This is a genomic window from Burkholderia sp. Bp8998 (assembly GCF_003854235.1).
Classification (GTDB): Bacteria; Pseudomonadota; Gammaproteobacteria; order Burkholderiales; family Burkholderiaceae; genus Burkholderia.
Genome location: NZ_QTQF01000002.1, coordinates 401,773 through 458,389, shown reverse-complemented (window position 1 = coordinate 458,389; position 56,617 = coordinate 401,773). Strand labels below are relative to the sequence as shown.

At 68.7% G+C, this 56,617-nt stretch carries 54 protein-coding genes (2 of these 54 running past the window's edge); 46 read left to right on the top strand and 8 right to left on the bottom strand.

From position 1 onward, the window contains the following. Together DIE06_RS04915 and DIE06_RS04910 are read left to right on the top strand one after the other, a co-directional pair. Positions 1–629 carry the 3' portion of an extracellular solute-binding protein gene (locus DIE06_RS04915; protein WP_124660424.1) on the top strand. 496 nt of this gene lie to the left of the window's left edge, so the window shows 629 of its 1,125 coding nt (coding positions 497–1,125); its start codon lies beyond the left edge, outside the window; its stop codon occupies positions 627–629. Continuing rightward, on the top strand, positions 626–2,374 hold the full coding sequence (locus DIE06_RS04910; protein ID WP_124660384.1) for a sensor domain-containing diguanylate cyclase: 1,749 nt from the start codon (positions 626–628) through the stop codon (positions 2,372–2,374). The genes DIE06_RS04915 and DIE06_RS04910 overlap by 4 nt, the downstream gene beginning before the upstream one ends. Before the next feature lie 126 nt (positions 2,375–2,500). On the opposite strand, the gene DIE06_RS04905 is transcribed toward DIE06_RS04910, so the two are convergent. Both DIE06_RS04905 and DIE06_RS04900 read right to left on the bottom strand, forming a co-directional pair. Next, positions 2,501–2,800, bottom strand: coding sequence for a DUF4148 domain-containing protein (locus DIE06_RS04905; RefSeq protein WP_124660383.1), 300 nt, complete (start codon positions 2,798–2,800; stop codon positions 2,501–2,503). A gap of 272 nt (positions 2,801–3,072) precedes the next feature. Continuing rightward, complete coding sequence (locus tag DIE06_RS04900) at positions 3,073–3,333, bottom strand: hypothetical protein (protein ID WP_006760082.1); 261 nt, start codon at positions 3,331–3,333, stop codon at positions 3,073–3,075. 300 nt (positions 3,334–3,633) lie between these two features. On the opposite strand from DIE06_RS04900, the gene DIE06_RS04895 reads away from it, so the two are divergent. The 4 genes from DIE06_RS04895 to DIE06_RS04880 all read left to right on the top strand — a co-directional run bounded on the left by DIE06_RS04895 (position 3,634) and on the right by DIE06_RS04880 (position 7,903). Then, positions 3,634–6,024, top strand: coding sequence for an RICIN domain-containing protein (locus DIE06_RS04895; RefSeq protein ID WP_124660382.1), 2,391 nt, complete (start codon positions 3,634–3,636; stop codon positions 6,022–6,024). 38 nt (positions 6,025–6,062) lie between these two features. Further along, positions 6,063–6,488 carry a hypothetical protein gene (locus tag DIE06_RS04890; protein ID WP_311767615.1) on the top strand — a complete coding sequence of 142 codons (426 nt, stop codon included), beginning with the start codon at positions 6,063–6,065 and terminating at the stop codon, positions 6,486–6,488. Continuing rightward, positions 6,466–7,071, top strand: a complete 606-nt coding sequence (locus DIE06_RS04885; protein WP_124660381.1) for an SCO family protein — start codon at positions 6,466–6,468, stop codon at positions 7,069–7,071. Before DIE06_RS04890 ends, DIE06_RS04885 begins: the two co-directional genes overlap by 23 nt. 193 nt (positions 7,072–7,264) lie before the next feature. After that, positions 7,265–7,903, top strand: coding sequence for a hypothetical protein (locus DIE06_RS04880; protein ID WP_124660380.1), 639 nt, complete (start codon positions 7,265–7,267; stop codon positions 7,901–7,903). A 190-nt stretch (positions 7,904–8,093) separates the two neighbouring features. Here DIE06_RS04880 and DIE06_RS04875 read toward each other — a convergent pair whose 3' ends face one another. Then, positions 8,094–8,942: a sulfite exporter TauE/SafE family protein gene (locus DIE06_RS04875; protein WP_124660379.1), complete on the bottom strand. Its 849-nt coding sequence runs from the start codon at positions 8,940–8,942 to the stop codon at positions 8,094–8,096. A 196-nt stretch (positions 8,943–9,138) separates the two neighbouring features. Here DIE06_RS04875 and DIE06_RS04870 point away from each other — a divergent pair, with 196 nt between their 5' ends. Continuing rightward, positions 9,139–10,035: a LysR family transcriptional regulator gene (locus tag DIE06_RS04870; protein WP_124660423.1), complete on the top strand. Its 897-nt coding sequence runs from the start codon at positions 9,139–9,141 to the stop codon at positions 10,033–10,035. 139 nt (positions 10,036–10,174) lie between these two features. Continuing rightward, a complete protein-coding gene (locus DIE06_RS04865) occupies positions 10,175–10,807 on the top strand; it encodes a LysE family translocator (protein ID WP_124660378.1) in 633 nt (210 codons plus the stop codon). A 195-nt stretch (positions 10,808–11,002) separates the two neighbouring features. Here the strand turns inward: DIE06_RS04865 and DIE06_RS04860 are convergent, their stop codons facing one another. Further along, entirely contained in the window at positions 11,003–12,688 is a 1,686-nt protein-coding gene (locus tag DIE06_RS04860) for a metallophosphoesterase family protein (protein WP_124660377.1), read from the bottom strand. A gap of 294 nt (positions 12,689–12,982) precedes the next feature. Between DIE06_RS04860 and DIE06_RS04850 the strand changes: the two genes are divergently transcribed. The 8 genes from DIE06_RS04850 to DIE06_RS04815 all read left to right on the top strand — a co-directional run bounded on the left by DIE06_RS04850 (position 12,983) and on the right by DIE06_RS04815 (position 19,213). Then, positions 12,983–13,282 carry a YXWGXW repeat-containing protein gene (locus DIE06_RS04850; RefSeq protein WP_124660376.1) on the top strand — a complete coding sequence of 100 codons (300 nt, stop codon included), beginning with the start codon at positions 12,983–12,985 and terminating at the stop codon, positions 13,280–13,282. Positions 13,283–13,499: 217 nt separating this feature from the next. Then, positions 13,500–14,264: an RNA polymerase sigma factor gene (locus tag DIE06_RS04845; RefSeq protein WP_124660375.1), complete on the top strand. Its 765-nt coding sequence runs from the start codon at positions 13,500–13,502 to the stop codon at positions 14,262–14,264. Continuing rightward, a complete protein-coding gene (locus DIE06_RS04840; protein ID WP_124660374.1) occupies positions 14,261–14,680 on the top strand; it encodes a hypothetical protein in 420 nt (139 codons plus the stop codon). Before DIE06_RS04845 ends, DIE06_RS04840 begins: the two co-directional genes overlap by 4 nt. Then, positions 14,677–15,180, top strand: coding sequence for a periplasmic heavy metal sensor (locus DIE06_RS04835; RefSeq protein WP_124660373.1), 504 nt, complete (start codon positions 14,677–14,679; stop codon positions 15,178–15,180). Before DIE06_RS04840 ends, DIE06_RS04835 begins: the two co-directional genes overlap by 4 nt. 118 nt (positions 15,181–15,298) lie before the next feature. Then, complete coding sequence (locus DIE06_RS04830; protein ID WP_124660421.1) at positions 15,299–16,144, top strand: GNAT family N-acetyltransferase; 846 nt, start codon at positions 15,299–15,301, stop codon at positions 16,142–16,144. Between the two features lie 222 nt (positions 16,145–16,366). Then, the gene (locus tag DIE06_RS04825; protein WP_124660372.1) at positions 16,367–17,761 is read left to right on the top strand and encodes a DUF1800 family protein; all 1,395 of its coding nucleotides are present in this window, start codon (positions 16,367–16,369) and stop codon (positions 17,759–17,761) included. 2 nt (positions 17,762–17,763) lie between these two features. After that, a complete protein-coding gene (locus tag DIE06_RS04820; protein WP_124660371.1) occupies positions 17,764–18,927 on the top strand; it encodes a DUF1501 domain-containing protein in 1,164 nt (387 codons plus the stop codon). A 67-nt stretch (positions 18,928–18,994) separates the two neighbouring features. Continuing rightward, positions 18,995–19,213 carry a YXWGXW repeat-containing protein gene (locus DIE06_RS04815; RefSeq protein ID WP_124660370.1) on the top strand — a complete coding sequence of 73 codons (219 nt, stop codon included), beginning with the start codon at positions 18,995–18,997 and terminating at the stop codon, positions 19,211–19,213. Between the two features lie 21 nt (positions 19,214–19,234). Here the strand turns inward: DIE06_RS04815 and DIE06_RS04810 are convergent, their stop codons facing one another. After that, complete coding sequence (locus DIE06_RS04810) at positions 19,235–20,428, bottom strand: tyrosine-type recombinase/integrase (protein ID WP_124660369.1); 1,194 nt, start codon at positions 20,426–20,428, stop codon at positions 19,235–19,237. A gap of 332 nt (positions 20,429–20,760) precedes the next feature. On the opposite strand from DIE06_RS04810, the gene DIE06_RS04805 reads away from it, so the two are divergent. Then, positions 20,761–21,141 carry a DUF4377 domain-containing protein gene (locus tag DIE06_RS04805; RefSeq protein WP_124660368.1) on the top strand — a complete coding sequence of 127 codons (381 nt, stop codon included), beginning with the start codon at positions 20,761–20,763 and terminating at the stop codon, positions 21,139–21,141. A 25-nt stretch (positions 21,142–21,166) separates the two neighbouring features. Here DIE06_RS04805 and DIE06_RS04800 read toward each other — a convergent pair whose 3' ends face one another. Further along, positions 21,167–22,555: a DHA2 family efflux MFS transporter permease subunit gene (locus tag DIE06_RS04800; protein WP_124660367.1), complete on the bottom strand. Its 1,389-nt coding sequence runs from the start codon at positions 22,553–22,555 to the stop codon at positions 21,167–21,169. Positions 22,556–22,801: 246 nt separating this feature from the next. Next, positions 22,802–23,152, bottom strand: coding sequence for a VOC family protein (locus DIE06_RS04795; RefSeq protein WP_011355015.1), 351 nt, complete (start codon positions 23,150–23,152; stop codon positions 22,802–22,804). Positions 23,153–23,411: 259 nt separating this feature from the next. Between DIE06_RS04795 and DIE06_RS04790 the strand changes: the two genes are divergently transcribed. From DIE06_RS04790 to DIE06_RS04750, 9 genes are all read left to right on the top strand, one after another. Further along, positions 23,412–24,551: an LLM class flavin-dependent oxidoreductase gene (locus DIE06_RS04790; RefSeq protein ID WP_124660366.1), complete on the top strand. Its 1,140-nt coding sequence runs from the start codon at positions 23,412–23,414 to the stop codon at positions 24,549–24,551. Between the two features lie 168 nt (positions 24,552–24,719). Then, positions 24,720–25,913 carry an acyl-CoA dehydrogenase family protein gene (locus tag DIE06_RS04785; RefSeq protein WP_124660365.1) on the top strand — a complete coding sequence of 398 codons (1,194 nt, stop codon included), beginning with the start codon at positions 24,720–24,722 and terminating at the stop codon, positions 25,911–25,913. A gap of 10 nt (positions 25,914–25,923) precedes the next feature. Continuing rightward, positions 25,924–27,684 carry an FAD-dependent oxidoreductase gene (locus tag DIE06_RS04780; protein WP_124660364.1) on the top strand — a complete coding sequence of 587 codons (1,761 nt, stop codon included), beginning with the start codon at positions 25,924–25,926 and terminating at the stop codon, positions 27,682–27,684. Beyond that, positions 27,681–28,199, top strand: a complete 519-nt coding sequence (locus tag DIE06_RS04775; RefSeq protein ID WP_124660363.1) for a flavin reductase family protein — start codon at positions 27,681–27,683, stop codon at positions 28,197–28,199. The genes DIE06_RS04780 and DIE06_RS04775 overlap by 4 nt, the downstream gene beginning before the upstream one ends. Positions 28,200–28,214: 15 nt before the next feature. After that, positions 28,215–29,303 carry a ferredoxin--NADP reductase gene (locus DIE06_RS04770; RefSeq protein ID WP_124660362.1) on the top strand — a complete coding sequence of 363 codons (1,089 nt, stop codon included), beginning with the start codon at positions 28,215–28,217 and terminating at the stop codon, positions 29,301–29,303. 50 nt (positions 29,304–29,353) lie between these two features. Further along, positions 29,354–30,934 carry a FadD3 family acyl-CoA ligase gene (locus tag DIE06_RS04765; protein ID WP_124660361.1) on the top strand — a complete coding sequence of 527 codons (1,581 nt, stop codon included), beginning with the start codon at positions 29,354–29,356 and terminating at the stop codon, positions 30,932–30,934. 34 nt (positions 30,935–30,968) lie between these two features. Next, positions 30,969–31,742 (top strand): SDR family NAD(P)-dependent oxidoreductase, encoded by a 774-nt coding sequence (locus DIE06_RS04760; protein ID WP_124660360.1) that lies wholly within the window; start codon positions 30,969–30,971, stop codon positions 31,740–31,742. Positions 31,743–32,378: 636 nt separating this feature from the next. Then, the gene (locus DIE06_RS04755) at positions 32,379–33,032 is read left to right on the top strand and encodes a hypothetical protein (RefSeq protein ID WP_124660359.1); all 654 of its coding nucleotides are present in this window, start codon (positions 32,379–32,381) and stop codon (positions 33,030–33,032) included. A 109-nt stretch (positions 33,033–33,141) separates the two neighbouring features. Beyond that, entirely contained in the window at positions 33,142–34,338 is a 1,197-nt protein-coding gene (locus DIE06_RS04750) for a glycosyltransferase family 87 protein (protein WP_124660358.1), read from the top strand. A gap of 87 nt (positions 34,339–34,425) precedes the next feature. Here DIE06_RS04750 and DIE06_RS04745 read toward each other — a convergent pair whose 3' ends face one another. Next, entirely contained in the window at positions 34,426–36,012 is a 1,587-nt protein-coding gene (locus tag DIE06_RS04745) for a hypothetical protein (RefSeq protein WP_124660357.1), read from the bottom strand. Between the two features lie 626 nt (positions 36,013–36,638). On the opposite strand from DIE06_RS04745, the gene DIE06_RS04740 reads away from it, so the two are divergent. The 20 genes from DIE06_RS04740 to DIE06_RS04645 all read left to right on the top strand — a co-directional run. Continuing rightward, positions 36,639–36,875: a FitA-like ribbon-helix-helix domain-containing protein gene (locus DIE06_RS04740; RefSeq protein WP_124660356.1), complete on the top strand. Its 237-nt coding sequence runs from the start codon at positions 36,639–36,641 to the stop codon at positions 36,873–36,875. Further along, positions 36,862–37,278 carry a type II toxin-antitoxin system VapC family toxin gene (locus DIE06_RS04735; RefSeq protein ID WP_260433536.1) on the top strand — a complete coding sequence of 139 codons (417 nt, stop codon included), beginning with the start codon at positions 36,862–36,864 and terminating at the stop codon, positions 37,276–37,278. Before DIE06_RS04740 ends, DIE06_RS04735 begins: the two co-directional genes overlap by 14 nt. Before the next feature lie 248 nt (positions 37,279–37,526). Beyond that, positions 37,527–38,423, top strand: coding sequence for a VOC family protein (locus DIE06_RS04730; protein ID WP_124660354.1), 897 nt, complete (start codon positions 37,527–37,529; stop codon positions 38,421–38,423). A 9-nt stretch (positions 38,424–38,432) separates the two neighbouring features. Further along, the gene (locus DIE06_RS04725) at positions 38,433–39,326 is read left to right on the top strand and encodes a CoA transferase subunit A (protein WP_124660353.1); all 894 of its coding nucleotides are present in this window, start codon (positions 38,433–38,435) and stop codon (positions 39,324–39,326) included. A 10-nt stretch (positions 39,327–39,336) separates the two neighbouring features. Next, entirely contained in the window at positions 39,337–40,134 is a 798-nt protein-coding gene (locus tag DIE06_RS04720) for a CoA-transferase subunit beta (protein WP_124660352.1), read from the top strand. Between the two features lie 8 nt (positions 40,135–40,142). Continuing rightward, positions 40,143–41,069 carry an enoyl-CoA hydratase gene (locus DIE06_RS04715; protein ID WP_124660351.1) on the top strand — a complete coding sequence of 309 codons (927 nt, stop codon included), beginning with the start codon at positions 40,143–40,145 and terminating at the stop codon, positions 41,067–41,069. Beyond that, positions 41,066–42,178: a nitronate monooxygenase family protein gene (locus tag DIE06_RS04710; RefSeq protein WP_124660350.1), complete on the top strand. Its 1,113-nt coding sequence runs from the start codon at positions 41,066–41,068 to the stop codon at positions 42,176–42,178. Before DIE06_RS04715 ends, DIE06_RS04710 begins: the two co-directional genes overlap by 4 nt. A 33-nt stretch (positions 42,179–42,211) precedes the next feature. Continuing rightward, positions 42,212–43,021, top strand: a complete 810-nt coding sequence (locus tag DIE06_RS04705; protein WP_124660349.1) for an enoyl-CoA hydratase family protein — start codon at positions 42,212–42,214, stop codon at positions 43,019–43,021. Further along, positions 43,018–44,187: an acyl-CoA dehydrogenase family protein gene (locus DIE06_RS04700; protein ID WP_124660348.1), complete on the top strand. Its 1,170-nt coding sequence runs from the start codon at positions 43,018–43,020 to the stop codon at positions 44,185–44,187. Before DIE06_RS04705 ends, DIE06_RS04700 begins: the two co-directional genes overlap by 4 nt. 35 nt (positions 44,188–44,222) lie before the next feature. Beyond that, positions 44,223–45,293, top strand: coding sequence for an acyl-CoA dehydrogenase family protein (locus tag DIE06_RS04695; protein ID WP_124660347.1), 1,071 nt, complete (start codon positions 44,223–44,225; stop codon positions 45,291–45,293). After that, positions 45,290–46,441 carry an acetyl-CoA C-acetyltransferase gene (locus DIE06_RS04690; protein ID WP_124660346.1) on the top strand — a complete coding sequence of 384 codons (1,152 nt, stop codon included), beginning with the start codon at positions 45,290–45,292 and terminating at the stop codon, positions 46,439–46,441. The genes DIE06_RS04695 and DIE06_RS04690 overlap by 4 nt, the downstream gene beginning before the upstream one ends. A gap of 41 nt (positions 46,442–46,482) precedes the next feature. Beyond that, positions 46,483–47,361 (top strand): SDR family oxidoreductase, encoded by an 879-nt coding sequence (locus DIE06_RS04685; protein ID WP_124660345.1) that lies wholly within the window; start codon positions 46,483–46,485, stop codon positions 47,359–47,361. Between the two features lie 2 nt (positions 47,362–47,363). Further along, positions 47,364–48,605 carry an acyl-CoA dehydrogenase family protein gene (locus DIE06_RS04680; RefSeq protein WP_124660344.1) on the top strand — a complete coding sequence of 414 codons (1,242 nt, stop codon included), beginning with the start codon at positions 47,364–47,366 and terminating at the stop codon, positions 48,603–48,605. Then, positions 48,602–49,807, top strand: a complete 1,206-nt coding sequence (locus DIE06_RS04675; protein ID WP_124660343.1) for an acyl-CoA dehydrogenase family protein — start codon at positions 48,602–48,604, stop codon at positions 49,805–49,807. Before DIE06_RS04680 ends, DIE06_RS04675 begins: the two co-directional genes overlap by 4 nt. Then, positions 49,804–50,604, top strand: a complete 801-nt coding sequence (locus tag DIE06_RS04670) for an SDR family oxidoreductase (protein WP_124660342.1) — start codon at positions 49,804–49,806, stop codon at positions 50,602–50,604. Before DIE06_RS04675 ends, DIE06_RS04670 begins: the two co-directional genes overlap by 4 nt. Beyond that, positions 50,604–51,089 (top strand): MaoC family dehydratase, encoded by a 486-nt coding sequence (locus DIE06_RS04665; RefSeq protein WP_124660420.1) that lies wholly within the window; start codon positions 50,604–50,606, stop codon positions 51,087–51,089. Before DIE06_RS04670 ends, DIE06_RS04665 begins: the two co-directional genes overlap by 1 nt. A gap of 18 nt (positions 51,090–51,107) precedes the next feature. After that, on the top strand, positions 51,108–52,313 hold the full coding sequence (locus DIE06_RS04660; RefSeq protein ID WP_124660341.1) for an acetyl-CoA C-acyltransferase: 1,206 nt from the start codon (positions 51,108–51,110) through the stop codon (positions 52,311–52,313). Between the two features lie 164 nt (positions 52,314–52,477). Continuing rightward, complete coding sequence (locus DIE06_RS04655; RefSeq protein ID WP_124660340.1) at positions 52,478–53,437, top strand: sialidase; 960 nt, start codon at positions 52,478–52,480, stop codon at positions 53,435–53,437. 96 nt (positions 53,438–53,533) lie between these two features. After that, the gene (locus DIE06_RS04650; protein ID WP_124660339.1) at positions 53,534–56,002 is read left to right on the top strand and encodes an RND family transporter; all 2,469 of its coding nucleotides are present in this window, start codon (positions 53,534–53,536) and stop codon (positions 56,000–56,002) included. Between the two features lie 73 nt (positions 56,003–56,075). Further along, positions 56,076–56,617, top strand: the 5' portion of a protein-coding gene (locus tag DIE06_RS04645) for a Rieske 2Fe-2S domain-containing protein (protein WP_124660338.1). Its footprint extends 538 nt past the window's final position; only the first 542 of its 1,080 coding nucleotides appear in the window; its start codon is at positions 56,076–56,078; its stop codon lies beyond the right edge, outside the window.

The following is a 56,617-nucleotide window of genomic DNA, read 5'->3' as shown; positions in this document are numbered from 1 at the left end:
TGATCTACGATCGCAAGCAGGTGCCGGTCGCGCCGCATTCGATGCTGGAACTCTGGAATCCGCGTTACCGTGGCAAGGTGCTCGACTTCAACAGCGCGCAGCATAATTTTTCGTTCGCCGCGCTCGCGCTCGGCTATCCCGACCCGTTCCACCTGTCGCCCGCGCAAACGCTTGCCGTCGCGCACAAGCTGGTCGACCTGCGACGCAACCTGCTCACGTATTACACGCTTCCGGAAGAGGCGACCGCGCTGTTCGTCCAGCATCGCGCGGCGCTGATGTTCGGCAACTACGGCACACAGCAGGTCGAACAACTGCGTCGCGCCGGTGCGGATGTGGGCTACGTGATTCCGGACGAAGGCGCGCTCGCATGGCTCGACTGCTGGGGCGTCACGCGCGGCGCGGAGCATCGCGAGCTCGCGTTCGCATGGATCAATTACATGCTCGAACCGGCGATCGGCGCGCTGCTGACCGAACGCCAGGGGCTCGCGAATACGCTCGAACCGCCACCCGGTCTCGAGGCCGGTCACCAGCACCTCGTCTGGATCCAGCCGGTGGAAGACATCGCGCGGCGTGAGTCGCTATGGAGCCGCATCGTTTCGGGCGATCGGCCGGAGCGGTTCGAAAAATGATCAGGCTCGGGCTCACGTCGAAGCTGTCGGTGCTGTTCGCGTGCATCGGCGTGATCGCGTCCGGCACGACCGGCTACTACACCTACCGTGCGAACCGGACGATGCTCGTGCAGGAAGCGCAGCACAGCCTGCTGATGTCGACGCAGTTGCTCGGGCAGCGCTTCACGACCGCGCTGTCCGATGTGGCCGACGATGCGCTCGTGCTCGCGCAATTGCCGTCGTCGGCACCTGTTGCCCACGGCGAAGGCACGGATCGTGCGCCGCGCACGCGGCTCGAGCAGGTGTATTACAGCTTCATGAAGAACCACCCCGAGTACCTGCAGATCCGGCTGATCGCGCGCGGCGATTTCGGGCTCGAGCGCATTCGCGTCGATCGCGACGCGCATGGCATCGTCGTGCTGCCGGAGAGTGCATTCCAGGAGAAAGGGCAGTTTTCCTACGTATTCGACACGCTTGCGACGGCGCCCGGTCATATCTACCTGTCGCCGATCGTGATCAATCACGAGACCGGCTCGCATTCGGCCGAAGGGCTGCCGATCCTGCGCGTGGGCACGCCGGTCGTCGACGACGACGGCCAGGTTGCGGGCGCGCTGGTCGTCGACGTCGAGCTCACGCGCATGTTCGACCGGCTCGAACGCGATCTACCGCAAGACTACGCGGTGTTCCTCGCGAACGAATGGGGCGATTTCCTCGTGCACCCCGATCCGTCGCAGATCTTCGGCTTTGATCGCGGGCGGCGCGTGCTGATGCAGGACAGCTTTCCCGACACGCGGCTGCTGTTCGCCGGGACGCGCACCAACGTGACGCTCAACGGTCTCACGCAGCCCGACGACGCGCCAGGCCAGATGTTCGCGTTCGTGCGCACGCCGTTCGGCAGCAACGAGGGTAACCGCTTCGTGGTGCTCGGCATGGCGCGTCCGCTCACGGACGTGCTGGCGCCGGCCGGGATGCTCGGCGAGCGCATCATCAGGATGGTGCTGTTGATGAGCGTGGCGGCGGTGATTCTCGCGATCCTGTTTGCGCGCGCGATCACGCGGCCATTGCAGATGCTCGCGCGCGCGGCGACCCACGTGTTCGACGATCCGGCCGCCGAACGGTTGCCCGTCGCGCGGGCCGACGAAATCGGCGTGCTGGCGCGCTGTTTCGACAGCATGCGCGTCGAGATCCGCACGCAGGTCGCGATGCTGCGCGCGAAGCAACTGGAGCTCACACACCTCGCCGGTCACGATCCGCTGACCGGCCTGCCGAACCGCCTGTTGTTCATGGAGCATCTCGATGCCGCGATCCGGCATGCGGCCGCGGTGCGCGAGGGGCTGGCGGTGATGTTCGTCGATCTCGACCGCTTCAAGCAGATCAACGACCAGCACGGGCACGCGGCCGGCGATCGCACGCTCGTCGCGGTCGCGAAACGGCTGAGCCTCGTGCTGCGCAGCGGCGACATGGCCGCGCGGCTCGGCGGCGACGAATTCATCGTACTGATTTCGGACGTGCGATCGCCGGCGGTGATCGGCGATATCGCGTCGCGTATCCAGATCGTGATGGCCGAGGAGCTGGACTTCGGCGACCGTCACCTGGCCGTGGGCGCGAGCATCGGCGTCAGCGAATATCCGGTCGATGGCGCGTCGGCGGAGGAACTGCTGGTCAAGGCCGACGCGGCGATGTACGCGGCCAAGGCGTCTGCGCAGTGCGCGTGCGTGCGTTACCAGGAACTGCTGGGCGGCGCGATTGCTGCCGACGCCGGCTGACGCGTGGCGGCGGGGGGCGGCCGCTGACGTCAGGCCGGTCATGCGCACGGCAGAAACGCGACGAGCCCGTCACGGACGGGCTCGCTGGATCCGGGCGCACCGCGCGCGATGCGCGCGTCGGCGGACTTAGTGGCCGAAGTAGACCGAGTCGCGCGCGTTCTGCACCTTGACCGCCGGTGCGCCGCCCTGGACGACCGGGGCCGGCTGCGCGCCATAGCCGCTGTTGTCGGCGGCGTGCGCGCGCGCTTGCGCGGCCTGGATGTCGGCCGGGTAGTACGGGCTCGACTGGCTCGGCTTGTAGCCGGCGTTTTCGAGCTGGACGAGTTCGTTGCGCACTTGCGCGCGGGTCACGGTGCTTTGGGCGAAGGCGCCGAACGAAGCGGACAGGGCGACAGCGGCAACGACTGCGGAAACGAGCGATTTCATGATGACCTCCGATGTTCTATTGACTTCGCCGGCGACACCATGTCGTAAGCGATTGATTACATCGTAGGCGCCGGTGGACCTAGGGTAAACGTGGGTTTCGATGAAAGATCGTTGCGCATCAGGCAACAATTTCAAGAGAATTTCGATCCAGCCCCATTCTGCGTTGCGGGAATTGCAAACCGGTGGCGGGCAGCGGGCGGCGAGGCGCCGCGCACGGGTGAATGCCCGGCGGCGGGGCGCCGGCAGGTGGGGCGGAAGGGGGCGTTGCCGGATCAGACGCCGTCGGCGTCGTCGATCTCCTTGCGCTCGCGGCGTTCCTCGTTGCCGCGGCGTGCGCGCAGGCGCTGGCGCGACAGGACCGCGATCACCTGCTGGGTGGGCGCGCCGGACGGCAGCTCGTTGCGGATGCGATCGGGCACCATCGGCAGGCCCGCGCGCTGCCGGCGCAGTGCCTTCGCGATTGCCCGGCGGCATTCGTCGCCGTGGCAATCCCATTCATCGCGGATTCTCTGGCAATAGCGGCATTGTTCCATGCGGACAGTCTAACGTGTCTTCGGGAACGGGGCCGGGTGTGGCGTCGAAAAGGGATGGGTGGGCGGATGTGCCAGTCATAACCCCGGACACTCAAGCCGATCAACAGTGTGTCCTTCCGGTACATCGATCGGAGGGAGCGATCCGGGAGAGCCATAGAAAAAGGAATTGCTTTTCGATACCGATCGCGCTCGGTAAAGCGCATCCGGTCGAACGACAAGAATAGTGTGCAAACGTACATTTGCAGTAGACGCGCGGCGGTATATATCGTCCTCACTTTCAACGACGCTCGTGAGGGACCTATGCGCGATCTGTGGGGAAAGGCAGTCGCCTGCCTGTCAATTCTGGCGAGCATGCTGGTATCCGTCAGCGCATTCGCGATTGGCAGTCCTTCATATACCGATATCGTGTCCGCGAACAGCGGACTCTGCCTGACAAGCGCGGGAAATTCGGCGTCGTGGGGCGCGGGCATCGTGCAGGCATCGTGCTCCGGCCAGAGCAATACGACCTGGTCGTTCGTACCGGTTGCCGGAAATCGGTATCACATCGTGCTGCAAGGCAGCGGTCTGTGCCTCAATGTGCCGGGCAGTTCGGGCACGAGTGGAACGCAGTTGATTCAGTACGGTTGTCAGGGCAGCAGCCTGCTGAACGATCAGTGGACGGTCGTCACGGTTGGATCGAGCTACCGGATCGTGTCTGCGTTGAATGGCTTGTGCGTGAACGTGAGCGGCGGATCAACGGCCAGCGGCGCGCAACTGATCCAGTATGGCTGCCAGGGTGCCACGCAGACCAGCGACCAATTCAACCTGTACCTGCCGGTCAACGCGTCGACCAACGTAGTCGTCGCGAGCAGCGGGCTGTGCATGACGATCAGTGGTGGCGTCGTCGTGCAGGGCGCGTGCAGCAATCAGGGCGCCACCGGCTGGCTGTTGCAGCCTGTCGGCAGTGGTTATCACGTGATCGCCCAGTCCACCGGACAATGCCTGAACGTCTATCAGGGCCAGCGCACGAGCGGCACGCCGCTGATTCCTTACGCGTGTCAGGACAGCTCGCTGACGAACGACCAGTGGACCGTCACGCCGATCGGTGGAAAGTACCAGTTGGTGTCGGTCGCGAGCGGGATGTGCGCGAGCGTCAGCGGCGGATCGCTCGCGTCCGGCGCGCAACTGATCCAGTCTCCATGTCAGAATGCGGCAACGTTGAGCGACCAGTTCGCCCTGACGTTGCCGCAGACTTTCCCGGTCACGCTGCCGTCGGCATGGAGCCCGGTCATCACGCTGCCGGTCAACCCGATCGGCCTCGCGAATACGCCGAACGGCAAGCTCGTGATGTGGTCGTCGAACCAGCCCTATACCATTCAGTCCGACGTGGGCTATGCGGTCACGCAGACGCAGACTGCGCTCTTCGATTCCGCGACGAACGCGGTGACGCAGTACATCGAAACGTCCGCGGGTTCCGACATGTTCTGCCCCGGCACCGCGATGCTGTCCGATGGACGGCTGCTGGTCAATGGTGGTGACAGCAGTCCCAAGACGACACTCTACGACTCGACGACGAATACCTGGAGCGCCGCCGCGACGATGAACATTCCTCGCGGGTATCAAGGCGATACGCTGCTGTCGAATGGCTCGGTGATGACGCTTGGCGGATCGTGGAGCGGCGGTTTGGGTGGCAAACAGGCCGAACTGTGGGACGGCAGCAGATGGACCGTTCTGTCGGGCGTGCCGGAAACGAACATCGTCGGTCCGGATCCGCAGGGCATTTACCGCGGCGATAATCACCTGTGGCTGTTTGCGCAGGCAAATGGCAGCGTATTCCATGCCGGCCCGAGTGCGCAGATGAACTGGATCTCGACGAGCGGCGTCGGCGCAATCTCGTCGGCGGGAAATCGCGGTGTCGACCCTTATTCGATCAACGGTACGGCATCGCTGTTCGACACGGGCCTGATTCTGAAGACAGGCGGAGCAAAAGCGTATCAGCAGAACGGTAGCACGTCGACCTATGCATCGAATTCCGCGTATCTGATCGATATCACGCGCGGCCCGGGGCAACCCGTGTCGGTGCAACGGCTGAACGGGATGACCTATCAGCGCGCATTCGCGAACAGCGTCATTTTGCCCAACGGCAATGTCGTGATCGTGGGCGGGCAAAGCGTGCCGATGCCCTTTACCGATACCACCGCGATCCTGGTGCCCGAGATCTGGGACCCGGCGACACATCGTTTCGATCTGCTGCAGCCGATGCGGACGCCGCGCACCTATCACAGCACGGCGATCCTGATGCCGGACGGGCGCGTGTTCGTCGGCGGCGGCGGGCAATGCGGCTTCGGCTGCGTGAGCAACCATCTGAATGCGGAAATCCTGACGCCACCTTACCTGCTCAATGCCGACAATACGCTTGCCTCTCGCCCGGCGATCGTGTCCGCGCCGACCAGCGCGATGCACGGATCGACGATGACGGTGTCGACGGGGGCGTCGGTCGCGTCCTTCGTGTTGATGCGAATGTCGTCGGTAACGCATTCGACGAACAACGACCAGCGCCGGATTTCGCTGCCGATCGTGTCGGCGAATGGCACAACCTATCAACTGTCGATTCCGGCTGATTCCGGTGCCGCGTTGCCGGGCTACTACATGCTGTTCGCGCTCGATGCGCGTGGCGTTCCCAGCGTGTCGAAGGCGGTCCGGATCCTATGAGGAAACGCTGTTCGTCGCGGGCCTGCCACGGGTGCGCCGTGTTGCTGTTGTGTGTCGCGTTGCTCGGGGTGGTCGGCTCGCGAGCGATGGCGCGTGGCGACGACGACGCGGGGCGCGCACTCTTCACCGGAGCGATGCCATTGACCGGCCGAATGTCGTCCCATCCCGGCGATCTTCCCGCGAATGTCGTGCAATGCGCGAACTGCCATGCGGAAACGACCGGCCCCGCCGTGCGGAACTCGATTGCGCCACGCCTCACGCGAAGCTGGCTCGTTGATCTGCAAAGCCGGCGCGGCGGCCCCCCGAGCCGTTACGATCTCCCCGCATTCTGCAGGATGCTGCGCGATGGAATCGACCCGGCTTATGTATTGCTCAATGTCGAGATGCCGCGCTACCGGATAAGCGAAGGCGATTGCGCGGCGCTCTGGCGCTTTCTCACCCATGTGCCGAGTGACCCCGCCTGACCCGCGTCGCCGACGCGCGATATGCAAAGCGGGGCTCTCGGTGTTTGCATTGTCCGCGCTTTGTGCGTCGGCGCTTGTACGCGGACAAAATGCGCCGATCGCGTATCACGGCGGACGCATCAAGCCGCCGGTTCTAGTTCCCGACTGGCCGGTTCGCACTGCGCAGGGGCGCGAAACGAACCTGCGCGCATTGCTGGTCGGACGCGTGACCGCGTTGCAGTTGTTTTTTACAGGCTGCTCCGCGATTTGCCCGATCCAGGGGGCAGTCTTTCAACGCGTACAGACATTACTTGGTGCACGCGCGGACGTTCAACTGCTATCGCTCAGCATGGATCCGCTGTCCGATACTCCGGATCGAATGCGTGCCTGGCTAGGGCGGTTCGATGCTCGGCCGGGGTGGATCGCGGCTGCGCCGGAGTTGCGGAATGTCGATGCCGTGCAGACATTGTTTGGCGGCGGTATGACGGGACTCGACAATCACGGAACCCAGGTTCATCTGATTGACCGGCACGGGCAATTGATCTGGCGTACTTATGAACTGCCGTCTGCCGAAACCGTTGCGGCGCTGCTCAAGCAGGCGTAGAGCCGGGCTCGGATCGGCCTATTTTCACCGCAACCGTAGCCGCCGGAATCCGAGGCGTCTTCTCGGGTTACCGCATGCACGATCCGCGCCTCGTCGCCGCGGCACCTGGCAGGCAGCACGTCGACAAAGCGGAGCGGGCTCGCTGGCGAGACCTGTCGGCGTTGACGATTCGCCGGCAGACGTCGCCATGCAAATGTCAGATCACATCGTAGAACAAGACAAACGCAAGCGTCGCCGCCGCCACCGCAATGCATCCGATCTCGAACACGATCAGGAAATTGCGCCGTCGTTTCGCGAGATTTCCGAGCGGATCAGCCCGGCGGCAACTGGGACATGGGTCCACCGTATTGGAATCCAGGACGCGATGACACGCGGGATTGGGGCAATATCTCGTGGCAAAAGGCGCGTTTTTCATGCTCCTGCCTCGCTTTCGGAGTCAACTATGCGCCATATTTTATTCACCTCAGGTCATCGTGATGACGTGAGGACGCCTGGTTCAGTCCGGTATTTCGCGCAATCAGAATCGAACGGAAGGATCTGCGGAGATCGTGAGGCGACTGCCGCCGCGCTCGGGGATGTCTGCCGGGCGCCGACGGTCGACGCGGCCGCCGTGGCGCCCGACGCGTTCGACGCCGGCCCGCGAGGCACGACATATTCGCCGCTCGCCGTGCTGTGGCGGCGAGCCCGGGAGCAGGCGATTCCCGTCTGCGCGTTCGCGCCGGACATCCAGCGCCTGGCTCACCTGAGCGACCAGATCCCCCAGATGGCAATCAGCAAACCGAGGCCGAATCCGCAGCCCAGCAACACGTACGTTTCCATTTCGCGCCTCTGAAATCCGCGCCGTCGCCGACGTTGCGGCGACTGGCAGATAGTAGTGTCCGTCGGAGCCGCGCCTTGGCGCCTTCACGGAGACGGGCGCGGGTCGTCGAGGTCGCGAATATTGCGCTTGTCAGCTTTCAGAACGCATGCGCGATTGCTTGTCGGTGGAGTGACATCCGCGGCACGACGGTGCGCGGCCGACGTCATTTCGTGTTTGCGTGCGCGCTATCGACCTGCGCGACGGGCGGCGCCGCGTGCCGGAAGATGCCTGACTTCCAGATCATCTGGGAAGCGGCGACGAGCACGAACAGCAGGACGACCATCCGGAATACGCGCGGCGACATCGTGTCCCGCAGCGGGCGAACCAGCCACATGCCGGCGATGGCGGGCAGGCTGGCCGCCGCCGAGATCGCGAGGTCGGCGGCGCTTGCGTGCGCGGCGCCGCTGAACGTCGTGATCAGCGTGACGATCGACACCACGAGGATGATCGCGATCTGCTTCGTGAACGCGCGGCCGGTCGCGCCGGATGAAATCAGGTAGGTGGCGAGCAGCGGCCCCGGCACCGACGCGATGCTTTCCATCAGCGCCGCGCCGAACCCGAGCGCGAACCCGACCGGCTTTTGCCATGCGTTTGGCAGGTTCAGCTTCGGCGCGCTCAGCATCAGCGTTGCCGCGACGATCAGCAGCGCGCCCGACGCGGCCTGCGCGTGGCCCGCGTTCAGCGACAGCAGAATCGCGACGCCGACGACGTTGCCGAATACGGTGCCGGCGATCGGTGCGGCGATCTTGCGCGCGGTGGCGAGCACTTCACCGCCTTCCAGCGCCTGCGGGATATTGCCGAGGATGATCGGCATCGACAGCAGCAGCACCGCGTGCCGGATCGGCAGGAACTGGCTGAGGATCGGCATCGCCACCAGCGGAACGCCGATGCCCGTGATCCCCTTGACCATTCCGCCGAGCAGCAGTGCGACGGCGATGCCGATCAGGTCGAGCAGCGCGAGCCCGTGCAGGCTGGAAACCAATACACCTTCAGTCAGATTGAGATGAATCATCGGGAGCAGGTCGAGACAGAAGCGGCGGCGGGGCGGTCGACGGCATTAGATACGGTTCGAGGCTGAATCTTACCCGAGCGCGACGCCGAGTATCGGGCGGGATCGCGCGATCGAATATCGTTGCCGCGGTTCGATGCAATTCATGATGCGCCGCTCTATCATGCGAAAAATACATGCACCGAAACAAGGAGGCGAGATGACGCTTGCGCAGTTGCAGGCCCTGGCGGCGGTCGTCGAACTCGGCTCGCTGACGGCCGCGGCCGACCGGCTCAGTCGCAGTCAATCCGCGATCAGCCATGCGCTGACCGAACTGGAGGACATCACCGGGGTCAAGCTGCTGTTGCGCGACCGCCAGCCGGTCGTCCTGACCGCCGCCGGCGAACGCCTGTGGCCATACGTGCAGAACGTCGTTCGGGAAGCGCAGACGCTGCGCCAGCAGTTCGGCCTGTCGCGCGGCAAGCTCGAAGGCCGGCTGGTGGTGGCGTCGCTGCCGAGCGTTTCGCTCGCGTTCGTCGTACCCGCGCTCGAAGCGTTGAAGGCGGCGCACGAGGGCGTGACGGCGGTGCTGCTCGAAGGCACGGACGCGGAAGTCGAAGGGTGGCTCGATGACGGTACCGCCGACATCGGCGTGGTCGCCGGCACGAAGACCTTCGCGAACAACCTGCCGCTGCTCGACGAGGATTTCGTCGCGGTGGCGGCGGACGGCATGTTCGACGGTCGCAAGAGCGTGTCGGCGAAACTGTTGTCCACGATGCCGTTCATTTTCTCGAAGGCGGGGTGCGGGCCGGTCATCGCGGATTACTTCGCGCGCAACGGTGCGTCGCTTCGCGCCGCGTTCAACGTGGTCGAGATGCGGACCATCCTGTCGATGGCGGAGGCGGGAATGGGCGTGTCGATCGTCCCGCGCATCACGCTCACCTACACGCGGTTCGGCGGCCGGGTGCTGGCGCTGTCGCCCAGGCTGCACCGTTCCGTGCGGCTGTCGTGGAACGCGACGGGCAACGCGGTCGCCGACGCATTCGTGAAGCTGGTCGACGCGCAGCGCGCGAAAACGGGAAAGGCGATTCAGGCGCGGGCGAAAAAGGGAAAGTAGCGGGCCGGCGGGGCGATGAGACGATGAAGTGATGAAGCGCGCTCATGGGCGACTTGCAGTTTATTCATGCCGGCAGCCGTCGACATGCAATACATTGTTCGGCACTCGTCCCGACTTCACAGCCCTGAAGGAGACCATCGTGCCGGCCTTGCCCACCCTGATTGCTTTCGGACTCGTATCGCTCGGCATGGTCCTGACGCCCGGCCCGAACATGATCTACCTGATCTCCCGCTCGATCTGCCAGGGCCGCCGCGCGGGGCTGGTGTCGCTCGGCGGCGTCGCGCTGGGGTTCGTGTTCTACATGTTCTGCGCGGCATTCGGCCTTACCGCGCTGGTGCTGACCGTGCCGTACGCGTATGACGTGCTGCGTTTCGCCGGCGCGCTGTACTTGGCGCATCTCGCGTGGCAGGCGCTCAAGCCGGGCGGCCGCTCCGCGTTTCAGGTGCGGCAGCTGCCGCACGACAGCGGCGCGCGGCTCTTCACGATGGGCTTCGTCACCAACCTCGCGAACCCGAAGATCGCGGTGATGTACCTGTCGCTGCTGCCGCAGTTCATTTCGCCGGGGCATGGCAGCGTGCTCGCGCAATCGCTGGCACTGGGTTGCGTGCAGATCGCGGTCAGCGTCAGCGTCAACGCGCTGATCGCGAGCATGGCCGGCTCGATCGCGGGGTTCCTTGCCGGTCGGCCGGTCTGGGCACGGGTGCAGCGCGGGTTGATGGGGACCGTGCTGGCCGGACTGGCCGTGCGTATCGCGCTGGAATCGCGACGCTAGCGGCGACGCGGCTCGCGGTGGAAACCGGCGCGCCGATGTGCACGCAATGTGCGTGCGGACGAACAGGCGCAGCCGATCCGCGTGACGCAGACCGTCTCGTATTCGCCGTATCCGCAGGCGGATGGCGCGCGACGTCCCGCACGAGCCGGACCCGGCCGCCCGCCGCGCGATCACGCGCCGCGGGCGGCCGCCGCATCAGCGCTCGCGGCGCTTCTTGCTCAGCTCGATCGTCTCGAACAACTCGTACTGCGCGGTCGGATGCTGATCCGCGCCCGGCGCGTGGTAGTAGCGCATCGTGATCGTCGTGTGGCCGCCCGGCTCGCCCGGATCGTGGTCGAACACGGCGATCCCGTAACCCGTGCCCGTATCGCGGCGCGCGGACCAGATCGCATCCTCCAGCGCATCGGCCGGCTTGCGCACGAACGTGTTCGCCGCCGTGCCCGGCACCGGCCGGTTCGGCTTCGTGAAGACCTTGGCCTGCGCGTAGCCGGTCGCCGGATTCTCGCCGTACACGTCGAGCGGCGCGCTGGTGCCGCCGCCGCCGAGGATCAGATGGATCGTGCCGTGGCTCGTGTCGAACGTCGTGCGGTCGGGATCGCTCGATCCGACCGGACGCGGCTGCAGCGTCTCGACGACTTCGCCGGTCGACGCATCGACGCCCGCGCGGTGATTGCAGCCGCGCACCGGGTAGCTGCGCTCGTAGTCGTGATCGTGACCGCACAGCACGAGGTCGACGCCGTAGCGGTCGAACAGCGGCAGCCAGGCCTCGCGAATGCCCTTGTCCGAGCCGTTGCCCGTCTTCGACGAGCTCAGCGCGTCCTGGTGCATCTGCACGACGATCCAGTCGATGTCGTCATCGTGCGACGCATGGCGCAGCGTGTGCTCGAGCCAGCGCGTCTGTTCGCCGTTGCTGTAGCCGCGCACGTAGAACGACGTGCCCGGTTCGATCGGCGCGTGGCCGGTGCTCGCGGCCGGCACCAGCGGAGCGGGGCCGCCGACGAACGCAGCCGCATCCTGGTACACGACGTCGTCGGCATCGAGCGAGACGAACAGCACCGAGCTCACGCGGAAGCTGTACCAGCGGCCCGGAAAGCGCGTGCCGTTCTCGGGCAGCGTATAGCGCGCGAGATACGAGTCGAGCCCCTGCGGGCCGTTGTTGAATTCGATCTCGTGATTGCCGGGGCATGGCATCCACGGGCGGTTCGCGGCCGACGTCTGGTTGTTGTTGCCGAAGTCGCGCCACACCTCCGGCTGATGCGCGGGGTTCAGGTTCGCGTAGCAGAGGTCGCCGTTCAGCAGGTGGAACAGCGGCTGGAACTGCTCGACGGCCTGCACCGCGAAGCGGCTTTGCGGCGACGACAGCACCCACGCGCCGTTCGGCGTCGCGAGGTCGCCGTAGCTCGTGAAGCGGAACGGTGCGCGTCCGCGCGGCGCGGTCGTGAAGGTCGCGGCGAACGGCTGCGCGGCGTTGCTGTCGTTGTCGGCCGTGAGTTCGTAGCGATAGCGCGTGTTCGGTTTCAGGCCGTGCACGCGCGCGTGGTACGTGAACACGGTTTCGCCGTTCAGGCCGTCGGTGTAAAGGCGCTGCACGCCGTGCACGGTGCGAGCCGGTTCGCCGTCGGCGACGATCCGCGCACGCGGATTGACGGCCGGCGCGAGCGACGCCCACGAGATCGCGACTTCCGACGTCGGGTCGCTGCCCCACGTCAGGTGCACCTGTTCGGGGGTGCCGTCCGGGTTCGACGCGGCGGCACGGGCGGCCGCGAGCCCGCCCGCGGCGGTGGCGAGGCCCGAGACGCCGGCCAGTTTCAGGAAGCCGCGACGCGAGACGGAAGCGGCCGGCTCGTTCGACTCGGCGGGGAAGTTGTCCTGGTTCGACATGGTCGTATTCTCGTTGGATGACATGCGAGATGCGGAACTGCCCGGCCGTGCGCGAGCGCGTCCGGGCGTGGGCCGGAAACGAGCGGGATCCCGGTGGCACGCATTGTCGACGCGCAGTTTTGCCGGGTTGTGACAGACGGTCATCAACGCACGGACCCGCTGCGTCGATGGACGTGCGCGGCGTTGCCGGCGCGGCGCAAATTTATTTGCGTGTGTCGCGACGGATTTTTCCGCAGGCGTCGTTTAACGAACGAACGGCACTTTCAGCCGGGAAACGATGCTTCGGAGTCTTGCATGAAACTTTCCATTTCATTACGGTTTGCCGCGGGATGCGTGGCCGCGCTGGCGACGTCCGCCGCATTCGCGCAGGCCGTCATCGTCGCGCCGGTCGCGCCGCCGCCGCCGCGTGTCGAAGTGATGCCGGCGCCGCGCGCGGGCTACGTATGGGACCAGGGCCACTGGCACTGGCGGCAGGGCCGCTACGTGTGGATTCCCGGGCACTGGCAGGTGGTGCGTGCCGGCTACCACTGGGTGCCAGGGCACTGGGCCGCGCGCGGCCCGAACTGGCGCTGGGTGCCGGGTCACTGGGCGTGACGCGCAGGGTGCCGCACGGCGCGCAGCGCCGGTGCGGCGCGACTTCCACACAACCTCGTCAGTCGAGCCATGCCTTTTCGAACCCTCGTGATCGTGGCAGCCGCGGCCGTCGTGCTGGCCGGCTGCGTCGTGGTGCCGGCGCGCCCGGTGTATTACCGGCCCGCGCCGGTCGTCGTATATTGATCGCGCCGGCCGGCTTGCTATCGACAGGATCGATATGCCGTTCGAACCGGATGTCGACGAAACCGACCGGGCCGATCCCGGGTGCGGCGCGCGACGCGTTGTCGACGCGCCGGCATGGCGCCGTGCGGCGCCGGCCCGACGCATGCAAGGAGAGCACGACGATGAGCTTCAGCCGGACGGCGGGCACACCCGCCGGCAGCATGTGGCGTTCGCACCGCGCATGGCGGAGCAACCCGCGTTGAGCGACGCCGATCCGGACGCGGAGCTCGTCGCGCGGGTCGGCGCACGCGACACGTCGGCCGTGCGCGTGCTCGTCGCACGCAAGCTGCCGCGCTTGCTCGCGCTCGCGACGCGCATGCTCGGCGACCGGACCGAAGCCGAAGACGTCGCGCAGGAAACCTTCTTGCGGATCTGGCATCACGCGCCGCGCTGGCGGGACGGCGAAGCGCGCTTCGACACATGGCTGCATCGCGTCGTGCTGAACCTGTGCTACGACCGTTTGCGCGGGCGACGCGAGGAGCCGGTCGACGAATTGCCCGACGTGCCCGACCCGCAACCCGAGCCGGCCGCGCACGCGGAGTTGCGCTCGCGCGACGCGCGCGTGCGCGAGGCGCTCGCCGCGCTGCCGCCCAGGCAGCGGGAAGCGCTCGTGCTCCAGTACTATCAGGACATGTCGAACATCGAAGCGGCCAACCTGATGGGCATCACCGTCGATGCGCTGGAAAGCCTGCTCGCGCGTGCGAGGCGCAACCTGCGCGCGCAACTGGCCGGCGACCCACCTAGCGAGGACAAGCGATGACACCCGAACGATTCCGTACCATCGTCGCCGCGTACGGCTCGGATGCGCGGCGCTGGCCGCAAGACGAGCGCGCGGCGGCCGAAGCGTGGGCGCAAGCGCATCCGCGCGACGCGCTGGAGGCGCTCGACGATGCCGCCGAGCTCGATGCATGGCTCATGCGGGACACGGTCGCGCCGCCCGCGCCGGCGCTCGTCGAACGCATTGTCGCGTCGGCGCCTGTGCCGCAACGTGCGCGGCGCCGGGGAAAGGTGTGGTGGTCGGGCGCGGCATTCGCGGGCGTCGGGCTGGCCGGCGCGCTGGCCGGCGCGCTGGCGGTGTCGATGCTGATGCTCGGCGGTGCGTCGATCGCGCAACACGAACCGGGCTACCTGACGACGACGTTCGGCAGCCCGAGCATCGACGGAGGCGACGAGTGAGCGAGCGCGGCTGGAAATTCATTCTCGTCGGATCCGTCGTGCTGAACGTGTTCATGCTCGGCGCGATCGGCGGCGGCGCGTATCAGTGGTTTTCGACGCATCGCGATCTGCATGGGGCCGGGATGCCGGGACAGCGTACGGCGTTGCGGTTCGCCGCGGACGAATTGTCCGATGCGCGTCAGCAGGAATTCATGGCGGCGCTGAAGGCGGCACGCAAGGACGGTCGGGATTTCGCCCGTGAAGGACGTGACGGGCGGATCACGGTGCTGGACCTGCTGGCGGCGCCGCAGCTCGATCGTGCGGCGATCGACGCGGCGCTCGATCGGACGCGGGCGGCGGACAGTGCATTGCGCGGGCAGGTCGAGCGCAGTGTCGTCGATTTCGCGGCGACGCTGACGCCGGACGAGCGCGCGAAGTTCGTCGACGGGCTGCGGCGTAGCGGGAACTGGCGATTGCCGGCGAGATGGCAGAAAAATCCGGACGCGCACGGGCCCTCGTAAACAGCGTGGCGTGACGACGCTCCACGTTCGCCCGTTCGGATTATGATGACCCGATCGGCGGCGGCGCATTCGACGCAACGCGAGGCGGCGATCCCGAGTGCCGCGACAGGGGCGAACCATGGATCGAAGCGAAGACTTTATCGTGCGTACCATGTCGGCCGGCGAGGTGGCCATGTCGGTCGAATGGGCGGCTGCAGAAGGGTGGAACCCCGGCCGGCATGACCCCGACTGTTTCAGGGAAGCGGACCCGGCCGGCTTCTTCGTCGGGGTTTTGCGCGGTGAGCCGGTCGCGTGCATCTCCGCCGTCGCTTATGACGAACGCTTTGGCTTCATCGGCCTCTATATCGTGAAACCCGGGTTTCGCGGCAAAGGCTTCGGCATGCGCATCTGGCAGCACGGCATGCGTTACCTCGGAGACCGCAACGTCGGGCTCGACGGTGTCGTGGCCCAGCAGGCGAACTACCGGAAGTCCGGGTTCCGGCTCGCGTATCGCAACATCCGCTATCAGGGGCGCGTGGACGGCATCGGGTGCGCGCATGTGGCGGCCGCTGCCGATGTCCCGTTCGAGCAGCTGCTTGCGTACGATCGCCAGTGTTTTCCGGCGGCGCGCGAGCGTTTCGTCTCCACCTGGATCGCGCAACCGGATGCCGTTGCGCTTGCTACGGTCGATGCCGGCCGTGTCGCCGGATACGGCGTCGTGCGCCACTGCACGGCGGGCTGCAAGATCGGCCCGCTCTTCGCCGATGACGCTGACATTGCCACCGGGCTGTTTCGTGCGCTGGCGTCGCGCATGCCCGGCGAGGTGATCGTGCTCGACGTGCCTGAAACGAATCCCGCGGCCGTCGCGCTGGCGGAACGGCACGGCATGTCGAGCGTCTTCGAAACCGCGCGGATGTACACGAAGGAAGCGCCCGCGATCGCGATCGATCGTGTGTTCGGGGTGACGTCGTTCGAGTTGGGCTGACAACTTCCCGGCTACTTCTCGAACCAGTATTCGAACTCGGTATGGTTCTGGTTGAACGCCTTCGCGTCGGACACGGTTTCCGCACGCACGATGCGGTGGATGCCTCGGAACTTGCCCGACATCTGACATCGCCGCACCGAATCCGGAATATTTCATCCATTCCGCGACGGATTTCCCGCCGACCCCCGTTAAACAGGGGTACGCAACGCGAGAGCCCCCGTCATGGACCATCCGAACGACATCTCACCGGCCGCCATCGCACTGAATCGTTTCGGTCTCGGCGCGCGGGCCGACGACGCGCCGCCGGCTGATCCGAAGGCCGCGCTGGTCACCCAGTTCGACCGCTACGACGCGCGTCCCGCCGCATGGGCCGGCGAGCCGGACGCGGTCACGCTTGCAACCCGGTTCGCGAATACCCGCAACGCGATGACGAGTGACGACGCGGCCGCAAAGCGCGCGACCGCGCAGTCGATCCGTCGTGACGGCTACGACGCGTATCGCAGCGCGGTCGCTGCACGGCTGAACAGCGCGCTCACCACGTCCGCGCCGTTCGTCGAGCGTCTCGCGCATTTCTGGGCGAACCATTTCGCGGTGTCGGTCGACAAGGGGCAGGTCGCCGCGTACGCGGGCGCATTCGAGCGCGATGCGATCCGCCCGCACGTGCTGGGCCGCTTCGAGGACATGCTCGTCGCCGTCGAGCAGCATCCCGCGATGCAGCTGTTCCTCGACCAGGCGCGCTCGGTCGGCCCCGACAGCCCGGCCGCGCTGCGCGCCGACGCCCGCAATCCGGCGGCGCGGCGCGGCCTCAACGAGAACCTCGCGCGCGAAATCATGGAGCTGCATACGCTCGGCGTACGCACCGGCTATACGCAAGCGGACGTGACGGAATTCGCGCGTGCGCTGACCGGCTGGAGCATCGCCGGCGGGCGCGGGCCGCAGCCCGGCGATGCGGCGCCCGGTGCGTTCGTGTTCCGCCCGAAGCTGCACGAACCGGGGGCACGCACGGTGATGGGGCGCACCTACGACCAGCCGGGCGAGGCGCAGGCGCGCGCGATCCTGAGCGATCTGGCGCGTGCGCCGGCGACGGGCCGGCATGTCGCGTTCCAGCTCGCCCGTCATTTCGTCGCCGACAATCCGCCGCCCGCGCTCGTCGACCGGCTCGCCCGCGCATTCGAGACGAGCGGTGGCGACTTGCCGACCGTCTATCGCGCGCTCGTCGATGCGCCGGACGCCTGGTCGCCGGTCAATCGCAAGTTCAAGACACCGTGGGAGTGGGCCGTGTCGTCGCTGCGCGGGCTCGGTTGGCGCGACGCGGGCGACCTGAAGGCCGCGCCGCTGCTCGCGCAACTCGGCCAGCCGGTGTGGCGGCCCGGATCGCCGGCCGGCTACGACGACGTCGCCGCGAGCTGGGCCGCGCCCGATGCGCTGGTGCGCCGGGTCGAGATCGCGCAGCGGCTCGCCGCGCGCACGGGCGACCGGCTCGATCCACGCACGCTCGGCAATACGCTTCTGGCCGGCTCGTTGAGCGCACCGACGGCGACGGCACTGTCGCGCGCGGAAAGCGCGACCACGTCGCTCGCGCTGCTGCTCGTATCGCCCGATTTCCAACGGAGATGAACATGGCTCGATCCATTTCCCGTCGACATTTCCTGAGCATCGCCGCCGCCGGGGCGGGCGCGATCCTCGTCGCGCCGCGCATCGTGTTCGCGAACGTCGAGACCGACCGGCGCTTCGTGTTCGTGATCCAGCGCGGCGCAGCCGACGGGCTGAACATCGTTGTCCCGTATGCGGAACCCGCGTATGCGTCGCTGCGCGGCCCGCTGGCGATCGACGCGTCGTCGGCGACGCGCATCGACGGCACGTTCGCGCTGCATCCGTCGCTCGTGCAGACCGCGCAAATGGTTCGCGACAAGCAGGCGCTGTTCGTCCACGCGATCGCGTCGCCGTATCGCGACCGCTCGCATTTCGATGGCCAGAACGTGCTCGAGACCGGCGGCCGCGCGCCATACCAGGTGAAGGACGGCTGGCTGAACCGGCTCGCCGCGATGCTGCCGGCGACGCGGGACAACGCGATCGCGTTCGCGCAGACGGTGCCGCTCGCGTTGCGCGGCAGCGTGCAGGCCGCGTCGTACGCGGCATCGGGTTTGCCGGCCGCGCCGGACGACCTGCTCGCGCGCGTGTCGGCGCTTTACGAGGCCGACGCGCAGCTCGGGCCGCTGTGGCAAACGGCGATGGCCGTGCGCGGCCTCGCCGGCGACGTACATGCGCGCCAGGATCCGGCGGGTGTCGGCAAGCTCGCGGCGACCTTTCTCGCGCGCGACGACGGCCCGCGGATCGCGATGATCGAGACGGGCGGCTGGGACACGCACAGCGCGCAGAACGCGCGGCTCGCGAACCAGTTGAAGGCGCTCGACACGATGCTCGCCGCATTGCGCGACGGTCTCGGACCCGTGTGGCGGCAGACCACGGTGCTCGTCGCGACCGAGTTCGGCCGCACCGCCGCCGCGAACGGCACGGGCGGCACCGATCACGGGCAGGCGTCGGTCGCGATGCTGGCGGGCGGGGCGGTCGATGGCGGACGCGTGATCGCCGACTGGCCCGGCTTGCGGCCGGGCGACCTGTACGACGGGCGCGACCTGAAGCCGACCGCGTCGCTCGACGCGCTGATCGCGGGCGCGGCCGCCGAAAGCCTGCGGCTCGATCCCGGCCGTACCGCGTCGACGCTGTTCGAGGAGAGCGGCACGACGCGGCCGATGACGGGCCTCGTTCGCGGAACCGCGTGACGCGCGGCATGCGCGTGTTCGCATCCGCCAACCCGATTACACATGACACAACAGGGAGAAATCGAAGATGAAGATCCGATCCGTATCGCTTGCCGTATGGATGACGATGAGCGCGGCGCTGATGTCCGCTTGCGTGGTGGAACCGGCGCGGCCGCCGCAGCCCGCGCCGGTCGTCGAAGTGATGCCGCCGCCGCCCGCGCCCGGCTATCGCTGGACGAAGGGCCATTACCGCTGGGCCGGCAACCACTGGGCGTGGGTGCCGGGGCATTGGGTGGCCGTGTATTGAAGCGGGCGAACGGCACGCCGTTCACCAACCGATCCGGTGCTTCTCCTCGGTTTCGCTATGTCGCCAGTCGTCGTCCGCGTGCAGATACTGGCTCGTCGTCGTCAACGATACGTGGCCGAGGTTGTCGCGCACGAGCCGCAGGTCGATACGGCCGTCGGCCATATGCGAGCCCGCGCTGTGGCGCAGCCAGTGCGCGGACGCCTGTTCGAGCACGCGCGCTTGTGCTTCACCTGCATCCCCTTGCGCACGCAACCGGTCGGCCGCGAACCGGAACACCTGCTTCACGATCCGGTGCAGCGCCGCGCGCGTGAGCGGCTTGCGCGTGTGACCGGCAGGCAGCACGAGCGGCGTGGGTTCGCCGTCCGCCGGGAGCGCGGGCAGGCCATGCGCGCGCCGGTAGCGCGTGAGCTCGGCCATCATCTCGGCGGTGGCCGGCACGAGCCGTTGCCGGCCGCCTTTGCCGGTCACGTCGAGCCACCAGCGATCGTGCCCGTTCGCATCGCGCCGCGCGAAGAATTGCCCCATCGTCGTTTCGGCTGCTTCAGTGATGCGCAGCCCGCCGAGATACAGCAGCGTGAAGACCCAGCGCGCGCGATCCGCATGGAAGGCGGCGCGTGCGTCGTCGCGCGGCATTGCTGCGATCGCGTCCTTGACCGCCTGCCACAGCGGCGGCCCGAGATGCCGCGTGACGCGCGGCGCGGGCCGTCGTTGCCGCTGCCGCGACAGCGCCAGCGGATTGCCGGCCAGATAGCCCGCCTGCACGAGCCACGAGAACATCACGTTCAGGATCACCAGCGCCTGCCGCCGGCTGGCCGCCGACAGCGGCCCGTAGAACGGCCGCCAGCGCGGATCGCCGCGCGGATGCTTGCGGCCGCCGTTCGCGCACCACACGTCGGCCGGCGCGGGCGCGACCAGGAACTGCCGGTAGACGACGAGATCCTCGTGCGTGAGCGACGACAGCGGCTTGCCGCACGCGATCACGGCCCACAGCAGCAGGCGTTCGGCTTCCTTGCGGTAGTTCTGGAACGTGGTGGGCGTGTCGACGAAGCGCGCGAGCCATGCGCGCACGGCGTCGAGATCGTGGGTCGCGGCGATCTGCGGATGCGCGCCGGTCGAGCGGTTGGTGCCCGCGCGTCCGTCGAGCGCGGCCGGCACGGTCAGCGCATCGATCGGCTGCGGCCGCAGCGCGGCGTCGGACGGAACGGGTGAGGTCATGCGAACAGGGGGCGCGGCTTGCCGGTGGCCGGGCGGGCGCACGCGGCGCGACGAAGCGGTCGAGGAAGCGTCGATGGTAATACACGATCACCCCGCGGTGAAGCCGCCGTCGAGCGCATCACCGCAGCGACAACGCGCGGTTCAGCAATGTCCGCACGAGCGTTGCCTGCCGCGTGACGCCCCTTATCGAGAAGATCGCCCGCGGATGCGAGCGGGCGGTGTGCTTGCATATCTCGAATGAGGGTGGCGGCACGCGCCCTGTAAGCTATTTGCGAACTTTAGTGGGCGCCATTCGTCAAATCGCCCCGCCAACGTTTCCAGAGGAATATCAGATGATCCGCAAGACCCGAACGCTGCTCGGCGCGGCCGTGATTGCCGGCAGCACGCTGCTCGCCGGATGCCAGACCGACGCGGCCGCGACGGCGCCGAACGCGGTGCGCCCGGCCGACAGCAAGCCGGTGACCAGGACCGTCTATGTCGCGCCGCAGTCCGCGCGCTGCACGGGCGTCGCGCCGATGGAGTGCCTGCAGGTGCGCAATAGCCCGACCGAGCCGTGGAGCCTGTGGTACGCCGGTATCGAAGGCTTCGCGTACCAGCCCGGCTCCCTGTACACGCTCGAAATCGACGAGTACCGCGTCGCGCGGCCGCCGGCCGACGGTTCGTCGATCCGCTGGGTGCTCAAGCGGGTCGTCGAGCGCCGCCAGGTGAACTGACGGCCGCGCGCGCCCGCGGTGCCGCTTACGCGGACGGCCGTGGCGCGACCGGCCGCGGCGGCGCGGCGGTATCGATCCGCCGGAACACGACGGACGACAGCAGCGTGACCGAGCCCATGCAGACGAACGACAGCATGAAGCCGTTCGCCGTCGAGCCCCAATGCTCGGCGAACAGGTTCACGAGCCCGCCGCCGATCGACACGCCGAGCCCCATCGCCAGCATCTGCATCATCGTGAACAGGCTGTTGCCGCTGCCGGCGTCGGCGTGCGACAGCCCCTTCAGCGTCACGGCGTTCATCGCGGCGAACTGCATCGAGTTCGCGGCGCCGAACACGATCAGCAACGCCATCTCCAGCGCCGGCGCGGGCCGGGCCGAGACCAGCGCGAACCCCGCGATCGCGCAACCGACGATCCCCGTGTTCACGACCAGGAACGTCGCATAGCCGAAGCGTTTCGCGAGCGGCGCGATCCAGCGCTTCGCGAGCACGCCGGCGATCGCGGCCGGCAACATCATCATCCCGGACTGCAGCGGCGTATAGCCGAGCTGCACCTGCATCAGCAGCGGCAGCATGAACGGCACCGCGCTCGTGCCGATCCGGCACAGCAGGTTGCCGAGCAGCCCCGCGCCGAAGTTCGGCTCGCGGAACAGCCCGAGCCGGAACAGCGGCTGCGCGCGCCGCCGTGCATGAGGCAGGTACGCGAGCGCGCTCGCCACGCCCAGCACGGCCAGCCCGATCGCCCAGCCGGTGCGGTGCGCGGGCATCGGCGGATCGATCGCGAGCGACAGCGCGATCATCGCGACCGACAGCAGCGCGCAGCCGACGAAGTCGAACGGCGGCGGCTGCGTCGCCTGGTCGTGCGGCAGGAAGCGCTGCACCGCGAGGAAGCCGACCACGCCGACCGGCACGTTGACGATGAACACCCAGTGCCAGGAAATCGCCTGGGTGAGCCAGCCGCCGAGCGTCGGCCCGACGATCGGGCCGAGCTGCCCGGCGATCGACACGAACGCGATCGCCGCGACGTACTGTTCGCCCGGCACGCGACGCAGCACGGCGAGCCGCCCGATCGGCAGCAGCATCGAGCCGCCGATGCCCTGCACGGCGCGCGCGACGACGAGCTGGCCGAGCGTGTGCGACGCGGCACAGCCGATCGACGCGAGCGAGAACACGAGGATGGCGAGCGAGAACACGCGGCGCGTGCCGAACCGGTCCGCGAGCCAGCCGGATGCCGGCGTGAGCATCGCCATCGTCAGCGTGTAGACGACCACGACCGGCTGCATCGCGAGCGGCGACGCATGCAGGCTTTGCGCGATCGACGGCAGCGCGGTGTTGACGATCGTCGTGTCGAGCGACTGCATGAAGAACGCGGCGGCGACGATCCACAGCAGCGCGGAGTGTGAGGGTTCGCGGAACATGACGGAATGGGAAGTGCGGCGACCGGCGCGGCGACGGTGCGGCGTGCAACATGCAAGGCGCGACACGGCCCGGTGGGCCCGCGCCGGCGCACGGCCTGTCTACGAGCGTTCGATGGTACCGATTCCGGCGGTCATCGGGAAGATGCCTGAAGGCATTGACCTCGACCGTTCACGCGGCATCCGGCCGGATGCCCGCCGGCCGGGCCGCGCACCGCAGCCACCGCCCACCATCCACCGTGACTAACGTCATGCCGCGCGTTTCTGCGAAATCACCAGCAACGCCCCGTTCTTGTCCTCCAGCACCGCGCGGTATTCGTGCGGCCCGGCCTGCACCGGCACGCGCACCGACGCGCCGGCCTTCACGACCCGCGCCATCGCCGCGTAGAGGTCGTCGTCCTCGTCCACCCGCAGCGTGAGCGCCGCGCGCTCGACGATCTGCTCGTCGCCGGCGACCAGCGCGATCGTCAGCGGGCCGCCGTCGAGCGCGCAATAGCGGTCGCCGTCGCGGAACTTCACGTTCAGGCCCAGCCCGTCGACGAACAGCGGCAAGGCCGTGTCGATGTCGTCGACCGGGTACAACAGCATCGATACCTTCATTCCCTGTCTCCCTTGTCGTGATGTGGTCGGCGCGCACTGCACCGTCGTTCGATGCTAGCGCGCGGTGCCGGTGGCGACGCAGTCCGATCGGATGACGGTGAAACCCCTCTGTCCCCGCAGGCGTGCCGTTACTCCAAACAGACGATGCCCGTGCGGGCCCGCGCGCCGACACTCCCATCCGTGGACCGTCGCTATTCGTCCGTATCGTGCGGGCGGCTGCACGACCCCGACTCGTCCAACATACATGGAGACGCACGCAATGAAGTTTTCCCTCATCTACGAAGCCCAGACCACCGACGCATCGCGCGAGGGCGACCATCAGGTGTTCAAGGAGACGGTCGAGCAGGCGCTGCTGGCCGAGCAGGTCGGCTTCGACACGATCTGGTGCGTGGAGCACACGTCGCTGACCAACTATGCGCACATGAGCGCGCCGGAAACCTTCCTTGCGTACCTGGCCGGCCGCACGACGCGCATCGGCCTCGGTCACGGCGTCGTGTGCCTGCCGCCGGCGATGAACCATCCGATCAAGGTCGCCGAGCGCGTCGCGCTGCTCGACATCCTGTCGGGCGGCCGCGTGCATTTCGGCGTCGGCAAGGGCGGCAGCCAGCAGGAAGCGGGCGCGTTCGGCTATGACCTCAACGAACTGCAGCCGATGATCGACGAGTCGATGTACCTGGTGCCGAAGATGTTCGTGCAGGACGAGATCGAGCACGACGGCCAGTACATCAAGATTCCGAAGCGTCCGATCCACCCGAAGCCGTTCCAGGATCCGCATCCGCCGATGTACCTCGCCTGCACGAACACCGACGCGCTGCTGCGCGCCGGCCAGCGCGGGATGGGTGCGCTGGTGCTCGGCTTCGGCGGTCCCGATGAAGTCGCGAAGAAGAACGCGGTCTATCGCGAAGCGTGGGCGAACCGCAAGCCGGAGGACCAGGTCGGCTTCCGCCCGACCCAGCACCTCGCGGCACTGTGCCCGACGGTCGTGATGGCGGACGGCCAGAAGGCCCGCAAGATCGGCATCCGCGGCCAGCGCTACTTCATGGAATCGCTCGCGTACTGGTACACCGGCGGCGAGCGTCCGGACCCGGCGAAGTGGGGCGACGACCTCGTGCAGGCCGATACCGGCGAGATGGTGATCCGTTCGCGCTTCGCGTCGGAGGAAGTCGTCGTGAACTTCGCCGATCCGGCGCTCGCGATGATGAACCCGAACCACGCGTACGGCACGGTGGACGACTGCATCGGCTACGTGGGCCGCCTGCAGGAAGCGGGCGTCGACGAAGTGCTGTTCCTGTGCCAGATGGGCACGGTGCCGCACGACGCGCAGATGGAGACGATCCGCAACATCGGCGAGCACGTGATCCCGTTCTTCAACAAGGAGCAGGAGCGCGCCTGCGCGTGAGGCGGGCCGGGTCGCGTCGCGCCGGTCGTCTCTTCGGACGATGCGGCGCGGCCGTGCGAGCCCGACCATCGTCGGCTGGAACCCTCGCTCGCGGCGCCGGCCGCGACGGACAACGTTAAGAGAGATCGGGGTGGCGCGGCAGCGCGCTCCGTTTCACAGGAGACATTCGTGCATCGCGACAACGATTCGAACGCACTGGCCGCCACCCTGATCGCCCGGGCCGAGGCGCTGGCGCCGACGCTCGCCGGCCGCGCCGCGCAGGCGGAAGCGCAGGGCCGCATCCCGGCCGAGACGATCGCCGACATGCAGGCCGCCGGCTTCTTCAAGGTGCTGCAGCCGACGCGCTACGGCGGCTACGAGCTCGATCCGCAGGTCTTCTTCGACATCCAGATGGCGCTCGCGCGCGGCTGCATGTCGACGGCATGGGTGTACGGCGTCGTCGGCGTGCACAACTGGCAGCTCGCGCTGTTCGACGAACGCGCGCAGCAGGACGTGTGGGGCAAGGATCCCGCGACGCTGATCGCGTCGACCTACATGCCGGTGGGCCGCGTGACGCCGGTCGAAGGCGGCTTCCGCCTGTCCGGCCACTGGAAGTTCTCGAGCGGCAGCGAACTGTGCGAATGGGTGTTCCTCGGCGCGCTGGTGCCGCCGGCCGAAGCAGGCCAGCCGCCGGAGTACCGCACGTTCCTGCTGCCGAAGTCCGACTACCGGATCCAGCAGGACTGGGACGTGCTCGGCCTGCGCGCGACCGGCAGCCACGACATCGTCGTCGACGACGTGTTCGTGCCCGCGTACCGTACGCACAAGGCGATCGACGGGATGATGGGGACGAGCCCGGGCCTTGCGGTGAACGACGCGCCGCTGTTCAAGCTGCCGTTCGCACAGATCTTCGTGCGCGCGGTGTGCACGTCGTGCATCGGCGCGCTGCAGGGCGCGCTCGACGATTTCACCGGCTACGCGGCCACGCGCGTGTCGGCCAACAGCGGCACGAAGACGACCGACGATCCGGGCGCGCAGAACGCGTGCGCGAACGCGGCGGTCGCGGTCGACGAGATGAAGGTGCTGCTCAAGCGCAACTTCGCGGAGCTGATGGCGTCGGTGACCGGCGGCCCGGCCGTGTCGATCGAGCGCCGCGTGCATTTCCGCTACCAGTCCGCGCAGGTCGCCGAGCGCTGCGCGCAGGCCGCGAACGCGCTGCTGCGCCATGCGGGCGGCAACGGGATCTACCACCGCAATCCGCTGGTGCGCCGCTTCCTCGACCTGCACGCGGCCCGCGCGCACTACGCGAACAACGTGGACCGCTTCGGCCAGAACCTCGGCGCCGTGATGCTCGGCCGCGAGAACACGGACTACTTCATCTGACGGGGCGGCAATGAACGACACGCAAGCGCAGCAATACGTGTTCGACGTCGTGGTCGTCGGCTCGGGCGCGGGCGCGCTGCTCGCGGCGTGCCGCGCGGCCGACCGCGGGCTGTCCGTCGTCGTGATCGAGAAGACGGCGCTGTACGGCGGCACGTCGGCGGTTTCGGGCGGCGGCATCTGGATCCCGTGCAATCACCATATCGCGGAACTCGGCGCGACCGATACGCGCGAGGCCGCGCGCCGCTATCTCGACGCGTGCACGGCGGGCGCGTCGCCATCCGACAAGCTCGACGCGTATCTCGACCAGGCGCCCGAGATGCTGCGTTACCTCGAAGCGAAGACGCCGGTGCGCTACCAGGCGCTGCCGAAGTACGCGGACTATTTCCAGAAGCTGCCGGGCGCGATGCCGGGCTATCGCGCGCTCGATCCGCTGCCGTTCGACGGCGGGCGGCTCGGCGACGAGCTCGACCGACTGCGGCCACCGTCGCCCGGCACGCTGATCGGCGGCCGCGTGGCCGTGACGTCGAAGGAGGCGCACACGCTGTTCTCGCGCGGGCCGGGCTTCACGACGCTTGCGATCGCGCAGTTCGGCCGCTACTGGCTCGATCTCGGCGTGCGCCGCCGCACGCGGCGGGATCGGCGTCTCACGCTCGGCAACGCGCTGATCGGCGGGCTGCGCCGCGCGCTGCTCGACCGCAACGTGCCGGTGTGGCTCGACACCCCGATGCGCGACCTGCTCGATGTGGACGGCCGCGTGACGGGTGTGCGTGCGCAGCGCTTCGGGCAGCCGGTGACGATCGTCGCGCGGCGCGGCGTGATCCTCGGCGCGGGCGGCTTCGAGCGCAACCAGCCGATGCGCGAACGCTACCTGCCGCAGCCGACACAGATGCGATGGAGCGCGACGCCGCCGGCCAACACCGGCGACGCGATCGCCGAAGGCCACCGGCTCGGCGGCGCGCTCGCGCTGATGGAACACGTCTGGGGCGCGCCGACGGTCGGCGTCGCGGGCGAGGAGAAGCAGCGTGCGCTGTTCGTCGAACGCAACCTGCCGGGCTGCGTGATCGTCAACGGTCTCGGCAGGCGCTTCGTCAACGAAGCCGCGCCGTATTCGGAATTCGTGCCGGCGATGTATCGCGACCATGCGCGCACCGGCGCGTGCGTGCCGGCCTGGATGGTGTTCGACGCGCGCTTTCGCCGCAAGTATCCGTGCGGGCCGATCATGCCGGCGTCGATGATGCCCGATGCGCGCATTCCGGATGCGTTTCGCGACGTGCTCGTGAAGGCCGACACGATCGATGCGCTCGCCGTGCGGATCGGTGTCGACGCGGCCGGGCTGCACGACACGCTGCGCGACATGGCGCGTTACGCGGCAACCGGTATCGACGAAGCGTTCGGCAAGGGCGACAACCTGTTCGACACGTACTACGGCGATCCGAAGAACCAGCCGAATCCGTGCCTCGGGCCGGTCGACGAGGCGCCGTTCTACGCGATGCGGATCGACGCGGGCGACATCGGCACGAAGGGCGGGCTCGTCACCGACGCGCACGCGCGCGTGCTGCGCGCCGACGGCGTGCCGGTCGACGGCCTGTACGCCATCGGCAACACCAGTGCATCGGTGATGGGCGCGAGCTACCCCGGCGCGGGCTCGACGCTCGGGCCGGCGATGACCTTCGGGTTCATCGCCGCCGACCACCTGGCCGCGCAAGCGGCCGACGCCGGCGGCCGGTCGGACCGGCCGTCCACGACTGAACTTGACGGAGTCCAATCATGAGCGATCTCACTACCCATCCGCTGCGCACCGACATGCTGCTCGCGATGCGCCGCCTCGCGCGCTCCGTCACGGTCATCAGCAGCGCGCACGACGGCCGGCGCTACTCGATGTCCGCGACGGCGGTCGATTCGCTGTCGACCGATCCGCCGTCGCTGCTGATCTGCATCAACCGCAATGCGTCGCTCTATCCGCCGCTCGATGCGGGCGCGCCGTTCTGCGTGAACGTGCTGTCGGCCCGCCATGAAGGCATCGCGATCGACTGCAGCGGCCGCCTGAAGGGCGAGGCGCGCTTCACGACCGGCGAGTGGCGTACGTCGCCGCTGGGTGTCCCGTATCTGCACGATTCGCAGGCGAGCCTCGTGTGCGAGCAGGACGGGCGCTTCGAATACGGCACGCATACGGTGTTCATCGGGCGCATCGGCGAAGTGCTGATGAGCGGCGACGTCGATCCGCTCGTCTATCTCGACGGCGCCTATACGACACCCGGCGCGCCGGCGGCTCGCGCGGCTGCATGACGTGAGGAATCTGCGATGAGCGATTCGCGCTTCCACCGGCTGACCGTGGCCGACGTCATCGCCGAAAGCGACGACGCCTGCTCGTTCGTGTTCGACGTGCCCGCCGCGTTGCGCGATGCGTTCGCGTACCGGCCCGGCCAGTTCCTGACGCTGAACGTGCCGTGCACGGACGCGACCGTCGCGCGCTGCTACTCGCTGTCGAGCGCGCCGGGCATCGACGCGGCGCCGAAGATCACCGTCAAGCGCGTGCGCGACGGCCGCGCGTCGAACTGGCTGTGCGACCGCATTCGCGCGGGCGATGCGCTCGACGTGCTGCCGCCGGCCGGCGTCTTCACGCCGCGCACGCTCGACGGCGACCTGCTGCTGTTCGCGGGCGGCAGCGGCATCACGCCGGTGCTGTCGATCCTGAAATCGGCGCTCGTGCACGGCCGCGGGATGATGATGCTGATCTATGCGAACCGCGACGAGCGTTCGGTGATTTTTCGCGACGAACTGCAGCAGCTCGCGCACCGCCATCCGGGCCGCCTGCGCGTGATCCACTGGCTCGACAGCGTGCAGGGCGTGCCGCAGCAGCGGCATCTCGAGGAGCTCGCGCGGCCGTTCAGCCAGCAGGAGACGTTCATCTGCGGGCCGGCGATGTTCATGGAGAACGCGCTTGCCGCGATGCTCGGCCTCGGGCTGCCGCGTGCGCGCGTGCATGTCGAGCGCTTCGCGTCGCTGCCCGATGCGCCGGCGCAGGCGGATCCGGCGGCATCGGCCGCGACGGCCGGAACGGCTGGAACGGCTGGAACGGCTGGAACGGCTGGAACGACCGCCACGTCCGGAGACGGCGCCGCGATCGAGACGGTGCTCGACGGCGAGGCGTTCGCGTTCGACAGCGCGCCCGGCGAAACGCTGCTGGACGCGATGCTGCGCGCCGGCCTGCCCGCGCCGAATTCCTGCCGGATGGGGCAGTGCGGCGCGTGCATGTGCCGAATCGAACGCGGCGAAGTGGCGCTCGACGGCAACCACGTGCTCGACGACGACGAGATCGCGGCCGGCTGGACGCTCGCGTGCCGCGCGCGGCCCGCGAGCGATGCGCTGCGCGTGGTGTTCCCCGATTGATCCGCGGCGCCTGCGGCGCGCGCGGCAACCCTGTTGCGATGCATACGACGATGGACAACGACATCCTCACCACGCCCGCGCTGATCGCGCGGGCTGCCGCGCGCCACGGCGCGCATCCGGCGATCGAGTCGGAGCACGGCCGGCTGACCTATGCGGATCTCGACGCGGCCCGCATCGAAGCGGCGCGCGCGCTGCTCGCGAGCGGCATCGACGCCGGCGACCGGATCGCCGTCTGGGCGCCGAACCTGCCGCAATGGATCGTCGCGTCGCTGGCGATCCACACCGTCGGCGCGATTCTCGTGCCGGTCAACACGCGGATGAAGGGCATGGAAGTGGGCGGCATCCTGCACGACAGCGGCGCGCGGCTGCTGTTCTGCTGCGGCACCTTCCTCGGCGAATCCTATCCGGCGATGCTCGCGCCGCACCGGCCCGCGACGCTCGAACGCGTCGTCGTGTTCGACGGCGAGCCGCCGTCCGGCGCGCACGACGAGACCTGGAACGCGTTCCTCGCGCGCGGCGCGGCGGTGCCGCTCGCCGTCGTGCGCGAGCGGGAGGCGCAGGTGACGCCGGATACCGTGATGGACCTGATGTTCACGTCCGGCACGACGGGCCGCCCGAAGGGTGTGATGACCGTGCACGGGCAGAACCTGCGGGCCGCGCAGGCGTGGGCGGCGATCGCCGGCGTGCGCCCGGACGACCGCTACCTGATCGTCAATCCGTTCTTCCATACGTTCGGCTACAAGGCCGGCTGGCTCGCCGCGCTGTCGAGCGGCGCGACCGTGCTGCCGCATCTCGTGTTCCAGCCGGCCGAGGTATTGCGGCGCGTTGCCGACGAACGCGTGTCGGTGCTGCCCGGCCCGCCCACGCTGTACTACGCGCTGCTCGACGCGCCCGATCGCGCGACGCGCGACCTGTCGTCGCTGCGGATCGCGGTGACGGGCGCGGCCGCGATCGCGCCGAGCCTGATCGAGCGGATGCGTGCGGAACTCGGCTTCGAGACCGTGCTGACCGGCTACGGGCTGACCGAATCGTGCGGGTTCGCGACGCTGTGCCGTCACGGCGATGATGCCGAGACGGTCGCCCATACGTCGGGCCGGCCGATGCCGGACGTCGAGCTGCGCATCGCGGGGCCGGACGGCGCGGCGCTCGGGCCGCACGAAACCGGTGAGATCTGGGTGCGCGGCTACAACGTGATGCGCGGCTACTTCAACCAGCCGGACGCGACGCGCGAAACCGTCGACGCGCAGGGTTGGCTGCACACGGGCGACCTCGGCTGCGTGGACGCGAACGGTAACCTGAAGATCACCGACCGGATCAAGGACATGTTCATCGTCGGCGGCTTCAACTGCTATCCGGCGGAGATCGAGCGGCTGCTGGCCGCGCATCCGGCGATCGCGCAGGTTGCGCTGGTCGGCGTGCCCGATACGCGGCTCGGCGAGGTCGGACATGCGTACGTCGTGTTGCGTCCCGGCACGCACACCGACGCCGACGCACTGAACGACTGGGCGCGCGAGAACATGGCGAACTACAAGGTGCCGCGGCATTTCACGTTCGTCGAGCAACTGCCGACGAGCGCGGCCGGCAAGGTGCTGAAGTACCGGCTGCGCGCGGGCATCGAAGCGGCGGCCTGAACGCCGGCGCGCGGGACTACCACGGGATGAACGCATGAACGACAACGGATTTCCGCAGGGCGCGGTGCTCGTGTTCGGCGGCAGCGGCGGGATCGGGCAGGGCGTCGTGCTCGAATTCGCGCGCGCCGGCGTGCCGGTCGCGCTCGGTTATCGCAGCAAGGCCGACGTGGCCGCGCGCGTCGCGCGCGACCTGCGCGACGCAGGCGTCGCGGCCACCACGCATTGCATGGACGTGACCGATCCCGCGCAGATCGATGCGGCGCTCGCGGCCGCGATCGCCGCGCATGGCCGTGTGCATACGATCGTGTGGGCGGCCGGCCCGTTCGTGAACCAGCGCCATATCGGCGACATGACGCACGACGACTGGCGTCGCGCGATCGAGGTCGAGACAGTCGGCTTCTTCAATGCGGCGAAGGCCGCGTTGCCGCATTTCCGCGCATCGGGCGGCGGGTCGTTCGTCACGCTGGGTTCGGCCGGACATCTGCGCTGGCCGGATCGCGATGGATTGTCGGTCGCGCCGAAAGCGGCGAACGAGGCGCTGGTGAAGGGGCTCGCGCGCGAGGAGGGCCGTCACGAAATCCGCGCGAATTCGATCCTGGTCGGCGTGATCGAGGCCGGAATGTTTCCGGTGCTGCTCGAGCAGGGGCAGTTCGACCAGGCGTGGATCGACGAGACGCAGAAGATGCTCGCGCTCAAGCGCTGGGGGAAGGCGCACGATATCGGGCGCGCGGCGGTGTTCCTCGCGTCGGACCGAGCGAATTACATCACGGGGCAGCAGTTGAACGTGTCCGGCGGGTTCGGGTTGTAGCGGATCTGGTTGCGCACGCACCGACATCGGTATTCACCCTGACCTGCATCGCACGATCGCGCATCCTGATCGCACGCGCCCCGCGCAAGGTCACGTCAATGAAACGTTTTTCTCCATCCGCGCCGCCGCACGTTCGTGCGTGCCGTCGCGCCTCGCGTGTGCGGACGGCCGTGCATGCTTGTTCGGTGCGCATCGCGGCCAATCACGGACCGCGCTCCTGGTCACCCGCACGGCGGTGACGCGCGGAAAACAGATGCGTTCCTGAAACATTTTCGTCGATTCCCTCCCGTATCACCCCGGACGTCTGGCCGCGACGCTTGTCCCGTGCCGGTCCGCGCCGCATGGCACACGCCTTGCGGTTAGGCCGGGGCCGCTCGACACAACCGCGACTGATGTCAACGACGAATCGCGAGAGCGGCACGCAACGACATCGAAATATCGGGGATCGGATCGCGCCGCGTGATGGCGGCCCGTCGTGCCGGGCGCACTGCGTCGTATCGGCGACACGAACGGGCACCGTCCGTTCGATCCGTCAAACATCAAGATGTCGTGTCGGGGGACCCGCCGCGCGTGGCGGCATGTGCTGCACGCGGCGGGTCGGCGTACCCGGCACATGTCGGGGAGGCGCGCGTGAAAATGACAGTGAACCAATGGGCAGCGCTGGGGATGGTATTCGCGGCCGGCGCGCATGCGCAGGAAATCTACCTGCAGGGCGGCACGCAGGGCGTCGGCATCGGTGCGGCCGTGAGCTTCAATTCGATGCTGGGCGCGCACGCGGATTTCAATGCGATCAATCTGACGCATGACTTCACCGTGGCCGGCAATCGCTATCGGGACGACATCAAGCTGCGACAAGGCGGCCTGTATGCGGACATCTTTCCCTGGCGCGGCAGCGGCTTTCGCGCGACGATCGGATTGCGCTTCAACGACGACGAGATTCGCGGCGTGTCGGTGCCCACCGACGGCACCTACGTGTTCGCCGGCAAGCGTTATCCGGCGCTGCCAGGGATGTACGCGGTCGCGGAGGCGCGCTATCCGACCGTGATGCCGTATGTCGGGATCGGCTACGGGCATCGGCCCGCGTCGAAGGGGCTCGGTTTCGTCGCCGACCTCGGCGTCGCATACGGAATCCCGCGCTGCTCGTACACGTTGTCGCCGGAACTCGCCGCCGCGGCCGGACCGCAGAAGAGCCAGATTCTGGCTTCCAGCGGCCTCGACGAACTGAACCGGATGATGTCGCGGTATCGCTGGTATCCGGTCCTGCAGATCGGGATCTCGTACCGGTTCTGAGCGGGAGGTGCATCACGGCACGTCCGTGCGATGCGCGCGCACGGGTTCGACCGTCCGGCGGGCCGGGCGTCACCTATACTTCACCGGAACAAAAAGCGCGGAGTGGCCGATGGAGACGGTACGCGGATCGGACGATCGGGCAAGCGATGCGCGGCGCGTCGGAACGTACGCGGTTGCGGCACTTGCGATGCAGATCGTCTTCCTTACCGTCTGGGTGATCCGCTATTACCTGTTGCACGACCGGTCCGCGCCGATGGTCGGGTCGGACTTCGCGATCTTCTGGGCCACGGCGCGCGTCGCGCTCGAGCATGGCCCGACGGCGATCTTCTCGCCGCAATGGATCCAGCCGATCGAGGCCGCGCTCCGGCCGTTCGACGATTTCGCGCCGTGGCCGTATCCGCCGACCTTCCTGCTCGTCGTCATCCCGTTCGGCTCGATGCCGTTCGCGAGCGCCGTCGCGCTGTTCGGCGTGCTGACGATCGGCTGCTACGCGGCGGTCGTCGCGCGACTGACGCGCTCGCTCGACGGTCAGTGGCGGCTGGCGGTCGCCGCGTTTCCGGGCCTGATCGGTGCCGCCCTCACGATGCAGAATGCGTTCCTGACGGTCGCGGCGGCCGGCGCGGCGCTGCTGCTGCTCCGGTCGCGCCCGGTCGTCGCTGGGGCGTGCGTCGCGATCCTGATGGTGAAGCCGCAATACGGCGTGCTGTTCCCGCTGGCGCTGATCTGCGGGCGGCACTGGAAAGCGCTGGTCTCGGCGGGCGTGTTCAGTGCCGCGATCGTCGCGACATCGGTGGCCGTATTCGGATGGCGGGCGTGGACAGCATTCTTTGCCTTCCTGCCGACCTTCAACCGCGGCATGATCGAGTACGGCGAGACGCTCTGGCGCGGCATGCCGTCGATATGCGGACTTGCGCGGGCCGCGGGCCTGTCGGTCCCGATCGCGTACGCCATCCAGGCGGGCGTCGCGGTGCCGGCCGCGGCGGCCTGCATGTACGTGTGGACGCGTGCTGCGCGCTTCGAACTGCGTGCGGCGACGCTCGCTGCAGCCACGCTGCTGGTGCAGCCGTACTACATGTATTACGACCTGCTGTGGCTCGTGCTGCCGCTTATCTTCCTGGTGATCGACTTTCGGAACGTCAGGCCCAACCGGCTCGAGATGGCCGTCGTCGCGCTCGTCTGGATCGCGCCGGCGCAGGCCTTCGTCGCGATGATCAGCGGCACGACGTGGCCGGTGGCATCCGCGATCCTGGTCGCGGTGCTGGCGGTGGTGGTGCGGCGAAGCGCGCAGTCGGCCAGGGCGTCGTGACGATCGTCGCGCGCAGGCCGGGTCGGGTGAGTTCGACGGGGCGCGAAGCGAGATGTCGCGCAACCCCGTCGCTCCGGAATTCCGACGCTACTGGATTCGAATCAACGCGGCGCTGGCCGGCGCCACCCGCACGGTCACCTGCTGTTTCACCACGGCAAGCGTCTGCTGCGGCGTGCCGTGCCATGCGCCATTCAGCGCGACCGCCTGTCCGCCGAACGTGATCGGCGTCCCGCCGTTATAGATGCCCGGATTGGCCAGTTGCGCGCCCGTTGCGCCGCCCGACGACGCGAGCGTCATCACGGCCGCGCTCGACGCCTGCGAATCGAGCGTGACGGTAACGTTTGCGGCGCTGGCCGTATCCTTGTTGTTGATGATCACGCAGGTCGCGCCGCGATTGGTCGCGACCGCGAATGCGCTCACGGCGGCGGCGCTCGCGCTCAGCGTCGTATCCAGGAGTTGACCGCTGGCGCCACCCGCGAAGATTTGCGAAAAGAGCAGCAGCGCGTAATAGAGCGGCTGCACGGCCGTGACGTCGCCTTGCGCATCGGCGATCGCGGTATAGCTCTTGAGCGAGCCGTTGTTGTGGAAATTCAGGCCGCTCGCGCCGTACTGCGCATGCGTGAAGATGAAGTCGATCGCCCACAGCGCGCTCGCGAACACATTGCTGACACCCGCCGGCTTCGCGCTGTTGAAATACGAATTGGTCTCGTCCATCCGGAACGGCACACCGGCCTTCTGCGCGGCGGACTGCATGTTTCGCAGGGCCGCCACGAGGTTCGCATCGGGGTAGGTCAGCATCCCGGCGATCGAGGGCGCGTTGCCGTTGTCGTTGCTGATGTAGTAGTGCTCGGTCAGCAGCGCGATGTTCCCGCCCTGGCTTGCCGCGAACGATTCAGCCCAGCCCGGCGTGTCGCCGGCGGCGGCCGGCCCGCTGAATGCGGCGCCGCTGACGCTGCCGGCGATCGCTTGCGCGAACTGGTTCCATCCCGAGATCGTGCCTTGGGCGACCGTGCCGCCGTTCAGGAAGATGTCGTAGGTGATCCCGGCCAGGGTCGGCGTCCTGCTGTTGCCGTATTGATCGGGTTCGTTGCCGATCTCGAACGCGAGCAACTGGCCGCCGAGCTGCTGCGACACATACAGCGCCTCGTCGGCCGCTTGCGACGGCGACGTCACCGAGCCGTGCGCGCCGGCGAAATTGAGCCCGTAGATCACTTTCCATGCGGGACACTGCTTGAGGCACGCGACGAATCGCGCCACGTCGACACGCGAGACCTGCCCCCGGATCTGCCCCGGCCCGTCGGGCGCCCACGTGGTGCGGTCGACGCTGTTCCCGCCGATGCGCAGCACACCGCCGCCGAGCGCGTTGAGCAGGCCGATCAGGTTCGTGTTGTCGGCGCGGAAACAGTTGTTGTGGATGTCGGCTTTCTCGTAGCTGAGGCTCGCGAAGCGGGCATCGAGCGCGGCTGTGCCGGACGCGGCCTGCTGCACGGCGAGCGTCAGCGAGACGCCATCAGGGCGGGGGTCCGGCGGTGGTGCGTCCGATCCGCCGCCGCCGCAGGCGGCCAGCATCGATACGGTTGCGTATGCACCGAGGCGAATGAAGCCGCGCCGGTCCATCGTTGCCGATACCGAGTACAGGTCGGACAGCGAAAGCGGGTTCTTTGTGATTCTCACTCGGTGATCCCTCGTAGGCCGTTATTGATATTTATGAAAGACATTAAACGCCGCGTGCATAACATACCCCTTGCAAGGATTGATGTCCATGAAGCGGTTTTCGAGGCTTGTCTCGGCGCTTCGCGGCCCGTTTCCAGACAGTCGCCGGAAGGCTGGAAGCCCCGTTCCTGTTGGGCCGGCGCCATGGAGCCAGGTTGGCGGTGGCGATGTCCGACCCGAGGGCGAGTGGTTGATTCACTCGAGGTCGAAACAGGTATTTCGGCCGATTTTTTTCAGATTTACTGGCGGCTCGACTGTAAGAAAGATAATCCGCCGGACAGGTTATTCCGGCTGCGCCGCATGCATGCCGCAGGCGTTTTCATGGAGGTCCGCGCGTCGGTGCGGACCCGGTCGGCCGGCGGCGAATGGCCATTCGGCCGTCTTTTTCATCGCTTCGATCCGGCTTACCGTGCACAACAGCAGTTCGACGCGTCGGGCCAACGGTGGAATGCGGGCGGATTCCTGTCGCCCGCTGCCGCCGGCCAACGCCGACCCCCCATCTTCCGTCCGATCGCGACGGTGATAGCAATGCTTGCAATTCACCGTCGCGACGCTATCATTGATAGCAAACCTGGATGGAGGGACCCATGGCAAATCTTCTGGTGCGTAACGTGGATGACACTATTGTTCAGAGCCTGCGCGAGCAGGCCGCGGCCAACGGCAGGAGTGCCGAGGCCGAACATCGGGCCATTCTGGCCGATGCGCTCGGCCGGCCGAAGCGACGGACATTCGCGCAAGTGCTGATGAGCATGCCGGATGTCGGCGAAGACGCGGATTTCCAACGTGTTCAGGATTCCGGCGAGGTCAGGCGTGTTTTTGATTGATACGAACGTCATCAGCGAGATCAGGAAGGGCAAGCGAACCAACCGCGGCGTGCGCGCGTTCTTCAGGCAGGCCGAGGCCGACGCGAGCCCGCTTTACCTGTCGGTCGTGACGGTGGCCGAACTGCGGCGTGGCGTCGACCTGATCCGTCATCGCGGCGATCATCCCCAGGCGTCGGCGCTCGAGGCGTGGATGGCGACCATCCTGTCCGGCTATGCGTCGAATATCCTGCCCGTCGATATCGAGACCAGCCAGATGTGGGGCCATTTGCGCGTGCCCGATCCGGCGCACGCGCTCGACACACTGATCGCGGCCACCGCGCTGATCAACGATCTCACGGTCGTCACGCGCAATGTCGACGACTTCGCTCGCACCGGTGTCCGGCTGCTGAATCCGTTCGATTGACGCCGTTCGCCGCCATCGCGGCAACCTGCGGCCGCAGTCGGCTTTCCTTCTCGCGTCCTCTCCGGCGCGCATCACCCGCCTGCCGCCAGTATCGGCGGGCTTGGGCGCGCAGCCCGTTCCCCGCGCTTTCCCGGCCAGCCTTCTCCTGAAAGCCCGCCGCCTCTCGTCCCAACAGACGATGTGACGTCATCCCCGACCGGCCAGAATCCATTCACGAACAACGGATTCTGAACCTGGAGGAGGCCGACATGATCGATGTCCGTGCGCTCGGCTATGTCGTCGTCGAGGCAACCCGCGTCGACGCGTGGCGCCGCTACGCGGAAGACGTGCTGGGCATGCAGGCGCTCGACGCGCCCGACGGCGCGCTGTACCTGAAGATGGACGAGCGCGATTTCCGCTACGTGATCGTCCCCGGCACGACCGACCGCTATTTCGCGTCGGGCTGGGAACTGCCCGACGGCGCCGCGTTCGACGCCGCGCTCGCGGCACTGCGGCAGGCAGGCGTCGACGCCGTGCGCGCCACGCGCGACGACGCCGCACTGCGCCGCGTGCAGGCGATGGCGTGGTGCACCGATCCGTCCGGCAACCGCCACGAGCTGTACTGGGGCGCGCGCTGCGACTTCCGCCGCTTCGTGTCGCCGCTGGGCGTCGCGCGCTTCGTCACCGGCGCCATGGGGCTCGGCCACGCGGTGCTGCCCGCCCCGCAGTTCGACGCGACCGACGCGTTCGTGCGCGGCGTGCTCGGCTTCGAGCTGTCCGACATCTACCGCGTGAAGTTCACGCCCGATCCGGCCGAACCAGAGAAGCGCATTCACTTCATGCACTGCCGCAACGCGCGCCATCACAGCCTCGCGCTGTTCGAGATGGCCGTGCCGTCGGGCTGCGTGCACGTGATGGCCGAAGTCGACTCGATGGACGAAGTCGGCCGCGCGATCGACCGGGTCGCCGCGCACGACGTGAAGCTGTCGGCGACGCTCGGCCGGCACTGCAACGACCAGATGATCTCCTTCTACATGAAGACCCCCGGCGGCTTCGATCTCGAATACGGCTTCGGCGGCCTCACGGTCGACTGGTCGAACCACGCGGTGTTCGAGGCCACCCAGGTGAGCCAGTGGGGCCACGATTTCAGCATCGGATACCGGTAAGCCAGCACGATGACGATGAAACCTCTCGACAAGACGATGTCCGCGCGCGACGTGGTCGCGCAACTCGCCGACGGCATGACGATCGGCATCGGCGGATGGGGGCCGCGGCGCAAGCCGATGGCACTGGTGCGCGAGATCGCGCGCTCGAACCTGAAGGACCTGACGGTCGTTGCGTACGGCGGCGCCGATGTCGGCCTGCTGTGTGCGGCGGAGAAGGTGCACAAGGTGGTGTTCGGCTTCGTGTCGCTCGACGTGATTCCGCTCGAGCCGCATTTCCGCCGGGCCCGCGAACAGGGCCGCGTCGATGTGCTCGAACTCGACGAAGGGATGCTGCAGCTCGGCCTGCGCGCGGCCGCCGCACGTCTGCCGTTCCTGCCGACGCGCGCCGGGCTCGGCACCGCGCTGCTCGATCACGCGCCGCAGCTGCGCACGGTCCAGTCGCCGTACGACGACGGCGAGACGCTGCTCGCGATGCCGGCGATCGAACTCGATGTCGCGCTGCTGCACGTGAACGCGGCCGACCGGATGGGCAACACGCGCATCGACGGTCCCGATCCGTTCTTCGATGCGTGGATGGCGCGCGCCGCGCGGCGCTGCTACGTGTCGGCGGAAACGGTCGACGCGTCGCTCGCGAGCGACGACCTCGACGCCGCGCGCCGCAACCCGTTCGAGCGTTCGCTCGTCACCGGCGTCGTGCACGCGCCGGGCGGCGCGCACCCGACGTCGTGCGGGCCGGCCTACGGCTGGGACCTGCCGCACCTGCGCGCGTACTGCACGAGCGCGGAAGACGATGCGAAGACGGCGGCGTACCTGCGCGACGTGGTCGGCCAGGACGAACGCCAGTACCTCGAAGGCGTCGGCGGCCTGTCGCATGTGTCGACGCTGCCGTTGCCGATTCTGTAAAGGAGCGCCTGTGAGCGAATCTCTCGACCATTCCCTCGCGGAACTGATGATCGTCGCGTCCGCGCGACTCTGGCGCGACGACGGCGAAGTGCTCGCGACCGGCATCGGCACGGGCCCGCGGCTCGCGGCCGGCCTCGCGCGGCTCGCGTACAACAACGGGCTGATGCTGACCGACGGCGAAGCGTATCTCGTCGAGGAGCCGATCCCGCTCGGGCCCCGTCCCGACGGCTATCGCGTGAAGGCGAGCGGCTGGATGACCTACGAACGCGTGTTCGACTGCCTGTGGCACGGCCGCCGCCATGCGCTGGTGATGCCGACGCAGATCGACCGCTTCGGCCAGGCGAACATCTCGTGGCTCGGCGACGACTACGCGCGTCCGAAGACCCAGCTGCTCGGCGCGCGCGGCTTCCCCGGCAACTCGACGAACCACGCGAACTCGTTCTTCGTCAGCGGCCACGGCAAGCGCACGTTCGTCGCAGGCGAAGTCGACATGGTCTGCACGGTGGGCTACAACCCGGCGCGTCGTCTGCCCGGGATGAAGACCTTCGTCGACCTGCACAGCATCGTCACCGACCTGTGCGTGATGGATTTCGGCGGTCCGGATCACGCGATCCGCGTGCGTTCGCTGCATCCGGGCGTGAGCTTCGACGAGGTGCAGGACGCGACCGGCTTCCCGCTGGCCGCGCATCCGGAACTCGGCACGACGGCCGCGCCGAGCGCGGAAGACCTGCGCATCGTGCGTGCGCTCGACCCTCACAACCTGCGCGCGACGATCGTGCGCAACGATCCGGCGCCGCGCCGCGGATGAGGCCCGACATGGAAGCAACCCAGATGACGTTCGGCGACGGTGTCGTCGACTACGCGGTCGAGGACGGCATCGCGACGATCACGATGAACCGTCCCGAGTATCACAACGCGCAGAACTCGAAGATGACGTATGCGCTCGACGCGGCGTTCCGGCGCGCGGCGCACGACGACGCCGTGAAGGCGATCGTGCTCGCGGGCGCCGGCAAGCATTTCTCGGCGGGCCACGACATCGGCACGCCGGGCCGCGACATCCACGAGTCGTTCGACCGCGCGTCGCTGTGGTACGACCACGTCGACAAGGCAGGCGGTGAATTCCTCTATGCGCGCGAACAGGAGGTGTACCTCGGGATGTGCCGGCGCTGGCGCGACCTGCCGAAGCCGACGATCGCGATGGTGCACGGCGCGTGCATCGCGGGCGGGCTGATGCTCGCGTGGGTGTGCGACCTGATCGTCGCGTCGGAGGATGCATTCTTCGCGGATCCGGTCGTGCGGATGGGGATTCCGGGTGTCGAGTACTTCGCGCATGCGTACGAGCTGAACCCGCGCATCGCGAAGGAATTCCTGTTCCTCGGCGAGCGGATGCCGGCCGAGCGCGCATACCAGATGGGCATGGTCAACCGCGTGGTGCCGCGCGAGCGGCTGCGTGACGCAACGTACGCGATCGCCGCGAAGATCGCGACGATGCCGCGCCTCGGCCTCACGCTGACCAAGCAGGCGCTGAACCACGTCGAGGAACTGCAGGGCAAGCGCGCGGCGATGGACGCCGCATTCGCGTGGCATCACTTCGCGCATGCGCACAACGAGCTCGTCAGCGGCGACCGCCTCGGCGGCTACGACGCACGCAAGATGGCCAGCTCGCAGCGCAAGCAGGAGCCGGCGGACGGCGAAGGGCAGGCCGATGCCGCACCGGTCGCCGTCAACGGAGCCGCCGCATGAGCACGACGCTTCATGGCCCGCTTCATGGCCCGCTGCATACCCCGTTGTGCGACCTGCTCGGCTGCCGCTACCCGATCGTGCAGACCGCGATGGGCTGGGTGGCCGACGCGCGGCTCGTCGCGGCGACCGCCAACGCGGGCGGCTTCGGCTTCCTGGCCGGCGCGACGCTCGAACCCGGGCAGGTCGAGGCCGAGATCCTGAAGGTGAAGTCGCTGACGGACAAGCCGTTCGGCATCAACTTCCACATGTTCCAGAAGAACGCCGCACAGGTGGTCGATCTCGCGATCAAGCACCGGCTGCGCGCGGTCAGCTACGGCCGCGGGCCGGACGCGAAGACGATCCGCCGCTTCAAGGATGCCGGCATCGTCTGCATGCCGACCGTCGGCGCGCCGAAGCACGCGGCGAAGGCGGTCGAGCTCGGCGCGGACATCGTGACGGTGCAGGGCGCGGAAGGCGGCGGCCACACGGGCTCGGTGCCGACCACGCTGCTGTTGCCGAAGGTGCTCGACGCGGTGCGGGTGCCGGTCGTCGCGGCCGGCGGTTTCTTCGACGGGCGCGGGCTGGCTGCCGCGCTCGCGTACGGCGCGGCCGGCATCGCGATGGGCACGCGCTTCCTGATGAGCGCCGAATCGCCGGTGCCGCGCGCGACGCTCGACCGGTACGTCGCGGTCGGCGACCCGGCACGGATCCGCGTGTCGGACGCGCTCGACGGGCTGCCGCAACGGATGATCGACAACCCGTATCTGCTGAAGCTCGAACGCTTCGGCCCGCTGCGCCGCACGCTGTTCGCGTTGAAGACGGCCGAAGCGTGGCGCCGCCAGAACGGGCTGCGCACGGCCGACATGCTGGGCCTCGCGATCAAGGTGCTGCGCTCGCACGACTACACGGCGAGCCAGACGCTGATGGCGGCAAACGCGCCGTTCCTGATCCAGCGCGCGATCGTCGACGGGCGGCCGGACGACGGCGTGCTGCCGAGCGGCCAGGCAGCCGCGATGATCGGCGCGATCGAACCGTGCGACGCGCTGATCGCGCGGATCGTCGCGGAAGCCGGCGAGCGGCTCGACGCGCTGGCCGCATTGCGCGGCGCGGCAGCGACCCAGGCGGCTTGACGGCTTGAAAGACATCACAGGGAGGCAGTGCAGATGACAACATCCAAACAACCGGCCGGCGCGACGCCGTTCCGGATCACGCGCGCCGACGGCATCGCCGAACTGGTGATCGCCCATCCGCCCGTGAACGCGCTCGATGCGCAGGGCTGGCATGCGCTCGCGCGTGCGCTCGACGCGCTCGGCGAGGACGACGACATACGCGTGATCGTCGTGCGCGGCGAAGGCCGCGGCTTCTGCGCGGGCGTCGACATCAAGGAACTCGCCGCGCATCCGGAGCGGATCGTCGCGGTCAACGCAGGCAACTACGAGACGTTCCGCGCGGTGCACCGCAACCCGAAACCGGTGATCGCGGCCGTGCACGGCTTCGTGCTCGGCGGCGGGATCGGCATCTGCGGCGCGGCGGACATCGTCGTCGCGGCCGATTGCGCGCGCTTCGGCGTGCCGGAGATCGACCGCGGCGCGATGGGCGGCGGCGCGCACCTGCAGCGGCTGTTCGGCGTGCAGAAGGTCCGCGCGATGTACTTCACCGGCGAGATGATCGACGCGGCCGAAGCGTACCGGCTCGGCGCGGTCGAGCAGGTCGTGGCGCGCGACGCGCTGCGCGACGCGGCGCTCGCGATCGCCCGCAAGATCGCCGAGAAGAGCCCGGCGATGGTGCGGCTCGCGAAGGAGGCGCTGAACGGCGTCGAGGACGGCGATCTCGAGGACAAGTACCGCTGGGAGCAGGGCTTCACGCTGCAGGCGTACATGACCAACGATTCGACGGAGGCGCGTGCCGCATTCGTCGAGAAGCGCGACGCGCGGTTCGACGCGCAGGCCGCTGCCGAGGAGGCACGCGCATGAACCTGACCTATACGCCGCAACAGCAGGCGTTCCGCGCGGAGATCCGCGCATGGCTCGCCGCGCACGTGCCGCGCGAGCGGCTGCCGAGCTTCGACACCGAGGAAGGCTTCGCCGCGCACCGCGAATGGGAGCGCACGCTGCACTCGGGCCGCTGGAGCATGGTCACGTGGCCGCGCGCGCTGGGCGGGCGCGGTTGCGACCTGATCGAGTGGCTGATCTTCGAGGAAGAGTACTGGCGCGCCGACGCACCGATGCGCGTGAACCAGAACGGCATCTTCCTGCTCGGTCCGACGCTGATGGATTTCGGCACCGACGCGCAGAAGGCGCGCTTCCTGCCCGCGATGGCGTCCGGCGAGCACGTGTGGGCGCAGGGCTGGTCGGAGCCGAACGCGGGTTCGGACATGGCCGCGATCCGCACGACGGCGATCCGCATCGGCGACGAATACGTGCTCAACGGCCAGAAGATCTGGTCGACCCGCGCGGTGTGGGCCGACTGGCTGTTCGGGCTGTTCCGGAGCGACCCCGAATCGTCGCGTCACCACGGGCTCACGTTCCTGATGGTGCCGCTGTCGACGCCGGGCATCACGGTGCGGCCGATCCGCCAGTTGAACGGGCAGACGGGTTTCGCGGAGATCTTCTTCGACGACGTGCGCGTGCCGGTCGAGAACCGTCTCGCGGCCGAAGGCGCGGGCTGGCAGGTCGCGATGGCGACGGCCGGCTTCGAGCGCGGGCTGATGCTGCGTTCGCCCGCGCGTTTCCAGCGCACCGCGCAGGCGCTGCGCGACCTGTATCTCGCGCACCGCGACAGCGCGGACCGCGACCCGACGCTGCGCGAACGCGTGGTGTCCGCATGGATGGACGCGCAGGCGTACGCGCTGTCGACCTATGCGACCGCGAGCCGGCTGCTGAAGGGCGGCCATATCGGCGCGGAGTCGAGCACCAACAAGGTGTTCTGGTCGGAGCTCGACCTGCGGATGCACCAGACCGCGCTCGACATCCTCGGCGCGCACGGCGAGGTCGTCCCGCAGACGGCCGCGCAGCAGGCGACGCTCGGCCACTGGCTCGACGGCTTCCTGTTCGCGCAGGCCGGCCCGATCTACGCGGGCACCAACGAGATCCAGCGCAACATCGTCGCCGAACGGATGCTCGGCATGCCGCGCGCGTAAGCGCGCCGGCGCACCCCTCACTGAACGGACATCGTATGGATTTCGTATTCGATGAAGACCAGGAAGCGCTCGCGGACAGCGTGAAGCGCCTGCTGATGACCGAGATGACCCCGGAGCTGATCCGCGAGCTGTGGGCCACGCCGACCGGCCGCTCCGACGCGCTGTGGTCGCTGTTCGCGTCGCAGGGGCTGACCGCCGTGTCGGTGCCCGAGGCGCACGGCGGCCTCGGCCTGACCGAGGTCGAATGGGCGCTGCTCGCGCAGACCTACGGCTACTTCGGCAGCCCGGAGCCGCTGCTCGACACCGCGCTGGTATCGGCCGGCGTGCTCGCGCGGCTGCCCGCCAGCGACTGGCGCGACGCGCTGCTGCGCGACGTCGCAGAAGGGCGCGCGCGTGTCGCGCTCGTGCATCCGGTGAACCCGTATGCGGCCGACGTGCACGTCGCGCAAACACTCCTGTGCGAGCACCGCGGCGAGCTGCACCGCGTCGATCCCGCGCAGTGCGCGTGGCGCGCGGTCGACAGCGTCGACCCGTCGCGGCGCCTGTTCACGCTCGACTGGGAGCCGTCGGCGGCCACGCGCATCGCGAGCGCCGATGACGCCGCACCGTTGCTGAACCGCGCGCTCGATCATGGCGCGTTCGCGGTCGCCGCGCAGCTGCTCGGCCTCACGCAGCGCGTGCTCGACGTCGCGATCGACTACAGCGCGCAGCGCAAGCAGTTCGGCAAGGCGATCGGCTCGTACCAGGCGCTCAAGCACCTGCTCGCCGACGTCGCGATCCGCTACGAGTTCGCGCGGCCGGTGGTCGCGCGCGCCGCGCAGGCGATCGCCGACGATCACCCGCGGCGCGCGGTGCTGGTGTCGCACGCGAAGCTCGCGGCGACGTCGGCCGCGCAACTGGCCGCGCGCCACGCGATGCAGGTGCACGGCGCGATCGGCTACACGTGGGAGCTCGACCTGCAGATATTCATGAAGCGGATCTGGGCGCTCTCCGGCAGCTGGGGCGACGCCGCATTCCACAAGGCCCGCGTGGCCGAGGCGATCCTCGGCGACGCATTGCCGATCGGCCCCGCGCAGACCTTCGACTTCGAGGAAACCCATCAATGAAACAAGCCTATATCGTCGACGCGCTGCGCACGCCGACCGGCCGCCGCAAGGGCGGGCTCGCGCACGTGCATGCGGCGGACCTCGGCGGCTTCGTGCTGAAGACGCTGGTCGAACGCAACGCGATTCCGGCCGACGAATACGACGACGTGGTGTTCGGCTGCGTCGACACGATCGGCCCGCTCGCGGGCAACATCGCGCGCACCTGCTGGCTCGCGGCCGGGCTGCCGCTGCAGGTGCCGGGCGTGACGGTCGACCGCCAGTGCGGCTCGTCGCAGCAGGCCGTGCACTTTGCCGCGCAGGCCGTGATGAGCGGTGTGCAGGACGTGGTGGTCGCGGGCGGCGTGCAGACGATGACGCAGATCCCGATCTCGTCCGCGATGACGAGCGCGGCGCCGCTCGGCTTCAACGACCCGTTCTCGGGCAGCACCGGCTGGCGCGCCCGCTTCGGCGACGCGCCGGTGTCGCAGTTCGTGGCCGCGCAGCGGATTGCCGATCACTGGAACCTGTCGCGCGACGCGATGGAGCGCTACGCGCTGGAAAGCCACCGGCGCGCGGTCGCGGCGATCGAGGCCGGTCATTTCAAGCGGGAAATCGTGCCGCTCGAAGGCGTGCTCCACGACGAGACGCCGCGCCCCGATACGTCGCTGGAAAAGATGGCGACGCTCGAACCGCTGATGCCGGGCGGCTCGCTGACGGCCGCCGTCGCGAGCCAGACTTCCGATGCGGCCGCCGCGCTGCTGATCGTGTCGGAGGACGCGCTGAAGCGCTACGGGCTCACGCCGCGCGCACGCATCCATCACCTGAGCGTGCTCGGCGACGATCCGCTGTGGATGCTCACCGCACCCATCCCGGCGACCCGGGCCGCGCTCAAGAAGAGCGGGCTCGACTGGTCGAAGATCGACGTCGTCGAGATGAACGAGGCGTTCGCGTCGGTCGCGCAGGCGTGGCTCGCCGACACGCGCTTTCCGCACGAAAAGACCAACCCGAACGGCGGCGGCATCGCGCTCGGCCATCCGCTCGGCGCGACCGGTGCACGGCTGATGACGACGCTGTTGCATGAACTCGAGCGCACCGGCGGCCGTTACGGTCTGCAGACGATGTGCGAAGGCGGCGGCCTCGCGAACGTCACGATCATCGAGCGCCTGTGAGCGCGTCACTTTCACGATCTCGCGATCCAGGAGGCACAAGCATGGGAATCTGTAACGGACGCACCGTCATCATCACCGGCGCGGGCGGCGGGCTCGGGCGCGAATACGCGCTCGCGTTCGCGGCCGAAGGCGCGGCGGTCGTCGTCAACGACATCCGTCACGAGGCCGCGCAGGCCGTGTGCGACGAGATCGCACTGCGTGGCGGTCGCGCGCTCGCGAATTCGGACGACATCACGAAGCTCGACACCGCGCAGCGGATCGTCGATGCCGCGCGCGAAGCGTTCGGCGACGTGCACGTGCTGGTCAACAACGCGGGCATCTGCCGCGACAAGATGTTCACCAGCATGACCGAAACCGACTGGGACGACGTGATGCGCGTGCACCTGCGCGGCCACTTCTGCCTGTCGAGCGTGCTGGCGCGCGTGTGGCGCGACGCCGCGAAGGCCGGCAATCCGGTCGACGCGCGCATCGTCAACACGAGTTCCGGCGCCGGGCTGCAAGGGTCGATCGGCCAGTCGAACTACGGCGTGGCGAAGGCCGGCATCGCGGCGCTCACGCTGATGCAGGCGGTCGAACTGCAGCGCTACGGCGTGCGCGTGAACGCGCTCGCGCCGGCCGCGCGCACGTCGATGACCGAAGGCGTGTTCGCCGACATGATGAAGAAGCCCGAGGATGGCGGCTTCGACTATTTCGATCCGGCCAACGTCGCACCGCTCGTGGTGTGGCTCGGTAGCGCGCTGTCGGCCGACGTGACGGGCCAGGTGTTCGAGGTCGCGGGCGGGATGATCGCCGTCGCCGAAGGCTGGCGCACCGGGCCGAGCGTCGATCGCGGCGCGCGCTGGGTACCCGCCGAGGTCGGCGCGGCGGTCACGCAACTCCTCGCCGATGCGCGGCCCGCGCAGCGCGTGTACGGGAGCTGACGATGGATCTGGCGCTCACCGACGAACAGGCGATGATCCGCGACGCGGCGGCCGACGTGCTCGCCGAACGCAGCGCGTCCGCCGACATGCGCCGCGCGATCGAGCAATCGGCCGGCCGTGACGATGCCCTGTGGGCCGCGCTCGGGGGCGAGCTCGGCTGGAACGCACTGTCGTTGCCGGAGGCCGCGGGCGGGATGGGGCTCGGCGCGGTCGAACAGACGCTGCTGATGGAGCAGCTCGGCCGGCGCGTCGCATGCGTGCCGTATTTTTCGACCGCGTGCCTGGCGGCGACCGCGCTGGCGGGCTGCGCCGATACGCCGCTCGCGATCGGCTGGCTCGCGAAGATCGCCGAAGGCGCGTGCAGCGCGACGCTGGCGCTGCCGTTCGAGCTTCCCGCCTGCACCGGGCAGTTGCCGATCGTCGCGGAAGAAGCGGCGGGCGGCTATGCGCTGTCCGGCACGATCGAACAGGTGATCGACGGCGCGCGCGCCGACCTGCTGCTGGTTCCGGCACGAATCGCGAACGAAGGGCAGGCGATCGGACTGTTCGCGATCGACGTCGCGACGGCGGCCGGCCTGAGCGTCGCGCCGCTCGACACGCTCGATGCGACGCGGCCGATCGCGCGGGTCGCGTTCGACGAAACCCGCGTGGGCCGCGACGCGTTGTTCGCCAGCGGCGCGGTTGCCGCACAGCTGCTCGACCGCACCGCATGGTTCGCGGCGCTCGCGCTCGCCGCCGAACAACTCGGCGGCGCGCAGCAATGCCTCGACCTGACGCTCGACTACACCGGCCAGCGCGTGCAGTTCGGCCGCGCGATCGCGTCGTTCCAGGCCGTCAAGCACCGCTGCGCGCAGATGATGGTGCTGATCGAATCCGCGCGCTCGGCCGTGCTCGGCGCCGCGCACGCGTGGGACGCGGCAGCCGGCAGCGACGCGCTTGGCGCCGCGCTGCGCGCCGACGTCGCGGCCGCGAAGGCCGCCGCGAACGACGCGTATGCGTTCTGCGCACAGGAAGCGATCCAGCTGCACGGCGGCGTCGGCTTCACGTGGGAATACGACCCGCATCTCTATTTCAAGCGCGCGCAGGCGTCGGGCGCGCAGTTCGGCAGCACGCCGCAACTGCTCGAATGGATCGCAGGCCATGCGATCGACGGCGGCACGTCGCAGCGCGGCGCGGTGCTCGCATCGCCGTCGGCCGCGCTCGCCGCGCGTCCGTCCGCCGCGCGTACAGGAGCGCTCCAATGAACAGCGAAACGCGCGAACAGCAATTGCGGCACGAAGTCGCCGACTGGGTGCGGTCGCACCTCACCGGCGAATTCGCGTGCCTGAAACACCGCGGCGGCCCCGGCGACGAGGAAGCATTTCCCGACCTGCGCAAGGCGTGGGAGCGGGAACTGGCGCAGGGCGGCTGGACCGGCCTCGGCTGGCCGACCGACGCGGGCGGCCGCGGCTTCACGGTCGCCGAGCAGGTGATCTTCCACGAGGAATACGCACGCGCGGGCGGCCCCGGGCGGATGGGCCACATCGGCGAAGGGCTGCTCGGGCCGACGCTCGTCGCGTGCGGCACCGGCGATCAGCGCGCGCGCTTCCTGCCGGGGATTCTCGCCGGCACGCAGTTCTGGTGCCAGGGCTACTCGGAACCGGGCGCCGGTTCCGATCTCGCGAACTTGCGCACGCGCGCCGAGCAGGACGCGGACGGCATGTGGCGCGTGGTTGGCCAGAAGGTGTGGACGTCGCTCGCGCACGACTCCGACTGGATCTTCGTGCTTGCGCGCACCGATCCGGCATCGAAGGGCAACAAGGGGCTGTCGTTCCTGCTGATGCCGCTCGACCAGCCGGGCATCGAGATCCGCCCGATCAGGCAGCTCAACGGCGGCGCCGAATTCAACGAAGTGTTCTTCGACGGTGCGCGCGCGGAAGCACGCGACCTGGTCGGCGCGCCCGGCGACGGCTGGCGGATCGCGATGACGCTGCTCGGCTTCGAGCGCGGGATGTCGACGCTGGGCCAGCAGATGCAGTTCGTCCGCGAACTCGAATGGGTGATCGACGCCGCACGCGAATCGGGCGCCGATCGCGATCCGCTGCTGCGCCAGCGGATCGGCCGCGCGTGGGCCGGGCTGCGCGTGATGCGCTACAACGCGCTGCGGATGCTGTCGGGCGCGGACGACGCGAACGGCGGCGCCACCGCACCGCTGCGCCGCGCCGCGCTGATCTACAAGTACTACTGGTCGAACTGGCACCGCGACCTCGGCCAGCTCGCGATGGATGCGCTCGGGCCGCGCGCGAACGTGATCGATCCGGCCGACGAGAAGCTCACCCATCTGCAGCGCGTGTTCCTGTTCTCCCGCGCGGACACGATCTACGCCGGCACCAACGAAATCCAATTGAACATCATGGCCGAGCGCGGGCTCGGCATGCCGAGAGAACCGCGAGGACAACAAGCATGACCGAACCCCAGATCCAGACAGCGCCGGCCTACGTACCGGGCCACCAGCTGCTCGCCGGCAAATCGGTGCTGATCACGGCGGCCGCCGGCGCCGGTATCGGCTTCGCGGCGGCGCGCCGCTGCGTGGAGGAGGGCTGCCGCGCGCTGTTCATCTCCGACATCCACGAGAAGCGCCTCGAACAGGCAGTGGAGACGCTGCGCGCCGAGACGGGGCTGCAGCAGGTCTACGGCCGCCTGTGCAACGTCGCGGTCGAGGACGACGTCCAAACACTCGTCGCGCACGCCCAGGACAAGCTCGACGGCGTCGACGTGCTGATCAACAACGCCGGGCTCGGCGGCGCGAAACGCATCGTCGAAATGGACGATGCCGAATGGTCGCGGGTGATCGACATTAGCCTTACCGGGACGTTCCGGATGACGCGCGCGATGCTGCCGCACATGCAGGCCCGCGGCCGTGGCGCGATCGTCAACAACGCATCGGTGCTCGGCTGGCGTGCGCAGGCGGAACAGGCGCACTACGCGGCGGCGAAGGCGGGCGTGATGGCGCTCACGCGCTGCGCGGCGCTCGAGGCGTCACCTTACGGGGTGCGCATCAACGCGGTCGCGCCGAGCATCGCGATGCACGATTTTCTGAAGAAGTCGGCCCCGGCCGACTTGCTGAATCAACTGGCGTCGCGCGAAGCCTTCGGGCGCGCCGCCGAAGTCTGGGAGGTCGCGAACGTGATGGTGTTCCTTGCAAGCGATTACGCGTCGTACATGACGGGCGAAGTGCTGTCGGTCAGCAGCCAGCACGCATGATGGACGCGACCCTCGACCCCGTGCGCGCGACGCCCCGCGTGTTCGCGCATCCCGGCGAACTCGCGGCGGCCGTCGGCGACACGCTCGGCGCGAGCGCGTGGCTCGCGATCGACCAGATTCGCATCGACGGCTTCGCCGACGCGACGGGCGACCACCAGTGGGTGCACGTCGACCCGGTGCGCGCGAAGGACGGCCCGTTCGGCGCGTGCATCGCGCATGGCTACCTGACGCTGTCGCTCGTCAACCATTTCCTGCCGCAGATCGTGCGCATCGACGGCGCGCGGCTCGGCGTCAACTACGGCTGCGACAGGATCCGCTTCCCGGCGCCGGTGAAGGTCTGCGCACGCGTGCGCGGCGTCGGCCAGCTGCTGCGCGTCGAGCCGCTCGACGGCGGCGTGCAGGCGTGGATCCGCGTGACCGTCGAGATCGAAGGCGAGGCCAAACCCGGCTGCGTCGCCGACACGATCAGCCGCTACTACTTCTAGTTCCAGAGAGCCAGACACATGGAAGACGCAGTCATCGTATCCGTCGCACGCACGCCGATCGGCAAGGCGTTCCGCGGCATGTTCAACGACACCGAGGCGCCCGCGCTGGGCGGCCACGTCGTGCGCACCGCGCTCGAACGCGCGGGCGTCGCGCCGGCCGACGTCGACGACGTGCTGATCGGTTGCGCCGCGCAGCAGGGCACGCAGGGCTACAACATCGGCCGCCTGTCGGCCGCGGCGGCCGGGCTGCCGGCGTCGGTGCCCGGCATGGCGATCGACCGGATGTGCTCCTCGGGCCTGATGTCGATCGCGAGCGCCGCGCGCAGCATCGGCGCCGGCGACGCGCGGATCGTCGTCGCGGGCGGCGTCGAATCGATCTCGCTCACGCAGAACAAGCACAAGAACGGCTACCGCGCGCGTTCACAGGTCGTGCTCGACCACCAGCCGGCCGCGTACATGGCGATGATGGAAACGGCCGAGATCGTGTCGCGCCGCTACGGGATCTCGCGTGCGGCGCAGGACGAATTCGCGCTGCAGAGCCACCAGCGCACGGCCGACGCGCAGGCGGCCGGCCGCCTCGACGCGGAAATCGTGCCGCTCGACGTGCGGCGCGCGCTGTTCGACAAGGAAGGCAACCCGGCCGGCTTCGAGGACGTGCGCGCGGCGCGCGACGAAGGCGTGCGCGCCGACACGACGGCCGAACGGCTCGCGGGGCTCAAGCCGTCGTGGAGCGGCGGCAAGGTCGTCGAGCAGGGCGAGTTCGTGACGGCCGGCAACGCGTCGCAACTGTCGGACGGCGCGGCCGCGGTCGTCGTGATGTCGCGGGCCGAGGCCGCGCGCCGCGGGCTTGCGCCGCTCGGCACGTTTCGCGGCCTCGCGGTGGCCGGCTGCGAGCCGGACGAGATGGGCATCGGGCCGGTGTTCGCGATTCCGAAGCTGCTGGCGCGCGTCGGGATGACCGTGCGCGACGTCGGGCTGTGGGAGCTGAACGAGGCGTTCGCGTGCCAGGCGCTGTATTGCCGCGACACGCTCGGCATCCCCGACGAGCGGCTGAACGTCGACGGCGGCGCGATCGCGCTCGGCCATCCGTTCGGGATGTCGGGCACGCGGATGACGATGCACGCGCTGCTCGAAGGCGCGCGCCGCGGCGTGCGGCATGCGGTCGTGACGATGTGCATCGGCGGCGGGATGGGTGCCGCCGCGCTGTTCGAAGTCGGCGCGTAACGACAGTCGAGGCACGCGCACCGGCAGGCGGGCCGACACCCCGGTTCGGCCGTCAACCATTCGGGACCATTCGAGGCCGCGGCAACGACCGCCGGCCCGGAGACTTGCAGCGGCAGGGCGAGCGCGTTGGCGTGCCCGGGCCAACGCAAAGACAGGAGACAACGATGAAACGAACCTTGCCAGGACTCGCGATGTCGGTGCTCGTGCTCGGCGCCGCGCTGTTCGCGTTTTCGCCGCGCCCGCTGCCGGCGTTTCCGGTCACCGCGATCCATGCGGACCGCCTGCAGATCAACGGGCTCGCGCGCGCCGGCACGCGCATCGTCGCGGTCGGCGAGCGCGGCGTGATCCTGCTCAGCGATGATGCGGGCCGCCGCTGGCGACCGGCGTCGGTCACGCCCGACCAGGGGTCGACGCTCACGCAGGTGAGCTTCATCACGCCGACGCTCGGCATCGCGGTCGGCCACGACGGCCGGATCGTGCGCAGCGACGACGCGGGTGGGCATTGGCGCGAGGTCCACGGCGACAACGCGCATTCCGATCCGCTGCTGTCCGTGTGGGGCAGCGCGAACGGCCCGCTGTTCGCGGCCGGCAGCTTCGGCCAGCTGCTGCGCTCGGACGATGCGGGGCTCACGTGGCGGCCGCTGAAGAGGCCGGCGGGCGACCGCCACCTGAACGCGATCGTCGGCGACGGCCACGGCAACCTGCTGATCGCGGGCGAGAGTGGCACGCTGCTGCGCTCGACCGACGACGGCGCGACCTGGGAGAAGGTGCCGTCGCCCTACGCCGGCTCGCTGTTCGGCGCGCTGATGCTCGCGAACGGCGACTGGGTCGCGTACGGCATGCGCGGCAACGTGCTGCGCAGCACCGACCGCGGCGCGACCTGGACGCACGTCGACAGCCACGTGCCCGTGTCGTACTTCGGCGCGACCCAGCTGGCCGACGGCGAACTCGTGCTGGTCGGCCAGGGCGGCGCGATCGTCGCGTCGCGCGACGGCGGCCTGACCTTCGACGTGCGCAAGCTCGGTGGCGTGCAGAGCCTCGCGGCCGTGCTCGACATGGGGCGCGGCGCGCTGCTGCTCGGCGGCGAGGCCGGCATCGCGCCGCTTGCCGCGTCGCCGTCCTGATGCGCGGCGGTTGCCGCCGCCTGCATCCGTTCGCCTCGCAGTGCCGACCCGCATCGTCCGCGTCGCCTGTCCCGTCCGTTCCGACCCGAGAAATCCATGAACGACCTGTCACGCCCCACTGAAGCCGTTCCCGCGTCGCGCCTCGCCGCGTTCGTCGAGCGCTGCGCCGACATGATCATCCGGCAGCGCCGGCTGCTGATGCTGTTGTGCGTCGCGGTGACGCTCGCGCTCGGCCTGTCCGCGACGCGCCTGAAGCTCGATCCGGGCTTCAACAAGATGATCCCGATGCAGCACTCGTACATGCAGGTGTTCGAGCGCTACGCCGGGACCTTCCCCGGCGCGAACACGATCCTCGTCAGCCTGCGCTGGAAGGGCGACGGCGATATCTACAACCAGGCGTTCATGGACGCGCTGCGCCACGCGACCGACGACGTGTTCTTCATCCCCGGCGTGAACCGCTCGCGCGTGTTCTCGCTGTTCACGCCGAACGTCCACTACACGGAAGTGACCGAAGCCGGCTTTCGCGGCGACGTGGTCGTGCCCGGCCAGTTCTCGAGCGCGAACCCGGACGATCTCGCGAAGGTGCGCCGCAACGTCGCGCGCTCCGGGCAGATCGGCCGGCTGGTCGGTAACGACCTGAAGTCGGCGCTGATCCGCGCGGAACTGCGCGAGACCGATCCGGCCACCGGCAAGCGGCTCGACTACAGCGCGGTCGCGCGCCAGCTCGAGGAAATCCGCGCACGCTACGCGAAGCAGGGCATCGACGTGAACATCATCGGCTTCGCGAAGCTGGTGGGCGACGTAGAGGCCGGGATCGCCGGCGTGATGGCGTTCTTCGCGCTGGCGTTCCTCGTGACGGCCGCGCTGCTGTTCGCCTATACGCGTTCGCTGAAGACCACCGTGCTCGCGCTCGTGGTCGCGCTGCTGCCGGTCGTCTGGCTGCTCGGCGCGCTGCCGCTGCTCGGGCTCGGCATCGACCCGATGTCGATCCTCGTGCCGTTCCTGATCTTCTCGATCGGCGTGTCGCACGCGGTGCAGATGACCAATGCGTGGAAGCAGGCGCTGGTGCGCGGCGCGGCGCCGGTCGAGGCCGCGCGCGACGCGTTCCGCAAGCTGTTCGTGCCGGGCACGGTCGCATTGCTGACCAACGCGCTCGGCTTCATGGTGATCATGCGGATCAGGATCGACATCGTGCGCGAGCTCGGCATCACCGCGTGCCTCGGCGTGCTGCTGATGATCGTCACCAACAAGGTGTTCCTGCCGATCCTGCTGTCGTACACGCGCCTCGAGCGCGGCACGCTGGCGCGTGCGCGGCGCGCGGCCGCGGCCGGCGGCAGCGGCAAGTGGTCGCGCTTCGCGGTGTTCGCGCGGCCGGCGCCCGCGCTCGGCGTGTTCGCGGTGGCGCTCGCGCTGCTCGCATACGGCACGCTCGAGTCGCGCAAGCTGGCGATCGGCGACATCGGCACCGGCGCGCCGGAGCTGCGCGCGAACTCGCGCTACAACGTCGACAACGCGGCGATCACGCACCAGTACAACATCGGCGTCGACGTGCTGTCGGTGATCGTCGAGGCGACCGGCTTCGACGACGCATGCCTGCATTACCCGGTGATGAGCGCGATCGAGAAGTTCGAGATGACCCTGCGCGGCGTGGCCGGCGTGCAGTCGGTGACGAGCGTGTCGTCGCAGGGCAAGGTGTTCATCGCGGCATTCAACGAAGGCAACCCGCGCTGGGCCGCGCTGCCGCGCTCCAGCGACGGGCTCACGCAGGGCTCGAATGCGTTCGATCCCGACAACGGGATGAACACCGCGAACTGCAAGGCGATCCAGGTGCTGATCTACACGCAGAACCACGAAGGCACGACCATCGCGCACATCGTCGACGAGATCAAGCGCTACGCGGCCGAGAACCGGACGCCGAACGTCGCATTCCGGCTCGCGGGCGGCAACGTCGGCGTGATGGCCGCGACCAACGAGGCGGTCGGCGACGCGGAGATCGCGATGCTGCTGTCGATCTTCGGTGCGATCGCGCTGCTCTGCGCGGTCACGTTCCGCTCGTGGCGCGCGGTGCTGTGCATCATCGTGCCGCTCACGCTGGTGTCGATCCTGTGCAATGCGGTGATGGCGCGGCTCGGCATCGGGCTGAAGGTCGCGACGCTGCCGGTGATCACGCTCGGCGTGGGCGTCGGCGTCGACTACGGGATCTATCTGTACGAACGCCTGCAGCACGATATCCGCCACGGCGCGACGTTGCCGGACGCGTTCGCCGACGCGATGCGCCAACGCGGCACCGCGGCGCTGTTCACGGCCGCCACGATGTTCATCGGCGTCGGCACGTGGGCGTTCTCCGCGCTGAAGTTCCAGGTCGACATGGGCGTGCTGCTCGCATTCATGTTCCTCGTGAACCTGTTCGGCGCGGTGTTCCTGCTGCCCGCGATGGCTGCATGGCTCGGCGTCGAGCGCGCCGAGCGCCGCGTGTCGCGGCAACCGCAGCCGTCCGCGCCGGCCGCGACGACACCGGCGCTCAAGCCGACGCGCACGCTCGAACCCGGCAATCCGGTGCGCTGAACGCCCCCCGGAACCCCCGTTACCCCGGTGCGCGGCGGGCCGCCGCGCGTCCCCCAAAGAGGAGTCAACCCGCATGTCCGCACGCCCTTACAAGATCGAAGCCCAGCCGCTCGCGCAGCGCTATGCGCGCGGCTGGCACTGCCTCGGGCTCGCCCGCGACTACCAGGACGGCCAACCGCACACGCTGAACATCTTCGGCCGCAAGCTCGCCGCGTTCGCCGATTCGACCGGCAGGATCAACGTCGTCGACGCGTACTGCCCGCACATGGGCGCCGACCTGAGCCTCGGCACGATCGAGGGCGACCATCTCGTCTGCCCGTTCCACGGCTGGGCGTGGAACGGCGCAGGGCAGTGCGCGTCGATCCCTTACTGCAAGCGGATCCCGCCGAAGGCGCGGATCGGCGCGTGGCCGACCTGCGTGGAAAACAACCTGCTGTTCGTGTGGAACGATCCGGAGGGCAATGCGCCGCCGCCGGAAGTCGCGATTCCGCGCCTCGACGCGTGCTTCTCCGACGAATGGTCGGACTGGGTCGTCGACAAGATGGTGATCCACGCGAATTGCCGCGAACTGGTCGACAACATCTCGGACGTCGCGCACTTCGCGACCGTGCACCA

Excerpts from the sequence above, each read along its gene's own strand:
- DIE06_RS04705 (WP_124660349.1), top strand. The coding sequence starts at position 42,212 with ATGACAACATCCAAACAACCGGCCGGCGCGACGCCGTTCCGGATCACG.
- DIE06_RS04880 (WP_124660380.1), top strand. The coding sequence starts at position 7,265 with ATGTCAGATCACATCGTAGAACAAGACAAACGCAAGCGTCGCCGCCGC.
- DIE06_RS04825 (WP_124660372.1), top strand. The coding sequence starts at position 16,367 with ATGGACCATCCGAACGACATCTCACCGGCCGCCATCGCACTGAATCGT.
- DIE06_RS04830 (WP_124660421.1), top strand. The coding sequence starts at position 15,299 with ATGGATCGAAGCGAAGACTTTATCGTGCGTACCATGTCGGCCGGCGAG.
- DIE06_RS04725 (WP_124660353.1), top strand. The coding sequence starts at position 38,433 with ATGACGATGAAACCTCTCGACAAGACGATGTCCGCGCGCGACGTGGTC.
- DIE06_RS04875 (WP_124660379.1), bottom strand. The coding sequence starts at position 8,942 with ATGATTCATCTCAATCTGACTGAAGGTGTATTGGTTTCCAGCCTGCAC.
- DIE06_RS04685 (WP_124660345.1), top strand. The coding sequence starts at position 46,483 with ATGGGAATCTGTAACGGACGCACCGTCATCATCACCGGCGCGGGCGGC.
- DIE06_RS04850 (WP_124660376.1), top strand. The coding sequence starts at position 12,983 with ATGAAACTTTCCATTTCATTACGGTTTGCCGCGGGATGCGTGGCCGCG.
- DIE06_RS04740 (WP_124660356.1), top strand. The coding sequence starts at position 36,639 with ATGGCAAATCTTCTGGTGCGTAACGTGGATGACACTATTGTTCAGAGC.
- DIE06_RS04695 (WP_124660347.1), top strand. The coding sequence starts at position 44,223 with ATGGATTTCGTATTCGATGAAGACCAGGAAGCGCTCGCGGACAGCGTG.
- DIE06_RS04805 (WP_124660368.1), top strand. The coding sequence starts at position 20,761 with ATGATCCGCAAGACCCGAACGCTGCTCGGCGCGGCCGTGATTGCCGGC.
- DIE06_RS04715 (WP_124660351.1), top strand. The coding sequence starts at position 40,143 with ATGGAAGCAACCCAGATGACGTTCGGCGACGGTGTCGTCGACTACGCG.
- DIE06_RS04690 (WP_124660346.1), top strand. The coding sequence starts at position 45,290 with ATGAAACAAGCCTATATCGTCGACGCGCTGCGCACGCCGACCGGCCGC.
- DIE06_RS04900 (WP_006760082.1), bottom strand. The coding sequence starts at position 3,333 with ATGGAACAATGCCGCTATTGCCAGAGAATCCGCGATGAATGGGATTGC.
- DIE06_RS04730 (WP_124660354.1), top strand. The coding sequence starts at position 37,527 with ATGATCGATGTCCGTGCGCTCGGCTATGTCGTCGTCGAGGCAACCCGC.
- DIE06_RS04860 (WP_124660377.1), bottom strand. The coding sequence starts at position 12,688 with ATGTCGAACCAGGACAACTTCCCCGCCGAGTCGAACGAGCCGGCCGCT.
- DIE06_RS04750 (WP_124660358.1), top strand. The coding sequence starts at position 33,142 with ATGGAGACGGTACGCGGATCGGACGATCGGGCAAGCGATGCGCGGCGC.
- DIE06_RS04760 (WP_124660360.1), top strand. The coding sequence starts at position 30,969 with ATGAACGACAACGGATTTCCGCAGGGCGCGGTGCTCGTGTTCGGCGGC.
- DIE06_RS04660 (WP_124660341.1), top strand. The coding sequence starts at position 51,108 with ATGGAAGACGCAGTCATCGTATCCGTCGCACGCACGCCGATCGGCAAG.
- DIE06_RS04895 (WP_124660382.1), top strand. The coding sequence starts at position 3,634 with ATGCGCGATCTGTGGGGAAAGGCAGTCGCCTGCCTGTCAATTCTGGCG.
- DIE06_RS04795 (WP_011355015.1), bottom strand. The coding sequence starts at position 23,152 with ATGAAGGTATCGATGCTGTTGTACCCGGTCGACGACATCGACACGGCC.
- DIE06_RS04845 (WP_124660375.1), top strand. The coding sequence starts at position 13,500 with ATGCCGTTCGAACCGGATGTCGACGAAACCGACCGGGCCGATCCCGGG.
- DIE06_RS04905 (WP_124660383.1), bottom strand. The coding sequence starts at position 2,800 with ATGAAATCGCTCGTTTCCGCAGTCGTTGCCGCTGTCGCCCTGTCCGCT.
- DIE06_RS04910 (WP_124660384.1), top strand. The coding sequence starts at position 626 with ATGATCAGGCTCGGGCTCACGTCGAAGCTGTCGGTGCTGTTCGCGTGC.
- DIE06_RS04815 (WP_124660370.1), top strand. The coding sequence starts at position 18,995 with ATGAAGATCCGATCCGTATCGCTTGCCGTATGGATGACGATGAGCGCG.
- DIE06_RS04755 (WP_124660359.1), top strand. The coding sequence starts at position 32,379 with ATGACAGTGAACCAATGGGCAGCGCTGGGGATGGTATTCGCGGCCGGC.
- DIE06_RS04700 (WP_124660348.1), top strand. The coding sequence starts at position 43,018 with ATGAACCTGACCTATACGCCGCAACAGCAGGCGTTCCGCGCGGAGATC.
- DIE06_RS04790 (WP_124660366.1), top strand. The coding sequence starts at position 23,412 with ATGAAGTTTTCCCTCATCTACGAAGCCCAGACCACCGACGCATCGCGC.
- DIE06_RS04810 (WP_124660369.1), bottom strand. The coding sequence starts at position 20,428 with ATGACCTCACCCGTTCCGTCCGACGCCGCGCTGCGGCCGCAGCCGATC.
- DIE06_RS04680 (WP_124660344.1), top strand. The coding sequence starts at position 47,364 with ATGGATCTGGCGCTCACCGACGAACAGGCGATGATCCGCGACGCGGCG.
- DIE06_RS04840 (WP_124660374.1), top strand. The coding sequence starts at position 14,261 with ATGACACCCGAACGATTCCGTACCATCGTCGCCGCGTACGGCTCGGAT.
- DIE06_RS04775 (WP_124660363.1), top strand. The coding sequence starts at position 27,681 with ATGAGCGATCTCACTACCCATCCGCTGCGCACCGACATGCTGCTCGCG.
- DIE06_RS04770 (WP_124660362.1), top strand. The coding sequence starts at position 28,215 with ATGAGCGATTCGCGCTTCCACCGGCTGACCGTGGCCGACGTCATCGCC.
- DIE06_RS04800 (WP_124660367.1), bottom strand. The coding sequence starts at position 22,555 with ATGTTCCGCGAACCCTCACACTCCGCGCTGCTGTGGATCGTCGCCGCC.
- DIE06_RS04780 (WP_124660364.1), top strand. The coding sequence starts at position 25,924 with ATGAACGACACGCAAGCGCAGCAATACGTGTTCGACGTCGTGGTCGTC.
- DIE06_RS04870 (WP_124660423.1), top strand. The coding sequence starts at position 9,139 with ATGACGCTTGCGCAGTTGCAGGCCCTGGCGGCGGTCGTCGAACTCGGC.
- DIE06_RS04710 (WP_124660350.1), top strand. The coding sequence starts at position 41,066 with ATGAGCACGACGCTTCATGGCCCGCTTCATGGCCCGCTGCATACCCCG.
- DIE06_RS04820 (WP_124660371.1), top strand. The coding sequence starts at position 17,764 with ATGGCTCGATCCATTTCCCGTCGACATTTCCTGAGCATCGCCGCCGCC.
- DIE06_RS04655 (WP_124660340.1), top strand. The coding sequence starts at position 52,478 with ATGAAACGAACCTTGCCAGGACTCGCGATGTCGGTGCTCGTGCTCGGC.
- DIE06_RS04765 (WP_124660361.1), top strand. The coding sequence starts at position 29,354 with ATGGACAACGACATCCTCACCACGCCCGCGCTGATCGCGCGGGCTGCC.
- DIE06_RS04885 (WP_124660381.1), top strand. The coding sequence starts at position 6,466 with ATGTGCCGAGTGACCCCGCCTGACCCGCGTCGCCGACGCGCGATATGC.
- DIE06_RS04665 (WP_124660420.1), top strand. The coding sequence starts at position 50,604 with ATGGACGCGACCCTCGACCCCGTGCGCGCGACGCCCCGCGTGTTCGCG.
- DIE06_RS04675 (WP_124660343.1), top strand. The coding sequence starts at position 48,602 with ATGAACAGCGAAACGCGCGAACAGCAATTGCGGCACGAAGTCGCCGAC.
- DIE06_RS04670 (WP_124660342.1), top strand. The coding sequence starts at position 49,804 with ATGACCGAACCCCAGATCCAGACAGCGCCGGCCTACGTACCGGGCCAC.
- DIE06_RS04650 (WP_124660339.1), top strand. The coding sequence starts at position 53,534 with ATGAACGACCTGTCACGCCCCACTGAAGCCGTTCCCGCGTCGCGCCTC.